The organism is Bacteroides caecigallinarum (assembly GCF_021530995.1).
In the GTDB taxonomy this organism is placed as follows: Bacteria; Bacteroidota; Bacteroidia; order Bacteroidales; family Bacteroidaceae; genus Phocaeicola; species Phocaeicola faecigallinarum.
In genome coordinates, this window is sequence record NZ_JADYTF010000002.1 from 1 (window position 1) to 57,671 (window position 57,671).

The 57,671-nt window shown below is 43.0% G+C and carries 54 protein-coding genes, 2 tRNA genes and 2 pseudogenes (1 of these 58 running past the window's edge); 18 read left to right on the forward strand and 40 right to left on the reverse strand.

The features are described from left to right. Positions 1–229, reverse strand: a pseudogene (locus I6E24_RS00500) (hypothetical protein); the annotation flags it as partial. Further along, positions 226–1,455 (reverse strand): site-specific integrase, encoded by a 1,230-nt coding sequence (locus tag I6E24_RS00505; RefSeq protein WP_235325369.1) that lies wholly within the window; start codon positions 1,453–1,455, stop codon positions 226–228. The pseudogene I6E24_RS00500 and the gene I6E24_RS00505, both read right to left, overlap by 4 nt. Positions 1,456–1,748: 293 nt before the next feature. Between I6E24_RS00505 and I6E24_RS00510 the strand changes: the two genes are divergently transcribed. Further along, positions 1,749–2,564, forward strand: coding sequence for an ion transporter (locus I6E24_RS00510; RefSeq protein ID WP_317218717.1), 816 nt, complete (start codon positions 1,749–1,751; stop codon positions 2,562–2,564). A gap of 81 nt (positions 2,565–2,645) precedes the next feature. On the opposite strand, the gene I6E24_RS00515 is transcribed toward I6E24_RS00510, so the two are convergent. Continuing rightward, positions 2,646–5,897 carry a S41 family peptidase gene (locus I6E24_RS00515; RefSeq protein ID WP_235325371.1) on the reverse strand — a complete coding sequence of 1,084 codons (3,252 nt, stop codon included), beginning with the start codon at positions 5,895–5,897 and terminating at the stop codon, positions 2,646–2,648. Positions 5,898–6,154: 257 nt separating this feature from the next. Between I6E24_RS00515 and I6E24_RS00520 the strand changes: the two genes are divergently transcribed. Continuing rightward, positions 6,155–7,705 carry an ATP-binding protein gene (locus I6E24_RS00520; RefSeq protein WP_235325373.1) on the forward strand — a complete coding sequence of 517 codons (1,551 nt, stop codon included), beginning with the start codon at positions 6,155–6,157 and terminating at the stop codon, positions 7,703–7,705. Between the two features lie 41 nt (positions 7,706–7,746). Next, positions 7,747–8,118: a thioesterase family protein gene (locus tag I6E24_RS00525; protein WP_204508768.1), complete on the forward strand. Its 372-nt coding sequence runs from the start codon at positions 7,747–7,749 to the stop codon at positions 8,116–8,118. Between the two features lie 69 nt (positions 8,119–8,187). Here the strand turns inward: I6E24_RS00525 and I6E24_RS00530 are convergent, their stop codons facing one another. The 3 genes from I6E24_RS00530 to I6E24_RS00540 form a co-directional block, all read right to left on the reverse strand. Next, a complete protein-coding gene (locus tag I6E24_RS00530; RefSeq protein WP_235325375.1) occupies positions 8,188–9,531 on the reverse strand; it encodes an MATE family efflux transporter in 1,344 nt (447 codons plus the stop codon). A gap of 70 nt (positions 9,532–9,601) precedes the next feature. After that, positions 9,602–9,685: transfer RNA gene (locus tag I6E24_RS00535), tRNA-Leu, on the reverse strand. Between the two features lie 20 nt (positions 9,686–9,705). Further along, positions 9,706–9,778 (reverse strand) — tRNA-Pro (locus I6E24_RS00540). A 160-nt stretch (positions 9,779–9,938) separates the two neighbouring features. Between I6E24_RS00540 and I6E24_RS00545 the strand changes: the two genes are divergently transcribed. Further along, positions 9,939–10,454: a histidine phosphatase family protein gene (locus I6E24_RS00545; protein ID WP_235325377.1), complete on the forward strand. Its 516-nt coding sequence runs from the start codon at positions 9,939–9,941 to the stop codon at positions 10,452–10,454. A 116-nt stretch (positions 10,455–10,570) separates the two neighbouring features. Here I6E24_RS00545 and pyrH read toward each other — a convergent pair whose 3' ends face one another. The 6 genes from pyrH to surE all read right to left on the reverse strand — a co-directional run bounded on the left by pyrH (position 10,571) and on the right by surE (position 16,429). Further along, the gene (gene pyrH / locus I6E24_RS00550; RefSeq protein ID WP_154044489.1) at positions 10,571–11,281 is read right to left on the reverse strand and encodes a UMP kinase; all 711 of its coding nucleotides are present in this window, start codon (positions 11,279–11,281) and stop codon (positions 10,571–10,573) included. 55 nt (positions 11,282–11,336) lie between these two features. After that, positions 11,337–12,191 carry an SDR family oxidoreductase gene (locus I6E24_RS00555; RefSeq protein WP_235325481.1) on the reverse strand — a complete coding sequence of 285 codons (855 nt, stop codon included), beginning with the start codon at positions 12,189–12,191 and terminating at the stop codon, positions 11,337–11,339. Beyond that, positions 12,191–13,417, reverse strand: coding sequence for an NADH:flavin oxidoreductase (locus tag I6E24_RS00560; RefSeq protein ID WP_235325379.1), 1,227 nt, complete (start codon positions 13,415–13,417; stop codon positions 12,191–12,193). Before I6E24_RS00560 ends, I6E24_RS00555 begins: the two co-directional genes overlap by 1 nt. 4 nt (positions 13,418–13,421) lie before the next feature. Continuing rightward, positions 13,422–14,186, reverse strand: a complete 765-nt coding sequence (locus I6E24_RS00565; RefSeq protein ID WP_235325381.1) for a DUF1295 domain-containing protein — start codon at positions 14,184–14,186, stop codon at positions 13,422–13,424. Positions 14,187–14,494: 308 nt separating this feature from the next. Next, positions 14,495–15,628 (reverse strand): lipid-A-disaccharide synthase, encoded by a 1,134-nt coding sequence (lpxB, locus tag I6E24_RS00570; RefSeq protein ID WP_235325383.1) that lies wholly within the window; start codon positions 15,626–15,628, stop codon positions 14,495–14,497. A 30-nt stretch (positions 15,629–15,658) separates the two neighbouring features. Next, positions 15,659–16,429, reverse strand: a complete 771-nt coding sequence (gene surE, locus I6E24_RS00575) for a 5'/3'-nucleotidase SurE (RefSeq protein ID WP_235325385.1) — start codon at positions 16,427–16,429, stop codon at positions 15,659–15,661. A 272-nt stretch (positions 16,430–16,701) separates the two neighbouring features. On the opposite strand from surE, the gene I6E24_RS00580 reads away from it, so the two are divergent. From I6E24_RS00580 to I6E24_RS00600, 5 genes are all read left to right on the forward strand, one after another. After that, the gene (locus tag I6E24_RS00580) at positions 16,702–17,478 is read left to right on the forward strand and encodes a ParA family protein (protein ID WP_235325387.1); all 777 of its coding nucleotides are present in this window, start codon (positions 16,702–16,704) and stop codon (positions 17,476–17,478) included. A 14-nt stretch (positions 17,479–17,492) separates the two neighbouring features. After that, positions 17,493–18,374 (forward strand): ParB/RepB/Spo0J family partition protein, encoded by an 882-nt coding sequence (locus I6E24_RS00585; RefSeq protein ID WP_235325389.1) that lies wholly within the window; start codon positions 17,493–17,495, stop codon positions 18,372–18,374. Positions 18,375–18,385: 11 nt separating this feature from the next. Then, entirely contained in the window at positions 18,386–19,162 is a 777-nt protein-coding gene (locus tag I6E24_RS00590) for a DUF5683 domain-containing protein (RefSeq protein WP_235325391.1), read from the forward strand. A gap of 3 nt (positions 19,163–19,165) precedes the next feature. Then, on the forward strand, positions 19,166–20,404 hold the full coding sequence (locus I6E24_RS00595; RefSeq protein WP_235325393.1) for a lytic transglycosylase domain-containing protein: 1,239 nt from the start codon (positions 19,166–19,168) through the stop codon (positions 20,402–20,404). A 105-nt stretch (positions 20,405–20,509) separates the two neighbouring features. Further along, positions 20,510–22,786: a RelA/SpoT family protein gene (locus I6E24_RS00600; protein ID WP_235325395.1), complete on the forward strand. Its 2,277-nt coding sequence runs from the start codon at positions 20,510–20,512 to the stop codon at positions 22,784–22,786. Here the strand turns inward: I6E24_RS00600 and I6E24_RS00605 are convergent. Together I6E24_RS00605 and I6E24_RS00610 are read right to left on the reverse strand one after the other, a co-directional pair. After that, positions 22,783–23,130 (reverse strand): MerR family transcriptional regulator, encoded by a 348-nt coding sequence (locus tag I6E24_RS00605; RefSeq protein ID WP_235325397.1) that lies wholly within the window; start codon positions 23,128–23,130, stop codon positions 22,783–22,785. The genes I6E24_RS00600 and I6E24_RS00605 overlap by 4 nt on opposite strands. 19 nt (positions 23,131–23,149) lie before the next feature. Next, positions 23,150–24,118, reverse strand: coding sequence for a M23 family metallopeptidase (locus I6E24_RS00610; RefSeq protein ID WP_235325399.1), 969 nt, complete (start codon positions 24,116–24,118; stop codon positions 23,150–23,152). A gap of 130 nt (positions 24,119–24,248) precedes the next feature. Here I6E24_RS00610 and alaS point away from each other — a divergent pair, with 130 nt between their 5' ends. Further along, positions 24,249–26,870 carry an alanine--tRNA ligase gene (gene alaS, locus I6E24_RS00615; RefSeq protein WP_235325401.1) on the forward strand — a complete coding sequence of 874 codons (2,622 nt, stop codon included), beginning with the start codon at positions 24,249–24,251 and terminating at the stop codon, positions 26,868–26,870. A 159-nt stretch (positions 26,871–27,029) separates the two neighbouring features. Here the strand turns inward: alaS and I6E24_RS00620 are convergent. The 15 genes and pseudogenes from I6E24_RS00620 to I6E24_RS00685 form a co-directional block, all read right to left on the reverse strand. Beyond that, positions 27,030–27,257 (reverse strand): annotated as a pseudogene (locus tag I6E24_RS00620) (glycoside hydrolase); the annotation flags it as partial. Beyond that, the gene (locus tag I6E24_RS17180; protein ID WP_262911867.1) at positions 27,236–27,364 is read right to left on the reverse strand and encodes a hypothetical protein; all 129 of its coding nucleotides are present in this window, start codon (positions 27,362–27,364) and stop codon (positions 27,236–27,238) included. The gene I6E24_RS17180 and the pseudogene I6E24_RS00620, both read right to left, overlap by 22 nt. Positions 27,365–27,401: 37 nt before the next feature. Then, entirely contained in the window at positions 27,402–28,388 is a 987-nt protein-coding gene (locus I6E24_RS00625; RefSeq protein WP_235325403.1) for a family 43 glycosylhydrolase, read from the reverse strand. Positions 28,389–28,667: 279 nt separating this feature from the next. Then, positions 28,668–30,680: an alpha-glucuronidase gene (locus I6E24_RS00630; RefSeq protein WP_235325405.1), complete on the reverse strand. Its 2,013-nt coding sequence runs from the start codon at positions 30,678–30,680 to the stop codon at positions 28,668–28,670. A 99-nt stretch (positions 30,681–30,779) separates the two neighbouring features. Continuing rightward, the gene (locus tag I6E24_RS00635; RefSeq protein ID WP_235325407.1) at positions 30,780–31,778 is read right to left on the reverse strand and encodes a glycoside hydrolase family 43 protein; all 999 of its coding nucleotides are present in this window, start codon (positions 31,776–31,778) and stop codon (positions 30,780–30,782) included. Positions 31,779–31,899: 121 nt separating this feature from the next. After that, positions 31,900–33,033, reverse strand: coding sequence for an endo-1,4-beta-xylanase (locus I6E24_RS00640; protein ID WP_235325409.1), 1,134 nt, complete (start codon positions 33,031–33,033; stop codon positions 31,900–31,902). A gap of 33 nt (positions 33,034–33,066) precedes the next feature. Continuing rightward, positions 33,067–34,560, reverse strand: coding sequence for an MFS transporter (locus I6E24_RS00645; RefSeq protein ID WP_235325411.1), 1,494 nt, complete (start codon positions 34,558–34,560; stop codon positions 33,067–33,069). A gap of 37 nt (positions 34,561–34,597) precedes the next feature. Continuing rightward, positions 34,598–36,208: a sialate O-acetylesterase gene (locus I6E24_RS00650; protein ID WP_235325413.1), complete on the reverse strand. Its 1,611-nt coding sequence runs from the start codon at positions 36,206–36,208 to the stop codon at positions 34,598–34,600. Between the two features lie 151 nt (positions 36,209–36,359). Further along, positions 36,360–38,456, reverse strand: coding sequence for an ATP-dependent DNA helicase RecG (gene recG / locus I6E24_RS00655; protein WP_235325415.1), 2,097 nt, complete (start codon positions 38,454–38,456; stop codon positions 36,360–36,362). Next, positions 38,431–39,120: a 2-C-methyl-D-erythritol 4-phosphate cytidylyltransferase gene (locus I6E24_RS00660; RefSeq protein ID WP_235325483.1), complete on the reverse strand. Its 690-nt coding sequence runs from the start codon at positions 39,118–39,120 to the stop codon at positions 38,431–38,433. The genes recG and I6E24_RS00660 overlap by 26 nt, the downstream gene beginning before the upstream one ends. Next, the gene (locus I6E24_RS00665) at positions 39,120–39,665 is read right to left on the reverse strand and encodes a DJ-1 family glyoxalase III (protein ID WP_235325417.1); all 546 of its coding nucleotides are present in this window, start codon (positions 39,663–39,665) and stop codon (positions 39,120–39,122) included. The genes I6E24_RS00660 and I6E24_RS00665 overlap by 1 nt, the downstream gene beginning before the upstream one ends. A gap of 30 nt (positions 39,666–39,695) precedes the next feature. Then, positions 39,696–40,538 (reverse strand): TonB family protein, encoded by an 843-nt coding sequence (locus I6E24_RS00670; protein ID WP_235325419.1) that lies wholly within the window; start codon positions 40,536–40,538, stop codon positions 39,696–39,698. Next, the gene (locus tag I6E24_RS00675; protein WP_235325421.1) at positions 40,535–40,951 is read right to left on the reverse strand and encodes an ExbD/TolR family protein; all 417 of its coding nucleotides are present in this window, start codon (positions 40,949–40,951) and stop codon (positions 40,535–40,537) included. Before I6E24_RS00675 ends, I6E24_RS00670 begins: the two co-directional genes overlap by 4 nt. A gap of 4 nt (positions 40,952–40,955) precedes the next feature. Next, complete coding sequence (locus tag I6E24_RS00680; RefSeq protein WP_235325423.1) at positions 40,956–41,675, reverse strand: MotA/TolQ/ExbB proton channel family protein; 720 nt, start codon at positions 41,673–41,675, stop codon at positions 40,956–40,958. Between the two features lie 46 nt (positions 41,676–41,721). After that, a complete protein-coding gene (locus tag I6E24_RS00685) occupies positions 41,722–42,435 on the reverse strand; it encodes a pyridoxine 5'-phosphate synthase (protein ID WP_235325425.1) in 714 nt (237 codons plus the stop codon). A gap of 119 nt (positions 42,436–42,554) precedes the next feature. Between I6E24_RS00685 and I6E24_RS00690 the strand changes: the two genes are divergently transcribed. Then, positions 42,555–43,427, forward strand: coding sequence for an NAD kinase (locus I6E24_RS00690; RefSeq protein ID WP_235325427.1), 873 nt, complete (start codon positions 42,555–42,557; stop codon positions 43,425–43,427). 56 nt (positions 43,428–43,483) lie between these two features. Here I6E24_RS00690 and I6E24_RS00695 read toward each other — a convergent pair whose 3' ends face one another. Together I6E24_RS00695 and efp are read right to left on the reverse strand one after the other, a co-directional pair. Further along, positions 43,484–45,817, reverse strand: a complete 2,334-nt coding sequence (locus I6E24_RS00695; RefSeq protein ID WP_235325429.1) for a beta-L-arabinofuranosidase domain-containing protein — start codon at positions 45,815–45,817, stop codon at positions 43,484–43,486. A 189-nt stretch (positions 45,818–46,006) separates the two neighbouring features. Continuing rightward, positions 46,007–46,573, reverse strand: coding sequence for an elongation factor P (efp, locus tag I6E24_RS00700; RefSeq protein WP_235325431.1), 567 nt, complete (start codon positions 46,571–46,573; stop codon positions 46,007–46,009). 192 nt (positions 46,574–46,765) lie between these two features. On the opposite strand from efp, the gene rpmH reads away from it, so the two are divergent. From rpmH to I6E24_RS00735, 7 genes are all read left to right on the forward strand, one after another. Then, positions 46,766–46,927, forward strand: a complete 162-nt coding sequence (gene rpmH, locus I6E24_RS00705) for a 50S ribosomal protein L34 (protein ID WP_004292199.1) — start codon at positions 46,766–46,768, stop codon at positions 46,925–46,927. 425 nt (positions 46,928–47,352) lie between these two features. Next, positions 47,353–48,003, forward strand: coding sequence for a PASTA domain-containing protein (locus I6E24_RS00710; RefSeq protein WP_235325432.1), 651 nt, complete (start codon positions 47,353–47,355; stop codon positions 48,001–48,003). A gap of 14 nt (positions 48,004–48,017) precedes the next feature. Next, positions 48,018–49,097, forward strand: coding sequence for an RluA family pseudouridine synthase (locus I6E24_RS00715; RefSeq protein WP_235325434.1), 1,080 nt, complete (start codon positions 48,018–48,020; stop codon positions 49,095–49,097). Positions 49,098–49,127: 30 nt separating this feature from the next. Continuing rightward, positions 49,128–50,117 carry a D-alanine--D-alanine ligase gene (locus I6E24_RS00720; protein ID WP_235325436.1) on the forward strand — a complete coding sequence of 330 codons (990 nt, stop codon included), beginning with the start codon at positions 49,128–49,130 and terminating at the stop codon, positions 50,115–50,117. A 29-nt stretch (positions 50,118–50,146) separates the two neighbouring features. After that, entirely contained in the window at positions 50,147–51,301 is a 1,155-nt protein-coding gene (locus I6E24_RS00725; protein ID WP_235325438.1) for an acyltransferase, read from the forward strand. Next, positions 51,298–51,954, forward strand: a complete 657-nt coding sequence (locus I6E24_RS00730; RefSeq protein ID WP_235325440.1) for a NigD1/NigD2 family lipoprotein — start codon at positions 51,298–51,300, stop codon at positions 51,952–51,954. Before I6E24_RS00725 ends, I6E24_RS00730 begins: the two co-directional genes overlap by 4 nt. Positions 51,955–51,969: 15 nt before the next feature. Continuing rightward, positions 51,970–52,368, forward strand: a complete 399-nt coding sequence (locus I6E24_RS00735) for a rhodanese-like domain-containing protein (protein WP_235325485.1) — start codon at positions 51,970–51,972, stop codon at positions 52,366–52,368. A gap of 84 nt (positions 52,369–52,452) precedes the next feature. Here I6E24_RS00735 and rplQ read toward each other — a convergent pair whose 3' ends face one another. The 9 genes in view from rplQ to secY are tightly spaced (at most 43 nt apart) and all read right to left on the reverse strand, a layout consistent with a single transcriptional unit that may run on beyond the window. Beyond that, positions 52,453–52,938 carry a 50S ribosomal protein L17 gene (gene rplQ / locus I6E24_RS00740; protein ID WP_235325442.1) on the reverse strand — a complete coding sequence of 162 codons (486 nt, stop codon included), beginning with the start codon at positions 52,936–52,938 and terminating at the stop codon, positions 52,453–52,455. Positions 52,939–52,941: 3 nt separating this feature from the next. Continuing rightward, positions 52,942–53,934 carry a DNA-directed RNA polymerase subunit alpha gene (locus I6E24_RS00745; RefSeq protein ID WP_235325444.1) on the reverse strand — a complete coding sequence of 331 codons (993 nt, stop codon included), beginning with the start codon at positions 53,932–53,934 and terminating at the stop codon, positions 52,942–52,944. An 11-nt stretch (positions 53,935–53,945) separates the two neighbouring features. Next, entirely contained in the window at positions 53,946–54,551 is a 606-nt protein-coding gene (gene rpsD / locus I6E24_RS00750) for a 30S ribosomal protein S4 (RefSeq protein WP_235325446.1), read from the reverse strand. A 43-nt stretch (positions 54,552–54,594) separates the two neighbouring features. Continuing rightward, positions 54,595–54,984, reverse strand: coding sequence for a 30S ribosomal protein S11 (gene rpsK / locus I6E24_RS00755; RefSeq protein WP_005844897.1), 390 nt, complete (start codon positions 54,982–54,984; stop codon positions 54,595–54,597). An 11-nt stretch (positions 54,985–54,995) separates the two neighbouring features. Then, positions 54,996–55,376 (reverse strand): 30S ribosomal protein S13, encoded by a 381-nt coding sequence (gene rpsM / locus I6E24_RS00760; protein WP_235325448.1) that lies wholly within the window; start codon positions 55,374–55,376, stop codon positions 54,996–54,998. A 33-nt stretch (positions 55,377–55,409) separates the two neighbouring features. Further along, positions 55,410–55,526 (reverse strand): type B 50S ribosomal protein L36, encoded by a 117-nt coding sequence (gene ykgO, locus I6E24_RS00765; RefSeq protein ID WP_002558051.1) that lies wholly within the window; start codon positions 55,524–55,526, stop codon positions 55,410–55,412. A gap of 14 nt (positions 55,527–55,540) precedes the next feature. Beyond that, on the reverse strand, positions 55,541–55,759 hold the full coding sequence (gene infA, locus I6E24_RS00770) for a translation initiation factor IF-1 (protein WP_002558052.1): 219 nt from the start codon (positions 55,757–55,759) through the stop codon (positions 55,541–55,543). A 3-nt stretch (positions 55,760–55,762) separates the two neighbouring features. After that, the gene (gene map, locus I6E24_RS00775) at positions 55,763–56,560 is read right to left on the reverse strand and encodes a type I methionyl aminopeptidase (protein WP_235325450.1); all 798 of its coding nucleotides are present in this window, start codon (positions 56,558–56,560) and stop codon (positions 55,763–55,765) included. A gap of 8 nt (positions 56,561–56,568) precedes the next feature. Beyond that, on the reverse strand, positions 56,569–57,671 hold the 3' portion of the coding sequence (gene secY / locus I6E24_RS00780; RefSeq protein ID WP_235325452.1) for a preprotein translocase subunit SecY. It continues 244 nt past the right edge of the window; only the last 1,103 of its 1,347 coding nucleotides appear in the window; its start codon lies off the right edge, out of view — the gene reads right to left on this strand; its stop codon occupies positions 56,569–56,571.

Sequence of the window (57,671 nt, forward strand, 5' to 3'; positions counted from 1 at the left end):
GCAAGGCATACATGTCCGCATAATAGCCGTTGGGCAGCTTGATACGTTTTTCAGCTTCAAGAGGATTCAAAACTCCACACTTGTACACGGCACGAATGGCGGCACGGAGCGTCGGGGCGATTACCCCGAACAGCTCTACCAGCTCCATTTCATTCATCCATATATTGCCTGTATCAGATGGTATGGTAATTCTACCATAGCTGTCCGTTGTGATTATTTCCCGTTTCATATCCCTGCCATTTTCACGTTCCCGAATGATTTGCTCAGCTTGTCGCCCAGCATCGTGAGGTCATTATCCAATTTCTGCACGGTTATCTTCGCATAGATTTGCGTGGTCTCAATGTTCGTATGCCCCAAAATACGGCTGACGCTCTCGATTGGCATCCCTTTGCTGAGAGCCAGGGTCGCAAACCCGTGCCTGGAGCAGTGAAAGCTGATTTTCTTGGTAATACCGCATTCCTTTATCATCTTTCCCATACGCTTGCATATTGACCAATAGTTGAGATTGGGAAATACAAGATTGTTTTCCTGAAAAGCCTTGTAACGCTCGATTATCTGCAAGGGAATATCCAGCAGCTTCACCTGAAACGGTACACCCGTCTTGTGTCGTTTGGAAATAATCCATTTCTCACCGTTCACTTCCACAATTTGGTCGTTGCTTAATTCCTTTATATCCACGAATGAGAGGGCGGTAAAACTGGCGAAAACAAAAATATCACGGAGATAGGAGTTCTTGGGGTCTTTGAACTGAAATTCCATCAATGTTTTCAACTCATTCTCCGTCAGATATTCACGCTCTTTCGTGTTCGGGCTTATATGGAACTGGGCAAACGGATTTCTCGGTATATGTCCGTTGAAATGCGCCCGCATCACCACACCTTTCAACCACATGCAGTTTTCCCATATCGAACCGTTGTGCAGTCTGGCTTCGTTGGAAAGGAACACGGCGAACTCCTTGATGAAGTCGGGCGTAAGTTCAGGCATGGAGATGTCGTTCCGCTTGTAATGTGACCTGATGAATGCCGCCACATGGTTTCTTGCCCGCACCCTTGCCATATAGGTAGCCCTGACCCTGTCTTTTCCGACACGCTTCTTGAACACTTCATTTTCCTTGTCGAAAGCACCGAGCAACGTTTCATACTCACCGCCCAATCCCTGATAGGCATTGCGTACCATTTCTGCCGTTACATACGCTTCACGGTCGGATATACGCTGGTAATGCTTGATGATTTGAGCCTTGATGTTGTCAAGCGCAAGATTGGTTTCCCTCGCTTCCATACTCTTACCCTTTGCCTTGTTCCCTTTGGCATCCCAAAGCTCTTTCGGGATAGCTCGCTTGCAGCTAAACTGTGCTACCGTTCCGTTGATTGTAACTCGTCCCATGATGGGGACAATTCCGTTCTTTTCCTTACTGCCGTTCACGTAGAACAGCACCTTGAATGTGCTTCTTGCCATACTCGTTTCTTTTTGGTTGCAAAACTATAAATCAACGAGTTACCTATTGATAAGCAAAGCTGCGCAGAACGCCGCAAAATGAAATAGGGACTGTTAAATCTGCACTTTCATCGGGTAATGATTAGGAAACCGTTCTTTTGCTTTAATCTGCTTTAAGACGGTTTTCAACTGTCTGCCCAACTTCTGCGTTTTTCCTCTAACTCCCTAATTATCAAATCCTGTTGCGTTAATCTGCTGCAATTCGGCGGATATTCCAGAGATTTTCCGTAAGTTTGCTATAATTATTATCAACTATGGAAAAAGGAACAAACGACATCAGTAATCTTCGCGGAAAGCTGAACAGCATTATCCGCCATGAAAAACTCTACAGAACTATACACCGTCAGCTAATGAAGAAATGGTTCCAGTATTTCGTACTGTTTTTCATAATAGGGTCTATATTCTCTATAATTTACAGTTCGTTCGACGAGTCAGAACCATACAGAAGCCGTTTGTTTCTGTTCAATTACCTTGCCTCATTCATTTTCACAATAGAATACATTCTGCGCCTTATAGCTGCTCCGGTTCAGTATCCGCGTTACAACCGAGCATGGCGTGCCCGCCTACACTACATTTTCTCCTTTTATGGTCTGATAGATTTCGTGGCGATACTACCTTTTGTTATGATATATGTCTTTACGGGAACTCCTCATATACATCTGGTAGTTCTGGCATATATTCTGATAATATTCAAGCTAATCCGCTATTCACGTTCATTCCAGATGATAGGTACAGTGCTTCAAACCGTTAAAGAGGAACTCATCACATCATATACCGCATGCGGCATCATGCTGGGTTTCTCCGGAATACTGATGTATTACATAGAGCGAAACGCACAGCCTCATGCATTCGAAAACATCGGCGACGGATTCTGGTGGGCCATAGTGGCATTCACTACTGTGGGATACGGCGATATATATCCTATTACTCCCCTTGGCCGTTTACTTAGCAGTCTTATAAGCCTGATAGGTATTGCCATGATTGCAATTCCGACCGGTATCATAAGTTCAGCTTTCATGAACATGCTTATAGAGAAAAAGCAGAAAGCCGAAAAGGAAAAACAGGAATAATCATATAGAATAGAAAAATGGCTGCACCATAGTTCCGATGCAGCCATTTTTCTATTATCACTTTACATGTTTCTGTGTCTGTCACTTGATTGTCTTAAGCATTTCCTTCACTGCAGCTTCCAGCTGTCTGTCCTCGCCTCTCAATACTTCTTCAGGCGAATTATAGACTTCAATATCAGGCTGAAGCTCCTTGTTTTCAAGATATTCGCCGCGCATATCCATACATCCCACCTGAGGTATACCGAAGACAATACTTGGGTCAATCTGTCTTTCCCACCATACGGCAGTCATTGTTCCCGGAACTGGTGTTCCGATAAGCTTACCTATGCCCAATTCCTTATATACCCATGGGAAACCGTGGGCGTTACTGTAGTTGTCCTCACATACAAGAACGCATGACGGTTTGAGCCACTTGTTGAACGGGTCACTGCCGATATACTGTCCTCTAGGAACGAACCTCTGATATTCCTTCCCGCTGAGAAGTGTGACCAAATCATCATGCAACCATCCACCGCCATTATGACGAGTATCAACTATCACAGCATCCTTCGTTCTGTTCTTCTCGCTCAGCAACTCGCTATATACAGTACGGAAGCTAGGACTATCCATTCCCTGAACATGCACGTATGCCACACGTCCACCGGAAAGTTTCTCAACTATCTGTTCATTTCGTCTTACCCATCTCTTATAGAGTAAATTGGACTGTTCGCCTGCACTGATTGCCTTTACCGTAACATCGAAACGTTTCTTGGTTTCAGGGTTATACACTGAAAGAAGCACCTTCTTGCCAGCCTTACCTTCCAGCATCGGGTAATAATCGACACCTGCCAATATCTTCTCGCCATCTATCTTTTCGATGATACATCCTTCGGTTACACCTGTCTTCTTTACAGCAAAAGGTCCTTTGGCAATTATTTCCTTTATCTTCAGACCGTCTCCTGTATATTCATTGTCATAGAACACGCCAAGACACGCTGTAGGGAATGAAGTACCGGCCGCATAATATCTTGCTCCGGTGTGGGAACCGTTAAGCTCGCCAAGCAACTCACTCAGCATTTCCTGGAAGTCATAATTATTGTTTATATATGGCAGGAAACGCTTGTAGTTTTCGTAATAGCCTTTCCAGTCAACTCCATGCAGATCGGCTACATAGAATTTGTCTTCCACCTGCTTCCAGATGTGATTGAACATATACAGGCGTTCCTCATACGGACGATAATTGAAAGGAGCACTGAACTCAACATCCTTCGACTCGCCTTTCTCCATATTCACTTTCTTGATAGAAGAATTGCAGAGATAGAGATTCTCCTGTTTCTTGTCAGTCATCATGACCCCGTAACCAATCTTTTTCATAACGATTGAAGTCTTGTTCTCCTTCAAGTCGTGCATCCAGAGATCATAACCGCCCTCGAATGCAGCCTGATAGTAAAGCTTGTCCCCCTTGGCAGAAAGTACGGCATCACCAAGTCTGGAAGAATTAACAGTCAGACGGATAATTCTGTCACGACAGTTTTCAAGGTCGAATACCAAAGGCTTGACTTCGTCTTCCTTATCCTTCTTTTCATCTTTCTTCTTTCCTTTTTTCTTTTCGTTTTCCTTCTTCTCCGCATCCTCTTTATCTTTCTTTTCCTGTTCTTCCACAAGGGCAAGCTCTTCCTTGCTCATGCGGAAACGTTCGTAAGCGTCAAGGTCGAAAAACATGATATAAACATCATCCTCAGAACCCCAACTGCCGTGACTGCGATAACCCGCACGGTCGCTTTTCCATATCATAGCCTTACCGCCCAGAACCCATTTCGCATCTCCGTCAGTATATCCGCTCTGAGTAAGATTATGTATTTCACCATTGCCTGACGCATTGACCAGTGCAACGTCATTATTGTTCCAGCCCCCATGACCGATATATCCCGAAAGGAGCCAACGGCTGTCAGGGCTCCATTCAAACCACTGGTCACCGTCACTATAAGAATATTCAAACTTACCATCCATTACTGTGCGAACTGCCTTTGTCTTCAGATTAAGAACACGTAATGTTGTTCTGTTTTCAAGAAAGGCCACTTCCTTGCCGTCAGGGCTATACTGAGGCTGGAATGAAGTCACATTACTGTTTACCAGTCTTTCTTCCTTGAATTCATTGACATATGTAAACAACTCATCTTCTTTATTAACCAACGAGGTCTGATATATCTGCCACAGACCGTTTCGTTCAGACGCATATACTATACTCCTTCCGTCAGGCGAGAAATCTATATCCCTCTCCTGCTCCGGAGTGTCGGTAATATGTTTTGTGGTTTTATATTCTACAGATGTGACATATACATCGCCACGCAAGATGAAAGCTATTTCCTTGCCTTCAGGAGATACTGAAATCTCTGTAGCGCCTGACGACTTCAGCCATTTCACGAGATGTTTGTCATAACTGTCGGACACGATGCTGACATTGACTTTCTTCGGAGATTCACCTTCTTTCACTGTATAGATTTCTCCATTGAACCCATAGCACAAAGTTCCGTTTGAAGCTACTGAAAGGAAACGTACAGGATGGTCGGTATGAGATGTCAGACGTGTTATGTTCTTACCTTCAAGATCCGATTTATAGATATTGAAACTACCTTCCCTCTCGCTCAGATAATAGAACGATTTTCCGTCCGGAGTCCATACAGGAGTTCTGTCTTCACCATCGAAAGAAGTGATTTTCCTGTAACTTTTTGCTGCCCCTTCCTGCTCTGTGCAAAGCCAAATATCACGTGTAATGGATGATGTGTGATGCTTTCTCCAGGCATCTTCATATCCCTTCTTGTCATGATAAAGAAGAGACTTGCCATCAGGACTTACACTGATATCCTCCATAGGAATAGACGAGAACATTACAGGTCTGCCCCCATCTGTTCCTACTTCATATATCTGCGGGAACTGTGAACTGGGGAAAGTCATATCCTGAGCATCAGGCATAACTACAGCCTGAAAAAGCACATGACTGTTGTCGCTAAAAGCGTATGGCACCTCATTCCCGGAATGAGTGGTAAGTCTTCGTGGCACTCCACCGTCCTTGCCAACAATAAATATATCCATACTTCCTTCCCTATCGGAAGCAAAAGCAATATTCTTTCCGTCAGGACTCCACACGGGATGTGTGTCGTGTCCCTGATTGGAAGTTATCTGCAAAGCTTTACCACCTCCGGCAGGTACAGTGTAAATATCACCCTTGTAAGTAAATGCTATCTGCTCGCCGTCAGGAGAAATAGCACAATAACGCATCCATAATGGAGCATCCTCAGCATAAGATGCAACTCCGGCAATAGAAACGACCGTTGCGAATAAAAGTCTTTTCATAAGCTTGATTTTGTAATTTTCAGAATATCCGTTTTTTTATAAATATTATCGTAATACAAAAATCACAAAATTCCGGAATTTCAGCAAGAAATGAATTGAAAACTTTGAATCAGACTTTAATTCCTTTTATTATCCGATATATTCTTCAAGAAAGCAAGCAGCATATTAATTACCTTTTATTCTGGTGTTCTTGACATTGTGCGAAGAAAAACATATATTTGTAACGATTAATCATTCATTTAAAAAGCAACACTTATATGGCTAATATTTATCCGGTAGGGATACAGAGTTTCGACGAAATCCGTAAAGGTGGATATATTTATATCGACAAGACAGAATATATCCATGAATTGATTAAAAACGGGAAATATTACTTTCTGAGCCGTCCGCGACGTTTCGGGAAAAGCCTTCTTATTTCGACCATAGAAGCATACTTTCTTGGCAAAAAAGAACTTTTCAATGGTCTTGCCATGGAAAATCTTGAAAATGAATGGATAGAATATCCTGTATTGCATATAGATCTGAACAATCAAAAATATGAGTATAAAGATAGTCTGGACGAGATTCTTAACAACACATTAACCCACTGGGAAGAACTATACGGAAAAAGAGAAGCAGAAAGCAGTCTCTCCTTACGTTTTCAGGGAGTTATACAGCGTGCTGCAGAAAAGACCGGTAAAAACGTTGTCATACTGATAGATGAATACGACAAGCCTATGCTGCAGGCAATAGGAAATGAGGAGCTTCTTACAGAATACAGAAACACCCTGAAAGCATTCTACGGAACTCTGAAAAGCTGCGACCGACACATCAAGTTTGCGCTGCTTACAGGAGTTACAAAATTCAGCAAAGTCAGTGTGTTCAGCGACCTTAACAATCTTATGGACATCTCGCTGTCAAGACGTTTTGCCAATATCTGCGGAATTACAGAGCATGAACTCCACCGCGACTTCAAGGAAGACATAAAAGTAATGTCCGAAAAGAACGACATGTCCGAAGAGAAAATGAAGGATACTCTGAAGATATGGTACGACGGATATCATTTTGCCGACAAGAGCGAAGATATCTACAATCCTTTCAGTATTCTGAACACCTTTGCAGAAATGCAGTTGGGAAGCTACTGGTTTGAAACCGGCACACCGACATTCCTGGTGGAACTGCTTAAGAAAAGCAATTATGACCTGAACAGATTCAATAATGAAATGGCATCATCGGATTCATTAGGAGGAATCGAGTCTATATATGTAAATCCTGTACCTATTCTTTATCAGAGCGGGTATCTGACTATCAAAGATTTTGACAAGGAGTTCAGACTATACTATCTGGGATTTCCCAACCGTGAAGTAGAAGAAGGATTCAACCGATTTCTGTTGCCATACTATGCGTCTGTAGAGAACGGCAACACTACATTCCAGATAAAATCATTTATAAATGATGTGCGCAATGGAGATATAGATTCATTCATGCTACGCCTGCAAAGTTTCTTTGCAGACACCCCTTACGAACTGGCAAGAGAACTCGAACTGCACTATCAGAATGTTCTTTTCATAGTCTTCAAGCTATTGGGTTTCTATACCGAAGCCGAATACCATACCTCGAACGGAAGAATTGACATGATAGTCAAAACAAACAATTATATCTACGTTATGGAATTCAAACTTAACGGTAGTGCCGAAGAGGCTATAAAACAGATAAATGAAAAAGAATACGCAAAGCCATTCGCTTCCGACACCCGCAAATTGTTGAAGGTAGGAATCAACTTCAACAATCAGATAAGAGGAATAGAAAAATGGATAGTTGAAGAATAATATTTATTTTTGTAACTGATAATAACAACAAACATATAATAATGGAAACAGGATTGAAACACGTCAGCACAGTGACCGTAAGTGCTGCCAACACAGCCCTCACAATGGGTTCGGGCGATATGGAAGTTTTCGCTACACCTGCAATGGTAGCCCTAATGGAAAATGCCGCAATGAAAGCAGTTGCGCCTCATCTGCCAGAAGGCTCAACCACAGTAGGAGCTATGATGGAAACATCGCATATCAAGCCATCAGCTTTGGGAGAAACAGTCAATGCGGAAGCTGTTCTTGAAGAAATAGACGGCAGAAAGCTTACATTCAAGGTTACTGCGTCAGATTCAAAAGGTACAATAGGCGAAGGAAAACATATCCGCTATATAGTAGATAGAGAACGTTTCCTCTCTAAACTGAAATAAGAAAAACCTTAAACAATAAACCAATACGGACCGTTTCAGTCTAATATGTGAAACGGTCCGTATTCTTTTTTATATCCTCTTCAATTTCCATTTCCCCCGATGCAGATATATACTGCAGAAGATGAGCAGGAATCCTCCGTAAACATGTTCCGAAGTCCAGCACCAAGCCACATCGAGCCTCATCACCTGAATTATAAATGTGATATATGCAGCATAAATCACTAGAGTTGACAGTTCCAACATAAACGCCATACGCGTATTTCCCGTACCCGATACAGATTGAAAATATATATTCGATGCAGCCGTAAGCCATGTAGTGGTACAGAACACCAACAACGACGGAATTGACGCTTCTATAAGATCAGGCATATCAGTATATATACCTAATACCACAGTAGGAAATACCGCAAACAAAATGGTCAACGGTAAAACAATAGACAGTGCCAGTTTTATATGCTGATGCACCGTACAGACCACACTGTCAGCCTTACCTGCACCTATCTGATTACTTACGAGCGAACCGCACGTGGAAGCAAACGCAGATATTATCATAAACGTGATACCGGAGATGTTCCTTATGATATTTGTTATCGCAAGCGGACGTTCGCCCAGATGCTCCACATAAAGAAAGAATATAAACCATGTGGAAAGCGATACGAAATTCTGAATCATTGTCCACAGAGAGACATTAAGAATTCTTCTGAGTTTATCCGTATTGAATGAACTGAACCTGTTCAGTCCATATTTCTTCAGGTCTATTTTCCTGACGGTATATGTTATGAAAAAGATCAGTGATACAAGCTCCGCAAGCGACGAACCTATTGCCGCACCTGCTATTCCAAGAGCCGGAAATCCCAACTTACCGAAAATCAGGATATAATTGAAAACAATGTTCGAGCCCACCATCACAAGCGAATTCAGAGTAAGAGTCTTGGTCTGAGTAGTACCGACAAAGAAAGCCCTGAACATCACAGCCACGAATGAGAAGAAGAATCCGAAAGCCCTCCAGTGAATATAACTCTCGGCGGCAGCATAAATATTCTGCGACGAAAGTATCTTCGGAAGCAACCACGGTGTTATCAACTCGGTAAGAGTAAACGCGGCCGCTGCCAGAAAAATCATGAAATACACGCCCTGATAAAATATGTCGCCTATCTCGGAATATCTCTTTTCGCCGTTCCTTCGCGCCATCAGTATCTGCGAACCGATACTGAAACCGAAGCCTATCATGAAGATAGCAATATAATATACTCCGGCTATGGCAGACGCACCAAGCTCCACCTCACCCACTCGCCCCAGAAAGGCAGTATCAGTCATACCTATAGCCTGCTCCATCACAAGGCTAATAAGTATTGGATAGGCTATGGTCAGAATTTCTTTTGAGGTATATGCTTTTTTCTGAATATTATTCATAGTTAATTGATTATAAAAAAAGAAACCCTCATAAGCTACTCACTTACAAGGGTTATGTTTTGATTTTTTGTACCCAGACCCGGGGTCGAACCGGGATGGATGTTACTCCACTGGTGTTTGAGACCAGCGCGTCTACCGATTCCGCCATCTGGGCTTATTGTCTTTTATTCTCTGTCGGAATGAGGCGACTCGAACGCCCGACCCCTACGTCCCGAACGTAGTGCGCTACCAACTGCGCTACATTCCGAGTGAGAATTTTTCGTTTGCGGATGCAAAGGTATTCATAAAATCGGTATTTGCAAAACTTTTGTAATATTTTTTGCTCGAAAACATAAAATATCATTGTTGAATATAGGAAAATTCATACTTTTGAGCCGCAAAAGTATATTTTATAAGCTATAAACACCATGACAACAATATATCTTGCACGCCACGGACAGACGGAAGAAAACCTTATGAGGATTTTTCAGGGACATCTGCCGGGAACACTGACAGCCGATGGCATTGAGCAGGCACGAAACCTGGGAAAGGAACTTGAAGGTATCACAATAGACTGCATACTGAGCAGCGACCTTAAACGCGTAATCGACACAGTGAACTATGCCATGGCAAACAGACATCTGCCTTGGGAAAAGACAAAATTGCTCAGAGAAATAGACTGGGGGAAATGGACAGGGCTAAAGATAGACTCAGTTGATAAACAGAATCCTCCGGAAGATGCCGAAACCAAAGAAATGCTTTATGAACGCGGAAAACGTATAGTGGAATATATAAAGGAGAAATACTCCGGAAAGAATGTACTGGTAGTGGCACACGGACTTATCAACCGCTCCATCCAGGCTCATATATTGGGAGTAGATATAAACGAGCTTTACAACATTCCGCACATGAAGAATGCCGAAGTGAGGAAATTCACTTTATAAACAGATAAAAGAATTATTAACAGGAAAGAGAGTTATTAACAAAAAAGAAAGTTATTAACAGGTATATGCAAAGCTGTTAATAACTTTCTTTTTTATGTATCTATATCAACCGGAAATCAAGGATGAACCAGAGTTCCTATGTTTTCGCCGGACATAACTTTCTTCAGATTACCTACTGTATCCATATCGAATACGATGATAGGCAGATTGTTTTCCTTGCACATACATGTAGCTGTCAGGTCCATAACCTTAAGTCCGCGTGCAAGAACTTCATCATATGTTATTTCGTCGAACTTGGTTGCAGTAGGATCTTTCTCAGGATCAGCAGTATAGATACCATCTACACGTGTTCCCTTCAACATTACGTCGGCCTCAATTTCAATACCTCTCAATGAAGAGCCTGTATCTGTAGTGAAGAACGGATTCCCTGTACCGGCAGACATGATTACCACTTCGCCGTTTTCCATTGCCTCGATGGCTTTCCATTTGGTATAGAACTCACCTATCGGTTCCATGCGGATTGCTGTAAGCACACGTGCCTTCACACCTGCCGCCACAAGAGCAGAGCTAAGTCCGAGGCTGTTGATAACTGTAGCAAGCATACCCATCTGGTCGCCTTTCACACGGTCGAATCCCTTACCAGCACCGCTAAGTCCGCGGAAGATGTTACCACCGCCAATCACAATACCAATCTGCACACCCATATCGTGTATTTCCTTGATCTGCTGTGCATACTCGCCAAGGCGCTTTTCGTCTATACCGTATTTCTTTTCTCCCATCAGGCTTTCACCGCTCAGCTTAAGGAGGATTCTTTTGAATTTAGCCATAACTTTTTATCGTTTATTATTTTACCGAAACAAAATTACTTATTTGATTATTACCTTACAAATTTTCAGAAACTAAAAAGCTTTCCAGTTTCGTCTCCGTCTGTTCCCAAAGTTCTTTCATATGAGGATGATGCAGATACTTGTCGCTTAATTTCCTCTGCTTGCAAGAGGCAAACATTCCGCCGGTAACTCCTTCGTACTTTTCATCAAGCAGAAGATGTATCGCCGTATCAGCTCCCTGTCGTGGAGTACGGATACACGGACGGAACAGAATGTCCGTAAGAGGATCAAACCACATATCCATCCTGATGATATTGGTAGAAACGATTCCAGGGTCGGCAGCATTAACAGTTATTCCCTTGTCTTTCACTCTTTCAGAGAGTTCACGGGTGAAAAGCCAGAGTGCAAGTTTTGTATTACTGTATATAGGGATACGGAAGAAACTACCCTCACGTCCTTTCGTAAAGAAATTAGGGCCTATTTTTCCGATGGCGTACGTACACGAAACCATACTCACAATCCTGCTCCCTTCGTGCATCAATGGCAATAACAAACGTGTAAGAAGATACGGAGCCAGATAATTCACTGCCACTGTATGTTCGAAGCCGTCTTCCGTACGTGTGAAATGTGTACACATAGTCCCGGCATTATTCATCAGAAGTTCCACCGAAGGAGTCTTGCTCTTAATCTTTCTTGCAGCCTCAACCACCGACTCCATCGAAGACAAGTCTGCCTGAACCACCTCTATATCATCATTGCCGGTATCAAGAGCAATCCTGCTTTTCTTTTCCTCACCTTTAAAACTGGTGTAACACACCATTATCACATGATAACCTGCCAGCGCAACGGCCTTGGTTATTTCCGAGCCCATACCTCCGTCGGCTCCCGTTATTACAGCAGTCTTCTTCATCATTTGTTCTCCAGTTTTTCAATTTCTTTTTTCAGACAAGGCGGAAGTTCCTCTTTCAGATGCTTATGGCATGCCATATCCACTGTGTACATTCTGCCTATACAGTAATTGCTGTGTCCGCAATTGCATCTGGCACATTCTTCCGTCTTCATGCGGTTGACAAATCCCGGTTCATTCAACAGGGCACGCCCCATCTGCACAAACTCGAATCCTTTGTTCAGCACCTCGTCTATTTTCTCTCTTGAAACAAGTCCACCTACATATACCAGCGGAATATCCTTTATCTGCTCTCTGAACTTCAGTGCATCATCAAGGAAATAAGCCTCGCTGAAAGGCACTGTAGGTATCATCATGCGTCCGAAAAGTTTTACACTGTATTTCAGCCACCAGCAGTCCATGTAATGAGTAAGAGTCTTTATAGGCATCGCGCCACGCATGACGTACATAGGCGCCTTGCTTACGAAACCTCCACTGAGAACAAGAGCGTGCGCACCGTCCTCTTTCAACCGCTGTGCCACCTTCAGGCTCTCGTCAATATCCATTCCTCCCTTGAAGCCGTCGCGCATGTTCATCTTTACCAGAACAGCCATATCATCTCCGGCAGCTTTCATCACCTCTGCCATAACCTCGTCCATGAAACGCATTCTGTTTTCCAATGAACCGCCATACTCGTCCTTTCTGTGATTGGTATATGGAGAAAGGAACTGGCTTATCAGATATCCGTGTCCGGCATGTATCTCTACGGCATCAAAACCTGCCTCGCGAGCCAGTCTCACCGCATCGCCGTATGCCTTAGCCATAACAGGAAGCTCATCTTTACGGAGTCCGCGGACAAATGTAGGCGAATAGAGATTAAATCCGGTACATGCACCTACAGGCGTTTCGCCACATATCTTCTTGTGCGACATGTTTCCACAATGCCCCAGCTGAATACTTGCAGCTGCTCCCTCACGATGGATAGCGTCAGTAAGTTTCTTCAGGTCGGGAACAATCTCAGGACGCATCCACAACTGCCGATCGAAAGACAGTCCGCTTCGTGTCACCGCAGCGTATGCCACAGTAGTCATTCCCACTCCACCATGAGCAACCGACACATGATAGTCATACAAAGCCTTCGACGGCTTGTTGCCGGGACACATACTTTCGAACGCAGCCGAACGTATGGTCCTGTTTCTCAGCGTCAAAGGACCAATCTTATATTCTGTAAACAGTTTTGATGTTTCCATATTCCTAATATATATAAGGTATCAAACATTTTCTTTTTCCTACCACTTCCGTACCGAATTCCTCCACATAGCGTTTCCTTATGGCGTATGCACGTGGAGCAAGATTGGCAAAAGTCCATACCACGAATACCCATGCCGCAGCATCGCATGTCAGTATGGCAAATCCTGTCCATTCCATCAGCTCTCCCAGATAATTTGCCGATGTGACGTAACGGTACATTCCTTTTTGCGGGAAATAGTGACGTGTATCGCCTTTCGGACGAAGATGTCTTATCACATTGTCCGAATGAAGGTTTATCACCATCCCGGCAATGAATACCAGAAGGCCTATTATAAAATAAGGAGAATAGAGCCATTCGACGGTATATTGGTCAGAGTGCTCAATATGAAACAATGAATATCCTATCAGAAAACCGTTGATAAGATTAAACACTACTCCCATAAGCATTATGCTGACAGGCATCTTGCTTTTACCTTTCATCAGTAGCGGAAAAACAAATGTCCTCTGGAAATAATGTATCTCGAAGAGGATGAAGAAAACGGCGGGGACGGACATCATGGTATATTGCCCTGTCAGCCACATTGTTGCCATAAGGATGAATGCGGGACATTCCATTATCACCCAACCCACTTTATTGGGAAGGCTCAAGCCCCAACTTTTGGTGTGGAATATACCATAGCCTGCCTTAACGAAAAAGAGAGCGATGAACACTATTACAGCCAGCACAGGCATAATGTACATCAGAGAATTAAAAAAAGTATTAATCATAGAATTCGTATTTTCCCCCAAATTTATGATTTTATTTCCATTCGGTCAATTATTAATGTCAAAACATAGAATATGATGCAAAAAAACGAGCGCACACAGAAAGCGGAACACGTTCGTGTTGCGCGTGTTACACGTCAGTGCTACATGAGTTACACTTTCGAGTTACACGCGTTACACGAACGTGTTACGCCATATACAACAGTAAATTTGTTTTGATAAAAGCGTAAACGGGATTTGAATACCGTTTAAACATTATTTAAACGCTGTTCAAATCCCGTTTACGTATCCTATTTAGATATATACCGAACTTATTCAGATTTCAAGGACTTTACTATAATCTCTGCCGCCTTTTCGGATGCTCCCGGACTCCCCAATATGCGTTTCAAATCGGAATATCCCTTCATAATACTTTCACGCTTAGTACCTCCAGGCAATATTGCCGCAAACTCATGCTTCAGATTAGAGGCTGTCATACCGTCGGCTACAAGCTCTTTCACTGTTTCCTCGCCTGTGATAAGGTTCACCAACGAAATATACTTCACTTTCAGAAGGAACTTCCTGAGGAAAGAGACCAGTTTTCCTGCCGACATATTGTAGCACACCACTTGCGGAACTCCGAACAATGCCGTTTCTAGTGTTGCGGTACCGGAGGTAACCATAGCCGCAACAGAATGTTGAAGCAATCTGTATGTCTGCGAGAACACTATCTTAGTTTCAGGAGTGATGTACTGTTTATAATAGTCATGCGATATGCCTGGAGCTCCTGCCACAACAAACTGATAGTCGGGGAAAGAGCGTGTCACTTCCATCATACGAGTAAGATTATCCCTTATCTCCTGCTTGCGGCTTCCGGCGAGTATAGCCACTATAGGCTTGTCCGACAGCCCGTTTTCTTTAATGAACGAAAGTCTGTCAGAAGGATGATTTGCAAGATATTCCGAGACGGAATCTACACTTGGATTTCCTACGTAAGATATAGGATAATTATGCTTCTTGTAGAAATCTATTTCAAAAGGGAGTATGGAAAGCATCTTGTCGATGTCGCGTTTTATATCCTTTATGCGGTATTCCTTCCACGCCCATATCTTCGGCGAAATGTAATAATAGACAGGGATATCAGTATGTTGCTTGATATATTTGGCAATCTTCAGGTTAAATCCGGGATAGTCTATCAGAATAAGTACGTCCGGCTTCCACTCCACTATATCCGATTTACACAGACTCATATTGCGGAAGATGGTACGCAGATGCAGCAGCACGGGGATAAATCCCATATATGCCATATCCTTGTAATGCTTTACCAGCGTTCCGCCGACACTCTGCATCAGGTCGCCTCCGAAAAAACGGAACTCTGCATTCTTATCATACTTCTTCAGCGAACGCATAAGATTTGAAGCGTGCAAATCGCCTGAGGCCTCTCCTACTATCAGATAATATTTCATGTGGGTTCTGAATTTTTATGTTTATAAGTTTTATTCCCAGTTCCAAGACTTCATTTTCTCCATAAGTTCATATGAAGTGACGTCTATCTTTGTAGGCGTAATGGCTACATAACCATGGTCTAGAGCCCAATGGTCCGTATCTTCCACATTTGGCTCGTAATTCTTATATGAACCTGTAAGCCAGTAATATCCGTTATGACGAGGATGGTTACATTCGGCAAACTCGTTTATCCACACTCCGTCTGTCTGACGGCAGATACGAATACCCTTAAGCTCCTTCGTATCAGGGAAATTCACATTAAGACATGTACCGTATGGAAGTCCGTTCTCCAACGTAGTTTTAACAATGCTCTTCACGTACGGCAATGTAAACGAAAAATCCGCATCAGCGTCATGATTGCAGAGGGAGAAGCCTATCGACGGAATTCCTTTCAGACATCCTTCTACCACTACACCCATAGTACCGGAATAATGCACATTCACGGATGAGTTGTCACCATGGTTTATACCTCCGATAATCATGTCCGGAGTACGGCCTACAATGGTGTGAAGAGCCAGCTTCGTACAATCCACAGGAGTACCGCTACATTTATAGATAGAAAGACCTTCTTCCTCACTCACCTTCTCGTAATGTACAGGAACAGCAGAAGTTATAGCGCCCGAAGCTCCCGAACGAGGTCCGTCGGGGGCAACGACCACCAACTCGGCCTCATCACGTAATGCCTTAATCAACTCATTGATACCTTTCGCCTGATAGCCATCGTCGTTCGACAGCAGAATAAGCGGTTTACTGTTTGCCATATTTTAACTTTGTTTATTCAGATTCAACTTAAAACGACGTAAAGTTACAACCTTTCGGAATACAGAACAAAAAAAACTATGTGACAATAAGTTTTCAAATATTAATCTTCATAAAGCAGATTAGTATTTTTATGTGGTTTTCAGTATCTTTGTTCCGATTTAGTTATTAACAAAAGCGGTAAGTTATCAACACTTTCCGCAAAAGTAACAGTTTTTTAATAGGTCGTATCACTAATTATTAGTTATTTCGCATCAGGATAAAACTGATTAATATGGGAAAAATAATTGCTTTGGCCAATCAAAAAGGCGGTGTGGGAAAAACAACCACAACAATAAATTTGGCTGCATCATTGGCAACTCTTGAAAAGAAGGTATTAGTAATAGACGCTGATCCACAGGCAAATGCCTCTTCAGGACTGGGAGTAAACGTAAACGAAATAGACTGTTCAATTTACGAATGCCTGATAAATCAGACGGACATAAGAGAAGCCATTTATACGACCGATATTGACAGATTAGACATTATACCATCTCACATAGACCTGGTAGGCGCTGAAATAGAGATGCTTAATCTGGAAAACAGAGAAAAAATAATGAAAAAGGCTCTGGATCCGATGAAAAACGAGTACGACTATATACTTATAGACTGCTCTCCTTCACTAGGACTGATTACTATAAATGCCTTGACTGCTGCCGACTCGGTGATTATACCTGTTCAATGTGAATATTTCGCACTTGAAGGAATCAGCAAACTGCTGAATACAATAAAGATAATAAAAACGAAACTGAATCCGGCTTTGGAAATAGAAGGTTTCCTGCTTACAATGTACGATTCAAGACTACGCCTGGCAAATCAGATTTACGACGATGTGAAAAGACACTTCCAGGAACTGGTTTTCAAGACTATCATACAGCGTAACGTGAAACTGAGCGAAGCTCCAAGTCACGGCATACCGGCTATCCTGTACGATGCTGAATCGACGGGAGCAAAAAATCATTTGGCACTGGCCAATGAAATTATAACGAAAACTGAAAGTCAACGAAGTTAAATTCATAACATAATATGGCAGTACAGAAAAAATTTGCTTTAGGAAGAGGATTGGATGCACTGATATCCAACGAGGAAGTAAAGACCTCAGGATCATCCAATATAGGCGAAATAGAGTTGAGCAAGATTTCTGCCAACCCTAACCAGCCACGACGTGAATTCGATCCGATAGCTTTGCAAGAACTGGCTGATTCTATAGCTGAGGTAGGTGTTATACAGCCTATCACACTGAGAAAGATAAATGATGACTCATACCAGATAATTGCCGGCGAAAGAAGATATAGGGCTTCGGCCTTGGCAGGACTGAAAACTATACCTGCGTATATCAAGACAGCCGACGACGAGAACGTCATGGAAATGGCGTTGATAGAAAACATTCAGAGAGAGGACCTGAACTCTCTGGAAATAGCACTGGCATATCAACACCTTATAGAGCAATACGAACTTACACAGGAAAGACTGAGCGAAAGAGTTGGAAAGAACAGAACTACCATTGCCAATTATCTGAGACTTCTGAAACTTCCTGCAACGATACAGATGGCCCTGAAAAACAAGGAGATAGACATGGGACACGCCAGAGCGCTTCTTTCTGTAGACAATCCACAGACACAGTTGAAAATATTCAACGAAATAATCGCTAACGGCTACTCGGTAAGAAAGGTTGAGGAAATGGTAAAAGCGCTCAACAGCGAGAAACAGGAAAAACCTGTTGCCGCAAAGAGCAAACTTCCTGAAACATTCGGAGTGTTACAAAACCATCTGTCAAATTTCTTCGGAACCAGCGTGCAACTGTCATGCAGTGCAAAGGGAAAAGGTAAAATAAGTATTCCGTTTAAGGATGAAGCCGACCTTGAAAGAATAATGGAAATACTGGATTCGTTAAAACAAACTGAATAAAGAAAATAGTTTTGAAAACTAAATTCAAAATATACCAAAGTATATTATGTATCTTTGTGTTGTCGCTGTTGACAAACAAGATACATGCTACGGGTGTGTCCGGAATGATAGTATTACACACCATAGCTACAATCAACGACAGTATCGACAATAAGATAAAAAAAGACAGTATCATCATTGCCGATATAGATAAGGACTTCAAGAAAGCCAGAGAACTTGAAGCTCCTGTTGACACTGCTTTATTGTCATCAAAAAGCGATTCTGTATTAAATACACCTATAAAAGCATCCAAACGATGGATACCAGATTCTAACAAATCACTTTGGATGGCAATGGTACTTCCCGGTGCCGGACAGATATATAACAGGAAATACTGGAAGCTCCCTATAATATATGGAGGATTTGTAGGTTGTGCATATGCTCTGACCTGGAACACTAAAATGTATAACGACTATTCGCAGGCATATCAGGATATCATGAGCGACAATCCAAACAACGACAGCTACAAAGATTTCATACCTTCGTATGTAGATATTGAAAGCAATAAAGAATATTATCAAAATACATTTAAAAACGCTAAAGATATATATCGTCGTCAGAGAGACCTTAGTATATTTGCATTCATAGGAGTTTATCTGCTATCAGTAATAGATGCATATGTAGATGCCGAGTTGTCCGACTTCGATATATCAAAAGACTTGAGTCTCAAGCTCGAGCCTACATTATTTAACGACGTATTACGCAACCGTCCGCAAGGTGTGGGACTGCAGTGTAATATTAAATTTTAGATTATGAGAAAAATTTTAATTTGCCTTCTATCATTAGGATTTTCAACTTTATACGCGCAGGAAAAGGTAGAAACAATAACTGTTAAAAACGATCAGGGAGTGAGTGAGGAAATAGAACTCCCGCAAGGTATGTTGTCTACAACAGATAGTTTATATCTGGACTGGATATCAAAGAACTACATCACGCCTATAAATTGTGAATCCGGAAACACAAATCCATTAATAAGTGATTCTATCTACATAGACAGGCTGCAGCGTATTCCAGCAATTATAGAAATGCCGTACAATGATATCATAAAAAAATTCATTGACCAATACACGACAAGACTCCGTGAAACCGTAGCATTCATGCTTAGCGCAAACAATCTGTATATGCCAATATTTGAAGAGGCACTTGAGGCATACAACCTTCCTCTCGAACTTAAATACCTGCCAGTAATAGAATCGGCACTTAATCCGAATGCAGTATCGAGACAAGGAGCAACAGGACTTTGGCAGTTCATGCTGAGAACAGGAAAAATCTACGGACTGGAGGTTAATTCGCTGATTGACGAAAGAAGAGACCCTATCAAATCAACATACGCGGCTGCAAGGTATCTGAAAGACCTGTATGACATCTACCATGACTGGAATCTGGTACTTGCGGCATATAACTGCGGTCCGGGAAATATAAACAAGGCTATACGACGTGCAGGTGGAGCTACAGACTTCTGGTCTATTTACAATTTCCTGCCTAAGGAAACCAGAGGATATGTTCCTGCATTCGTGGCTGCCAATTATATAATGACATATTACTGCGAGCATAACATCAGACCTATGGCAATGCAAATGCCTGAGGGAACAGATACAATACACATAAACAGAAATCTGAACTTTAACCAAATAGCAGATGTATGCAAAATAGACATCGAGCAGCTCAGAGCCCTAAACCCTGAATTCAGAAAAGATATAATTCCGGGAAATCAGAAAACATATGCACTGCGACTGCCTAACAATATGGTAAGCTGTTTCCTTGAACATGAAGACAGTATATACAACTATAAGCCACAAGTATATCAGAACAGAAGGTCAACCGTAAAAGTCACTACACCTAAAACAGCAGAAGTATATCACAAAATCAAAAACGGCGAAACACTTGGAGGTATAGCTGCAAAATATGGAGTAAGCATAAACCAGATAAGAAGACTCAACGGCATAAAAGGAAGCAATATCAGAGCCGGAAAAACTATCAGAATCAGATAATTATACTAAAAAAGCAAGTATTTCAATTAATTAGAACAGAAATACTTGCTTTTTTTTAATTATTTTATATTTTTGCACTCATGTTATTTTTGGAGGAATACGTATATGACGGATGAAAAACTTAACCAAGAACAAGCTGATGAGAAAATAATAAATGAAGCTTTTGAAGAACTTCTTGCCAGATATCTGGAAAGCAGACACCGCAAAAAAGTAGAAATCATTACCAAAGCTTTCAACTTCGCCAAGCAGGCACACAAAGGTGTGAGAAGGCGTTCCGGCGAACCATACATATTACATCCTATAGCTGTAGCAAGAATAGCATGTTGCGAAATAGGTTTAGGCTCGACATCTATATGTGCCGCCTTGCTGCATGATGTTGTGGAAGACACAGATTATACAGTGGAAGACATACAAAACCTGTTCGGGGAAAGAATTGCCCTCATCGTTGACGGGCTGACAAAAATCTCCGGAGGAATTTTCGGCGACAGGGCATCTGCACAGGCAGAAAACTTCAAGAAACTTCTTCTGACAATGAACGATGATATCAGAGTTATTCTGATAAAAATTTCGGACAGACTGCATAACATGCGTACGTTAGGATCAATGCTTCCTAGCAAACAGTACAAGATTGCAGGAGAGACATTATATATATACGCTCCATTGGCAAACAGACTTGGGCTTAACAAAATCAAGACCGAGCTGGAAGACTTGAGTTTCAAGTACGAACACCCCGAAGCATACAATCAAATCCAAAAGAAGCTTGAGGCTACCCAAGCAGAACGCGATACCTTGTTCGCTGAATTCACAGCACCTATAGTAGAACAGCTCAACAACATGGGACTGAAATACAGAATTCAGGCAAGAGTAAAATCACCTTATTCCATATGGAATAAAATGCAGACCAAGCATATCACATTCGAAGAAATATATGATATCCTGGCTGTAAGAATTATATTCGAACCCGAAAGTCCTGATAAAGAGGCTATAGACTGTTTCAATATTTACGTCTCTATCTCAAGCATTTACAAGCCTCATCCTGACAGACTCAGAGACTGGGTAAGCCATCCGAAAGCCAACGGATACCAGGCTCTTCATGTTACTCTGATGAGTAATAAGGGAAGATGGATCGAGGTCCAGATAAGAAGCGAAAGAATGAACGAAATAGCCGAACAGGGATTTGCTGCTCACTGGAAATACAAGGAAGGCGGAATAAGCGAGGACGAAGGTGAACTTGGCAAATGGCTGCATACCATCAAGGAAATACTGGACGACCCACAGCCGGATGCCCTTGATTTTCTTGACACAATCAAACTTAATCTTTTTGCATCAGAAATATTTGTATTTACTCCGAAAGGCGAAATAAAGACCATGCCACAAAACTGCACGGCCCTGGACTTCGCTTTCTCAATACATACTTTCCTTGGCAGCCACTGTATAGGCGCCAAAGTAAACCATAAACTGGTTCCACTAAGCCACAAGCTGCAAAGTGGAGACCAGGTGGAAATTCTGACCTCTAAATCGCAGAAAGTACAGCCAGACTGGGTTAACTTCGCTACTACAGCAAAAGCTAAGGCTAAAATACAGGCTATATTAAGAAGAGAGCGTAAAGAGACACAACAGCTTGGCGAAGATATGCTTGCAGAGTTCCTCAAGAATGCAAAAATTGAGATGAACGAAGAGAACATATCAAAACTTTGCAACCTGCACAAGCTAAAATCGCCTGACGAGCTTATGTTGCAAATAGGACAGAAAGTTATTAAGCTCGGCAACAGCGACATTGAGGAATTCAAGGAAAAGAGCACCAGCAACGGATGGAAGAAGTTTATACCGTTCCCATTTGTTGGAGGCAATAAAAACAAAAACCAAAATCAGCCTAAGGAAGAGGCTCCAGCTATCAATATAGACAAGAAAAAGATTGTCAAGCTTACTCCTGACGCTATACAGAAGAATTTCATAATAGCGGATTGCTGTAAGCCAATACCGGGCGATGATGTACTGGGATATATTGATGATAATAACAGAGTCATAATCCACAAACTTCACTGTCCTATAGCAGCCCAGCTGAAGTCAAGCTTCGGAAACAGACTACTGGCCGTACAGTGGGAAACAGGCAAGGCACTATATTTCCCGGTTAATGTTCTTGTAAAAGGTATTGACGGAATAGGTATTCTTAACAAGGTGACGGAAATCATCTCACAACAGCTTAACGTAAATATACACAAGCTTCACATAGAATCAAACGATGGTATATTTGAAGGAAGAATTCAGCTGTATGTACACGATGTGGATGATGTCAACACGATATGCAATAATCTTAAGAAAATAGAGAATATCAAACGTGTGACAAGAATTGAAAACTTTGAAGATGACATTAATGATTAAGTCATATAATCGAGCTCCTTACGAATACTGAGGAGCTCTTCTTTTATTTCTTTCAGACGCTCTATAATATCTACGTTTGTGGCTTCAAGGTCCTTTTCCTGCTTTAGTCTCTGTCTGGCACCGGCAATCGTCAAACCTTTCTCCTTAACAAGATGATACACCAGCCTTACATTGTCTATATCCTCTTTCCTGTACTGGCGCACATTGCCAACGGTTTTCCTAGGAGCAATAAAAGGGAATTCCTTTTCCCAATATCTCAGTGAAGATTCATTCACACCAAACATCTGTGCGACCTCACTTATCGAATAATATATCTTCAGTTCTTTATCTTTACGTAAAGCCATATTGCCAAGTTTTTTTTAATCAATCGTAAACCTTACCATGATTGGAGGCTATTTCCACCATCTTGTCATAGTCTTCGGCATTCAAATCCATGAAATAATAGTTCACAGGATTTACCACCTTGCCTTTCACATGAACTTCATAGTGCAGATGCGGTCCGGTACTCTTTCCCGTACTTCCAACTTCACCGATAACCTCACCCCTTACTACATTCTGACCTACCCTGACCTTTATTTTGCTTAGATGTGCATATTTCGTCACATACCCAAAACCATGGTCCACATTTATACAATTGCCATAAAGTCCTTCCCATCCGGCTTTGACAACCTTTCCGTTACCAGTAACATAAACAGGAGTACCAACATTGGCAGAAAAGTCCATTCCCTCATGAAACTTCACAGTCTTGTAGATAGGGTCTATTCTTGTTCCATATCCTGAAGCCGTTTTCTTCAAGTCCTTATTTGCAACCGGCTGGATGGCAGGGATACATTCAAGCATTTCATCGTGCTGTTTGCACATTTCAACTACTTCATCAAACGATTCGGACTGTATGTACAGCTGTCTTGCCAGAAGGTCCATCTTCTTTGATGTATTGACCACAAGTCGTGAATTTGCCATGTCCATAAGTTCGCCATAACGGTTGGTATTGCCATAACTGGCCAGTCTCAATCTGTCGTTTACGGGGTCGGCCTGCATTATAACTCTATATAAATTGTCATCTCGCTGCTGTATCTGTTTCATCACGTTCAGAGCCTCATCGAGTCTGGACGACAAGATATGATACTGGGCTTGAAGCTGTGAATTCTCGGTACGAAGACCTTTTTCGGAAGGAGAACCGAATATGATTAACAATACGAGGAAGCTTCCTGCCCCCAATCCCATACCTACAAACAAACGCCGCAGATAACTCATTATCCTCTGGCGCAATGTGGGATAAATACGATCGTATGTACGTGTCTTCGGATTATATATATAGTAAACTTTGCGCATTCTTAGCTGTTTTATGAAAAAATAAGACACAATATATCAATATTTTGCACCTATTTTAACGACAAAAATAATAAAACAAGTTATCTTTGCAAATCAATTTTCAGAATATTAACCATCATAGTATATAAATATGTTGACAGCAAATGAAATCCGCGACTCGTTCGTAAAGTTCTTCGAGTCAAAAGGGCATCAGATTGTGCCTTCGGCACCAATGGTGATTAAAGATGACCCTACGCTGATGTTCACCAATGCAGGTATGAACCAGTTTAAGGATATTATCCTGGGAAATCATCCCGCAAAATATAAACGTGTCACTGACTCACAGAAGTGCCTGCGTGTAAGCGGAAAGCACAATGACCTTGAAGAGGTGGGACACGACACTTATCATCACACAATGTTCGAAATGCTCGGTAACTGGTCTTTCGGCGATTATTTCAAGAAAGAGGCTATAGAATGGGCATGGGAATTCCTGGTAGATGTACTCAAAATCGATCCTAAAAACCTTTATGCCACAGTGTTCGAAGGAAGCCCTGAAGAAGGACTGGAACGCGACAATGAGGCTGCAGGCTATTGGGCGCAGTATATGCAGGAAGATCATATCATAAACGGTAACAAGCATGACAACTTCTGGGAAATGGGAGATACAGGACCTTGCGGACCTTGCTCGGAAATCCATATCGACCTTCGTCCTGAAGAAGAACGTGCGGCTATACCGGGACGTGAGCTTGTGAACCACGACCATCCGCAGGTGATAGAAATCTGGAACCTGGTGTTCATGCAGTATAACCGTAAGGCTGACGGCAGCCTGGAATCTCTTCCTGCAAAGGTTATCGACACCGGTATGGGATTCGAACGTCTGTGTATGGCTATGCAGGGAAAACGTTCTAACTATGATACTGACGTTTTCCAACCAATCATCAAGGTGATAGGCGACCTGGCAGGCGTTACATACGGAACTGACGAAAAGACTGACGTAGCTATGCGTGTTATCGCAGACCATATACGTACTATCTCTTTCTCTATCACTGACGGACAGTTGCCATCGAACGCAAAGGCGGGTTACGTGATCCGCCGTATCCTGCGTCGTGCTGTGCGCTACGCTTATACGTTCCTCGGACAGAAACAGGCATTCATGTATCGTCTGGTTCCTGTACTGGTGGAAAACATGGGTGGGGCTTATCCTGAACTGAAAGCTCAGCAGAGCTTGATTGAGAAGGTTATAAAGGAAGAGGAAGAATCATTCCTGCGTACTCTTGAAACAGGTATCCGCCTGCTCGACAAGACTATGAACGAAACCAAGGCTGCAGGAAAGACTGAAATCAGCGGTGTAGACGCTTTCACTCTGTACGATACATTCGGATTCCCATTCGACCTTACAGAACTTATCCTCCGCGAAAACGGACTTACAGCCGACGTGAAAGGTTTCGAAACTGAAATGGAAAAACAGAAGGCGCGTGCGCGTAATGCGGCAGCTGTGGAAACAGGCGACTGGGTGACATTGAAGGAAGGCGAAACTACATTCGTTGGATATGACTATACTGAATATGAAACATCCATACTCCGTTACCGTCAGATTAAGCAGAAGAATCAGACTCTGTATCAGATAGTACTGAGCGATACTCCTTTCTATGCGGAAAGTGGTGGTCAGGTGGGCGACACCGGTGTATTGGTAAGCGAGTTCGAAACTATCGACATTATCGACACTAAGAAGGAAAACAATCTTCCTATACATATCACAAAGAAATTGCCTGAACATCCTAAGGCTCCGATGATGGCTTGTGTGGATACGGACAAACGCAATGCTTGTGCTGCCAACCACTCTTGTACTCACCTGCTGGACGAAGCTTTGCGCAGTGTGCTTGGTACGCATGTAGAGCAGAAGGGTTCGCTCGTAACTCCGGATTCGTTGCGTTTCGATTTCTCGCACTTCCAGAAGGTTACTCCTGAACAGATTCGCGAGGTAGAGCATCTGGTGAATGCCAAGATCCGTGAGAATGTTCCTCTGACAGAGTATCGCAATCTGCCTATCGAAAAGGCTAAGGAACTTGGTGCAATCGCATTGTTCGGCGAAAAATACGGTGACGAAGTCCGCGTGGTTCAGTTCGGTTCGTCTATAGAGTTCTGTGGTGGTACTCACGTATCGGCTACAGGTAAGATTGGTATGGTGAAAATCATTTCTGAAAGCTCCGTAGCTGCAGGTGTACGCCGTATCGAAGCTGTGACAGGCGCTAAGGTGGAAGAAATGCTGGATACTATCCAGGATACTCTGACAGACCTTAAGGCTCTGTTCAACAATGCTCCTGACCTGAAGGTGGCAATCAACAAATATATCGAGGAAAACTCCGGCTTGAAGAAACAGGTTGAAGAATTCATGAAGGAAAAGGAAGCTACCGTGAAGGCTAAGCTGATAGAGAATGCCAAGGAAGTGGAAGGCATGAAGGTGGTGAGCGCTGTTCTGCCTTTGCCTGCCGACACTGTGAAGAATATTGCATTCCAGCTGAAAGGCGAGATGGGCGGCAATCTGCTTGTTGCCATTGGTAGCGCGTATGAAGGCAAGCCTATGCTTACAGTTATGCTTGGCGAAGACCTTGTGAAGGCGGGAATGAACGCCGGAGCTATGGTTCGCGAAGCTGCGAAACTGATTCAGGGCGGTGGCGGCGGTCAGCCTCACTTCGCTACTGCGGGTGGCAAGAATGCCGACGGACTGAATGCTGCTGTAGACAAGCTGCTGGAGCTTGCAGGAAAGAAATAAATACAAGAGACTGCAAGACATATAAAAATAGATATAAAGGAGGCAGGGCCGGAATGTGTGGCTCTGCCTCCTTTAATTCTTTTATTCCTTTATTCTTTTCGATTATGCCTTTATTCTATTATGCCATGTACGGGCTGAAAGTCTGCCTCCTTAAATCTGCTACTTTATTCCCTCTTTTGTCTGCACCACAGGCTTCATCGTTCCGTCAGGATTGTAATACAGCCTGTCGACACATACCGAACGGCGCCCGATGGCTCCCTTGTGTCCGTCGATGGTGAGGACGGCATTGTGATAGAACAGATACCATTCGCCGCCGAACTCTGCTATCCCCGGATGGATGGTGAAACTGTTTTCTGCCATGCCGGTCAGCTCGCCGCGGTACTCCCATTCTGTTCCCATCCATTTCCTGTAGGAGTGAACTGCTTGCCGCCTGTGCAGGATATGGCTGCGGCGGTCATAATCGAAAGTAATAATAATTTTGCCGGTGTTTTCATGATTTTATTGATTTGGGGATTTATGAAACTTATTGTTTTATTTGTTTGCGTCAGTGGCGAAGCCTAGCCAGTCTATCTCAACGTCGCCGCCACCTGCCAATGTCACTCTGACGACATTCAATCCGCCGGGAACTGAAGACACCGGGGCAGTCAGTACCTGCCAGTCCTTGCACAAAGGTATCTCCACTTCCGACAGTGTTTTTCCGCCTGCCTCTACGCGCAAGGTTCCTCCTTTATCGGATTTCACACGAAGCTTTATCTGCGAATAATTTCCGGCGGCGAAATCCACATTGTTATACTCTAGCCATGCTCCACGGGATGTGAGGCAGGCTTTCCATCCGTCGAACTTCTGTTCTGTGTTAAGGAACTGTATCTTCACCCCGCGACGGCTGGATTTACTGTAACGGTCTATCTGGATTTTCATCCTGGCATCGGTTATTCCCACTCCTCGCAGTGTAGGTTGTACCTTGCGTATAGTTCCGTCGGGATTGAATGAAAGAGAATCAATACGGGCGGAACGGTTCTTGTCAAACTGCGGAGAGTAATCGTTGTGATGATAGAACAGATACCACTGTCCCTTGTATTCCACTATGGAATGATGGTTGGTCCAGCAGCCTGTAGGCGACTCGTCCATGATTATTCCCTTAAACTCGAAAGGACCGGTGGGCGTGTCGGACATGGCGTATGCCAGGGTTTCGGTATTCTTCCTCACCCACGGAAATGTGAGGTAATACTTATCGCCGCGCCTGAATGCGAAGGGGCCTTCCTTAAATCCTTCGGGCAGTCCTTCTATCTGAACGGGCGATGTGGAAAGCTCGCGCATGTTGTCTTTCAACTTGGCTACGTAAAGCCCTCTTCCCGACCAGTAGATGTATGAGTTGCCATCAGTGTCATTAAGCACGCAGGGGTCTATCCCGTGTATGCCTTCTATCGGTTTGCGGTCGGGGAAAAACGGTCCTTCAGGATTATCGGACACTGCGACGAAAGCACCTCCGGCAACGAGAGCATTAATGCCATCAGACAATAAAGATGTTTCATAATAGTGGTTTTTAGGTTAATGAATAAGATTTCTGCTTTTACAAAATTAGGAAACTGTATCGTTATTACGTCCTGATTATGTTACACAAAATATTCCGTACGTAACATGGACGCTCTCCAGCGTTACAGCATTATGCGCTCCACGTTATCCGTCCTCCGGAGTGTCCTATGATTGATGTATTTCCATTGTCGGGATAAAAAAAAGACTGCTGCATTTCGTGTGGAATGCAACAGTCTGTATAATCTAACCTAAACAAAACTTACGCTAAAATCCGGGAAGCATATCAGCCGACGGGCATGTGTAGTTGTCTATCGGGAGCTTGACCTTTTTCAGTTTCTTAAGACTGAAACGTGGTTTCTCCACTCCTTCGGGATATTTCATGCGCGAGAATGTGCGGAAATACTCCAGGCAGGCGTCTTTCCACCACACGGCATCCGAGACCTGGATACGGAAACGGTGGGATACGGCTGCATGGCGCTCTGCGTCGACATAAGGCTGCATGGCTGACCACGTGTCGCAGAAACTGCGTGCGGAGTCAACTCCTCTCTGGTAGCGGACGCATAACTCATCCCACATGGTACGGCCGGACTTCATCTCATGCTTCCATGGCACATGATGGAACCACAGAAGAAACTCTTCCGGGCATTTGTCGATGCTGTTGAACACAGCTGCCAGGGAGTCAGGATACTGTGAGACGGCGTCACTGCCTTCTGTAGTACGGTCAAAACCGAGCCCTTCACGATCGGCACGATGATAATACGAAGGGAGCCAGTCGGGACGCGCTCCTTCTATCTCGCACCATGGTTCCGGTCCGTAATGATGTCCCCAGGCAAATATGTGATGAAGTCCGAGAGGCATCATATAGTCTACCACAGTCTCGCGGCTTTGCATCATCACTTCCGTCATAGGGCGGACAAAACGGCTGTCTGTGGTAAATGTCTGGGCAAGCCATTCTTCCGCTATTTCTTCGGACGACAGCATAGGATTCCATGCCAAACGCCCGAAAGCGTACCAGTTGGACTGCGCCAGGTCGTTTCCGCACCAGTTGGTGTCATCGCCAATGTTTGTCACTCCGGCAGCTGCACGCATCTCCTCAGGCGAAAAGTACTGATAGAACTCTTTCCACATAGGAGCGAGATAAGCCAGATGATTGGAGTGTCCCAGATACTCTTGAGTGACCTGAAACTCTACCATCAGCTGTGTGTGTGGCATGGCTCCGAAAAGCGGGCTGTACGGTTCGCGTGGCTGGAAATCTATCGGGCCGTTCTTGACCTGCACAATGACATTATCCAGGAACTTACCGTCGAGAGGCTTGAACTCGAGATATGCCTGCTTGGCACGGTCGGCATCGCTCGGGCTGTATACGAAAGCACGCCACATCACTATTCCTCCGTAAGGCTTCAAGGCAGAAGCCAGCATGTTTGCTCCTTCGGCATGAGTACGGTTGTAATCGCACGGACCCGGCTGTCCTTCGGAGTTGGCTTTCACCAGGAATCCGCCGAAATCCGGTATCATAGAGTATATCTCTTGCACTTTCTGCTTCCACCATTCTGCCACTTCTGCGTTCAACGGGTCGGCTGTAGACAAACCGCCAAGTTTCATCGGTGTGGCGAAATTTACAGACAGATAAACCTTAATTCCGTATGGGCGGAATATATCTGCCAGCACTTTCACCTTATCCAGATTTTCGGAAGAGAGAACATCCGGCGATGCATTTACATTGTTCAGCACCGTACCGTTGATACCTATAGAGGCATTGGCGCGGGCATATTCTGCATATCGCAGAGAAACTGTAGCCGGCAGTTCATCCCATTTCCAAAGTGAACGTCCGGCATATCCGCGTTCTATCGTTCCGTCCGGATTATCCCAATGATTGAGTATGCGAATATCGTTCATCGGCTTCTCACAGATGTCGAGCGCAGAGCAATTTTCTCCGGAAGCCTGCAAGCGCAACAGATGATATGCAGCATAAAGCAATCCTGTCTCGGAGAGTGAACGCAGCGTAACGACACCGTTCTCAGATGTTATGGTATAACCGTCCTTACCAAGCAAATAATAACTGCTATCCGCCATAAGCTGAAGCGATACTTTTCCGCCATTCCAAAACGATGACAGCTCGTCTGTGGCAATACGCACAGTAGGAGAATCCACATTGCTGTCTATTTGTGGACGGACGGACACTTTGTCGTAACGCAACCACAAACGGCTGCCGTCCTCGGCATGGGACGACAGCGCAGTGGCGCATATAAATAAAACTAATAATATTCGTTTCAACATGTGATTCTATTAAGAAAGTTAGAGTTATTTCAGTTGGTAAGATATTCCCTCCGGACGGAAGTCTTGTCAACTTGTAACTGAGCCCTTAGCAATCATAAATCAGTATCTCTGTCCGAACTTGCTTATATCTTCACTTCCTTCGATAGTGATAATCTTTCCGTCAGCATCATATTCCAGTTCCACTACTTTCAGGCTGCGAAGCCATGTCTTTCCGTTTGAAGGAATACAGTCATGATGGAAAAGATACCACTTGCCTTTATATTCGGCAATAGAATGATGTGTTGTCCATCCCACTACAGGAGTCAGGATTACACCCTGATATGTAAACGGCCCGTAAGGATTATCGCCCACTGCATAGCAGAGAAGATGAGTATCGCCTGTAGAATAAGAAAGATAGTATTTGCCATTATATTTGTGCATCCACGAAGCTTCAAAGAAACGGTGAGGATCGCCGGCTGTGAGAGGTTTTCCATCCTCGCCAAGAATAATCACAGGGCGTGGTTCTTCTGCAAATTCAAGCATATTATCGGCTAGTTTCACCACACGGCTAGGCAATGCAGGTTTATCGTCGGCAGGAAGGTGAGGATTCTCAATGGCTTTATTGTCACGGTAGCGCTGCAGCTGACCGCCCCAAATTCCACCGAAATAGATATAGTGGCTTCCGTCGTCATCGCGGAATACAGCCATGTCGATACTGTAGCTTCCACGGATAGGGTCCGGCTGCGGAATGAACGGGCCTTCAGGCTTGTCGCTGATGGCCACTCCCATACGGAAAATGTCATTGCGGTCCTTAAGAGGGAAATACAGGTAATACTTTCCATCCTTGTAAGCCACATCACAATCCCAAAGCTGGCGTCCTGCCCAAGGGATATCAGCTACACGCAGGGCAACACCGTGGTCGGTCACTTCGCCGTGCATTACATCGTCAGTAGAAAGGACGTGATAGTCGTTCATGTCGAAATGGTCGCCATTGTCATTTTCAGGAATTCCTGATTCGCGGTCGTGCGACGGGTAGATATACAGACGGCCGTTGAACACATGTACTGATGGGTCTGCCATATAATCGACAGGAAAAAGGTATCTTTCTTCTTTTTTCATGATAATTAAGTTTTTATGGTAATGTGTTTTTATGATAATTCAGTTTTTATATTCCGCAGTGAGAAGACTCTCACCACGGAACATCAGTTGGTTATAATGGGATATTCAAAATTATATTTTATTATTTGTTTTCATTGTCTGATTCAGAAATAAGTTCTTTCACGAACTCTTTTGGCTGATAGTTGCGGTCGAACAGCAGCGCATAGTCCTTTCTTCCTCTTACAGGGAAATTGTTTTTCCATGAATCTCCGTCGCTCACTCCCCACGCTGTGACACGTGTCACGATATCGGCATGTTTCTCAAAGAGATTGAAGAACTGCATCATTCTGTCATTCCATGCCTTGCTTACAGAATCAGGCAATGCATCCGGATAAGGATTGAGAGCTTTCTTGAACGCTACTGTATCCGAGATATTGGCACTCTGACGCGCTGTAGGCAGTGCGCTCATGTCCCATTCGGTAATAATGACCTTCACTCCGGTTGCAGCGAAAGCAAGCATACTTTCCTCAAACTCCTTTATGTCAGGATAGTCCATACCCATGTGTCCCTGCATACCCACTGCATCGATGCGCAGACCACGTTCCTTAAGCGAGTTAACCAGTTTCACCACTCCGTCACGTCTGCCTTTAACGTTCATGCCGTAATCGTTATAATAAAGTTCCACATCCGGGTCAGCCTCGTGAGCATACTGGAATGCCAATGGAATAAACTCCTCGCCAAGAATCTCGTAGAATTTGCTCTTGCGATATGAACCATCTTCCACAATAGCTTCGTTAACAACGTCCCATCCTTTGATTTTTCCTTTATATCTGGTCACCACGGTTGTGATGTGCTCTTTCATTCTCTGCTTCAGCACCTCCGGCGAAACAGTCTTTCCCTTATCGTCGAGGAAGAACCATTCCGGACACTGCGAGTGCCATATCAGACAGTGACCTGTCACTGTCAGTCCGTTCTCGATACCGAAGTTCACAAACTTATCAGCCTCCTTGAAATCGTACACGCCTTCTGCAGGATGCACTTCTTCCATCTTCATACAGTTTTCTGCAACAATGGCATTGAAGTGACGCTTTACTATCTTAACTGCCGATGTATCAATTCCTCCCGACTGCCATACATTAAGCGCTGTTCCGATGAGGAATTTATCTCCAACAGCATCTTTCAGTCCTTTTTCTACTTTAACTGTCGCATTGTTTCCGGCACAAGCAACCATCATGGCACAGCAAACAGATGCGGCAAAAATGTTTTTCAGATTCATTGTATTTAGGTTTTAGTTGTTAGTAATCAGTTGTTAGTAATCGTTTCTGCTTCTTCTGATTTTGAGTTCTGCCTGCATCTTCTCGTTATATTCCTTGCTGATAGGATAGAAGAACAGGGCTATCACTCCTACGAAGAAACAAGCAGCCGGGATGATACTTGACGAGATGACAATACCATTTACGGCCGATTCCGACTGGGTCACACCGGCTCCCGACACATATCCGAATCCTGACAACAGGAAGCCAAGAATAGCTCCACCCACTCCAAGTCCGGCCTTGAGAGCGAATACCACACCGGCAAACACAAAACCTGTGGCACGACGGTAGTGAACGTATTCCGAATGGTCTGCCACATCGGCTATCATAGCCCAAAGCAGAGGAACTGTAGGCGCATATGCCAGACTCTTCAGGAAGTTGAGTGCAAACATCAGCCCGATGTTATCCCTGGCAGGGAAATAGAACATAGCCGTGAATACAGCTGTGAGAGTCAGACAAACGATGAATGTGCGCTTCTTGCCATACTTTGCAGCCAGATATTCAGAGAGGAAAATCACTCCGAAGAACTGAACCAGAGCCCCCAGCATATTGAACACACCGAAGCCCACCTCGTAAGCCTTGTCCGGCGAGCTGACTATCAATCCGAAGGCATTAAGAACAGTATATCCCCAAGAGTCGGATGCCTCTGCCGAAGCCAGTCCGATATTGTCAAGAAAAGCATACAGAGCGACAGGGTCGACATAATTCTCGAAATAATAGTTCATGGCACTTCCCCACATGGCCAGAGTGATAAAGACGAAAAGAGTGAGCACAAACATAGCCTTCCATGGCACACTGCTCAACACGTCCTTGATGTCCTGACGAGTATCATTCTTCTGTCCTGCCGGAGGAGTGATACGCTCTTTGGTTGAGAAGAACACCACGAGCAGGAACACAAGTCCCACAGCCGCAAACAGCGATATGGTGCAGAACCATCCGTGCGCCTTGTCCGCTCCGTCGGAGAACTTACTGACGAGAGGGAGTGTGAGTCCCTGAACCACGAACTGCGCTATGGTTGAGAACACGAACCTGACTGAAGTGATACTGGTACGCTCCTTGATATCGGCCGACATCACTCCACCCAGAGAAGAGTAAGGAGTGTTGTTGAAAGAGTACATGGTCATGAGCAGAGTGTACGAGATAGTGGCATACAGAGCCACAAGCCCCTTATCCTCGATGCCCGGGTTATAGAACGCCAGCACATAGAACACCATGAAAGGCAGAGCCGTCCAGAGCACCCACGGGCGATATTTACCCCAACGTGTATTGGTTCTGTCCGAAATAATACCCACGGTAGGGTCGACAAACGCGTCCACTATACGCGCCACGAGCATCACCGTACCGGCAATGGCACCTTCCAGCCCGAACACATCGGTATAAAACTTAGTCTGATAAATCATCATCATCTGGAAGACCAGGTTTGCCGAGCAGTCTCCCAGTCCATAGCCCACCTTCTCGGCCATGGACACTTTCTGGTTAAGAATATTCATTTGGTATTAGGATTATTAGTTATTGTTATAGTAATTCTCATTTGGTGAGCACCGCCTTCACAAGTCTTTCGGCCGGTGTTTTCTTGTCCAGCGGATGGATATCGTTCCATTCTCCCGTATCGCTGTTCTTTATCAGCGTGGCGTTTCCGTCGGTTTCAGCCGCCGCAGCCTGCTGCTTTCTCATCTCCGCCCAAGCTTTCCTGCCCGGATCGTCAGGCGCAAGGAAATCCGCAAGCTCTATTATATAAAAAGGAAGATTATCGCCGAAAGTCTTTCTCCAGTCCTTCATCATCGCACAAAGCAAAGCAGAATATTCATTCCAGCGTTCCACATTCGATTCGCCCTGATACCATGCCACACCCTTGAAAGTATAGTCGCGTAGCGGATAAATCATACCGTTATAAAGTCCTGTCGGAATGTTCTGGAACGATGTGGACGATGGCGATGCCGGCATCTGCGCTCCGGTGCGATGTTTCCACTCTCCCTCCAGAGAAATCTCACCTCCGCCGCAGATAATCTTGTAAGGCTTTTCCCTGACGAAAGAAGGCTTGCCGCCGTAGCTTACCAGACGGATAGTCACCTGATTTTTCCCCTCACGAAGCAGCCCCTGAGGCACCTTATATATACGCGGCGGATACTGATAGCCCGTACTGCCCACGAAGCGTCCGTTCACGTATACCGAGTCCGCGTCGACCATACATCCCAGGCGCAACACAGCCTCGCCGCCCGCCATCTGTGCCGGTACGTCGAAATCCTTTCTGAGCCAGTGTGAACCTGCAGCAGGACGTCCGTTTCTCAGAGCCCAATCGCCGGAGAACATATCCACAGTATGCCAGTCGCTGTCGTCAAGTTCTTCGGCATACCACGGTGTAGAGGCACTGACACCCGGATCGACCATGTAGAGCTGCCTGCCCCACTGCGCCGAGCGCAAACGCTCCATACGCGTAATTTCGTCCGTCAGCTGTTTATCCTCGTACATTGATTTCAGATTTATATATTCCGGAAAATCCTTCAGTCCGGCCTCACTGATCCACGCCTCTACCGGAGTGCCGCCCCAACTGGCGTTCACTATCCCCACGGGTACTCCAGTCTTCTCCTGCATCAGCCTGCCGAAGAAATAGCACAATGCAGAGAATCCCTGCACGTTACGTTCCGTCATGGTTTTCCACGGTTCGCGGCGGATGCTGTCTGCCGGATGATCGAAGTGCCATGCATACGGCACCTTGAGATACCTCACACCAGTGTTCTCATATCCGTTCACTTCGGAGGCGAACTTATCCATAACCCTCGCCACGGTGAGTTCCATGTTCGACTGTCCGGAGCAGAGAAAAACGTCGCCCACCATCACGTCGTTCACTTCCACGGTGTTCACTGTCATCACGTACGGTCCGCCCGCCTTCATCGGTTCCAGCCTTACCGTCCAGCGTCCGTCCTCACCGGCACTCGTACTATACTTCTTTCCCGCCAGACTCAATTCGATTTTCTCGCCAGGCTCAGCCCATCCGCTGATGTTCAGCGAGCGGTCCCTCTGCAGCACCATCCCGTCCGATACCAAAGGCGACATCCTTACCTCCGCAACCCCGTTCACGGCAACAGTCCATGCAGCCAGCAGAGCGATAATAACTGAATATAAACTATGTGTGTTCATGATACAATTTGTTTTAAGGCAAAGATAGCGAAAACCTTACGCCCACGCTTGTCCGTATGATACAAAGGATTTACGGGAGGTTACATACATGGGGCACAATGTAACAAAAACTTTGCTGTATGTTACATTGTGCCCCAAACTACCTTATTTCCTATGATATTGCCGACCAGTCTACACTATGTTTCCTGATTTCCGCCAGATGTCGCCACACCACAGCATACTCAGGTTTCACTACCTGCGGATCGTCGTCGATGATATGCTCAGCCACCTCGCGCACATACTGCAGCAGCTGTCCGTCGCGTGCCAGATTCGCAATTTTCAGGTCGAAAGCCACCCCGCTCTGCTGCGTACCCTCTATGTCGCCCGGTCCGCGCAGCTTCAGGTCCGCCTCGGCTATCTCGAAGCCGTCGTTCGTATCCACCATAATCTGAATCCGCTTGCGTGTTTCCTCCGACAGTTTGTATCCCGTCATCAGGATGCAGTACGACTGGTCCGCCCCTCTGCCCACTCTTCCCCTGAGCTGATGCAGCTGCGAGAGGCCGAAACGTTCGGCATTCTCTATCACCATCACCGAAGCGTTCGGGACATTCACTCCCACCTCTATCACCGTAGTGGCCACCATAATCTGAGTCTCACACTGTGCGAAGCGGCGCATCTCCTCGTCCTTCTCGGCAGGTTTCATCTTGCCGTGCACACGGCTGACCTTATATTCGGGAAACACCTCGCACACCGTGGCATATCCATCCTCCAGATTCTTAATATCCATCTTCTCGCTCTCCTGAATCAACGGATAAACGATATAAGCCTGACGCCCCATGCGCAACTGGCCGCGTACAAATTCGTACATCGAAGCCCTCGTCGAGTCGAAGCGGTGGACGGTTGTGACAGGCTTCCTGCCCGGAGGCAACTCGTCGATTACAGACACGTCGAGATCACCATAAAGCGTCATCGCCAGCGTACGCGGGATAGGAGTGGCAGTCATAACCAGCACATGAGGCAGAATCCTGTTTTTCGCCCACAGCCTTGCCCTCTGCTCCACCCCGAAACGATGCTGTTCGTCTATGATCACCAGTCCGAGCGATGCAAATTCCACAGTATCCTCTATCACCGCATGAGTTCCCACAAGAATATTCACGCTGCCGTCCGTAAGGCCGCTCAGTATGTTCTCACGCCTCTTGCCCTTCACCGACCCCGTCAGCAGCTCCACCCTGACGTTCATTCCGTCCAGGAAACGGCACAGTGTCTCGTAGTGCTGCGATGCCAGAATCTCCGTAGGCGCCATCATGCACGCCTGGCATCCGTTATCCAGAGCTATAAGCATGGCCAGCAGAGCCACAAGCGTCTTTCCGCTGCCCACGTCGCCCTGCAGCAGACGGTTCATCTGGCGCCCGCTACCCATGTCGCGACGCATCTCGCGCACCACACGTTTCTGCGCCCCCGTAAGGCTGAAGGGCAGATATTCGGAATAAAAAGTATTGAAATTCTCGCCCACCCTGCCAAAGACGATTCCCCCGAAACGGTTCCTCCTCTCACGCGAATATCGCAGGATGTTAAGCTGTATATAGAACAGTTCCTCAAACTTGAGTCTGTATTGCGCCCGTCTGAGCACTTCCGGATTTCGCGGAAAATGCACATTGCGCAGCGCCTCCATCAAAGGCATAAGTCCATGAGCCGCCACAATACCCGGACTGAGAGTCTCCTCCACCACATCATCGCCTATGACGCTGAAAAGTGTCGCCACAAGTTTCTCTATCGCGCCCGACGAGATATTCATGCGCTTCATCTTCTCAGTGGTGTTATAATACGGTCTCAGCCCCATAGCCGAAAGCGTCAGTCCATCGGCACTCTCTATGTCCGGATGAGCGATATTCACACGCCCACCGAAGACAGTAGGCTTCCCGAAGACGATATAATCCTCCCTGCACTTATACTTTCCGGTGACGAACTTTATCCCCTGAAACCACACCAGGTCGGCAACTCCCGTACCATCCGAAAAATGAGCCACCAGTCTGCGCTGCCGTCCCTCTCCGAAGGTTTCGAAACTCAGTATCTGCCCCTTGAGCTGGATGTAAGGCATCGTGCCGTCTATCTCAGATACCCTGTAGATACGGCTACGGTCCACATATTTATATGGAAAATGATACAACAGATCCCTTAAGGAACGGATACCCAATTCCTTTTCCAGAATTTCCGCCCTGTGCGGCCCCACACCGGGAAGAAACTTAATGTCGCGGGATGACAGAAACATGACACAACGCTTCGGCCACAACCATATCGAAAGGAGTGGTGATTTTGATATTTTCCCTATTGCCCTCGGCCAGCTCCACACCTACGCCCATAGCTTCCACCACGGAGGCATCATCCGTAAAATCTTCCCTATAGTCAGCCGAGTATGCATCCTTAAGCATACGCACCGAAAATACCTGGGGAGTCTGCACCAGCCTGTAGTCACCGCGTGGCACGGTTACGCTCGTACCGTCCTGTTTCATACATCGTACAGTCTCCACCACACCCGTCACAGGTACCACGGCCTTTCCGCCTGCTGCCATATCGAAACAGCGGGCAATTACATCATGAGATACGAACGGACGCACACCATCATGAACAGCTACAACCGCATCGTCATCGTCCACCAAAGCCAGACCATTACGAACTGAATGGAAACGGGTCTCACCCCCATCCACAATACGATGCGGTACGGTAAAATTATACTCTTGACACAAACTGCGCCAATACTCCTGATGATCGTGCGGAAGCACCAGTATGATATCAATATCCGGAGAAAAAGAATAAAAATTCTCCAGCGTACGCATCAGTACAGGTTTACCGGCAAGAGGGATAAATTGCTTGGGCAGATCGCCTCCCATGCGCAAGCCTTTCCCTCCTGCCACTATAATGACATACTGCTTCATCATGCGTAGAGCATACCCTTTCTCACCTCTGCAGCCTTTTCGCTTCCTGCCAGTTTTTCAAGGATAGCGAATCCGAACTCAGCTGCTGCAGCCGGACCTTTGCCAAGAACGAAGTTGTCCACACATTCCACCAAAGCTCCTGTATATTCAGCTCCTTCCAGATATTTGTCAAAACCAGGATAGCAGGTAGCTTTCTTACCTTTTAGCAGACCACGTTTGCCATATACCATAGGAGCGGCACAGATGGCAGCCATAGGTTTGCCGACTGCGGCAAAATCCATAATAAGCTTGTCAAGCTCCGCACAAGTGTCAAGATTTGTAGCTCCTGGAAGTCCTCCGGGCAAGATAATCATCTGTACATCAGCAGCAGAAATCTCACTCATCAGAGCATCGGCTACAATCTGAACCCCATGCGAACTTTTCACTACCTTGTCTAATGACACAGATACAGTGATAGCATCAACTCCACCACGACGCAAAATATCCAGCGGCAATAAAGCTTCAGATTCCTCGAATCCTTCAGCCAAAAAAATCATTGGTTTCATATTGTTTTAGTTTAAGTTGTCAGTTGTCGTTTATCTCAGTCTGAAGTAATACGTTATAGTTCCACTCTGGTTGTCCGGTCCGTCTACAGCATTAAAACGAGCCTTCTTGGCAGCATCCTCTGCAGCTTTTCTCAATACAGGATTCACGGTATTGGTACGCTTATTTATACTTGTACTTATAACATGCCCTGCCGGGTTAACCACTATTGTCACCACCACACGTCCTTCTTCCTGTACATTATACACAGGCACCGGCAGTCCTCCCTGTCCCAGACTACGTCCGTTCAGGTCGAATGTACCATATCCTCCCATACCGGCCATTCCGCCCGTCGTACTGTTACCGTCAGCCTTGCCCTGGACTCCCGAGCCCGATGCAGCCGTACCTTTACTTCCCATCTGTGCTCCTTTTCCGAAAGCTCCCGCAATCTTGTTTGCAGCAGCCTCGGCAGCAGCCTTTTCAGCTTCGGCACGTTTCTTAGCCTCGGTCTTTTCCCTGACAGCTTCAGCATTCACTTCGGAATTCTTCTTTGGATTATCCTTAACCTGAGTTTCCGATTTTTTCTTTTCCTTAGGTTTTTCTTCCTTCACCTTCAGCGACGGTTCGTCCTGCTGGGTTATCATCGGCTGTTTCACTTCAGGTTGCGGTTCCGGCACACTCTGTGTCTCGGGCTGCGGCTGCGGCATCACGTCCACCTCAGTCATCGTGTAAGGATCAGCGTTACCCTGTGCAAGATCGGTATTCCCCATCATAACAGGCACACCTCCTTCTTCCTGCTTTTCCGGCATAGCCAGACGAAGCAGGAAAAGCAACACAACGACCAGCGCATGCACGGCCAGCGTTCCTATTATTCCTGTCAGTTTGCTTCTTTTCATTTTTTATCCGGCCTTCTTGTGGCCAACACCATTTTAAAATGATTCTCGTTTGCTACATTCAGAATGCGCACTATCTCCCTGTAAGGAACAGATTCGTCAGCATAGAGCGCCACATACATTTCAGGTTCCTTTGCTGCACAATCCTGCAGAAATCCTGTCACCTCATCTATAAACAGCGGCATCTCGTCTTCATTTCCGAAAGCCCCATAATAGTTCAAATTCTTGTCAATGATAATTCTTGCCATAGGTTTGGCCGATGTCTGTTGCGACCCTTGCGGAAGCAACACCTTGATGGCATTTGGCGAAACCATGGTAGAAGTAATCATAAAGAATATCAACAGCAGGAATATCAGGTCCGTCATTGACGACATGCTGAATCCCGGCGATATCCTTTGTCTTCTCTTCAGCGCCATAACATTATTTTTCGTTAGGTTCGTTCAACAAATCCATAAAAGCCATTGTACGTGCCTCCATCTGGCTCACCACCTTATCTATTCTGTATACAAGATGATTATAGGCAAACATAGTCACGATACCTACTACCAGACCACCCACAGTGGTAATCATAGCCTCATAAATACCACTCGACAGAAGAGTGATGTCAATATTATTGCCCGCATTCGCCATATTCCAGAATGCCTGTACCATACCAGTAACAGTACCCAGGAATCCCAACATAGGAGCCCCGCTCGAAATGGTAGCCATTATCGAAAGGCCGTTCTCCAATTTTGCCACCTCAATATTTCCGGTATTCTCGATAGCAGCCTGAACATCCGCTACAGGATGCCCCATGCGTGTGATACCTTTTTCTATCATTCTGGACGCAGGAGTTTTTGCAATTCGGCAGTAGTTAATGGCCGACTTCACCTCTCCCGTACGGATATAGTCGCGTATTCTGTCCATAAACAGCGGATCTTCCTTTGCAGCACGGCTTATAGTGAAAGCACGCTCGAAAAAGATATAGAATGCCACAACCGACATCAGAGCCAGAACAGCCATAATCCATCCGCCCTTAAGAGCCATATCCCAAAGATTCATTTGCGGTTCGCCGTCCACCACCGGAGTAAGAACCGGATTGGCACCCGCCACTGTGTCGGCAGCCATTTGCGCAGCTGCCAGAAGAGTAAGTAATTGCATGATATTTTTAGTTGTTAGTTGTTAGATGTTAATTTCCAGTGTTAGTTTATTCCAGACATTTCCTGTATTCCTCGATAGTCTTCTTCAGTCCCAGATAGAGAGCGTCGCACACCAGGGCATGGCCTATCGACACCTCATCCAGCCAAGGAATATTGCGATGGAAGAACTCAAGATTTTCCAGACTCAGGTCATGACCGGCATTAAGTCCCATACCCAACTTCCGTACCGCCTTCGCTGCTTCTACAAAAGGAGCCACAGCCTCCTCCGGATTCTTCTTATATCCCGAAGCATAGGGTTCTGTATACAGCTCCACTCTGTCGGCTCCGGCACGAGCGGCATATTCTATCATCTCGATATCAGTGCCTACGAATATCGAAGTCCTGACACCGACCTCGCCGAACCTGTCCATCAACTCCGAAAGAAATTCAAGATTAGCCTTTGTATCCCATCCGGAATTCGATGTTATCTGATCAGGAGCATCAGGCACCAGCGTCACCTGATGTGGTTTCACCTTAAGCACCAGATCAATAAAATCACTTGAAGGATATCCCTCGATATTGAACTCTGTTTTCAATAACGGACGTAACGCATATACATCTTTATATCTGATATGACGTTCGTCAGGACGTGGATGAACAGTAATTCCTTCAGCACCGAAAGCCTCACAATCCAATGCAACTTTCTCTACATCAGGATTATTTCCGCCACGGGCATTACGCAAAGTGGCAATCTTGTTTATATTTACGCTTAGTTTGGTCATAATTGATGTTTTTTTATATCTTTGCATATCAGAATGCAAAGTTAGCAGGTTTTATCATAAACCAACTAACATACAGGTTAAAAAAGATTGATAATACTCTATACTTAATACAATAGGAGATGAAATTTGCCATTTTCGGGAATACATATCAGGAGCACAAATCAGCACATGTCACTCATTTGCTTAAAATCCTGCGAAAAAAAAATGCGGAAATATGTATAAGCCATGAGTTCTACGAATTCCTAAGAGTACATACACAGACAGATTTAAGCTGTCTTGAAATATTCAATGGGAACGATTTCACGGCCGACATGGCGTTAAGCATAGGCGGAGACGGTACATTCCTCAAGGCAGCAAGCCGTGTAGGGGAAAAAGAGATTCCAATACTGGGTATAAACACCGGACGACTGGGATTTCTGGCAGCCATATCACCGGACGAAATGGAAGAGACTTTTGAAGACATATACAACGGTGATTATATAGCAGAGCCAAGAAGGGTACTCAAGCTGACATGCGAAAACAACATTCTGAAAGGTTGCCCGTATGCGCTTAACGAGATAGCAGTCCTCAAAAGAGACAGCTCATCCATGATAACAATCAAGGCTTATATAAACAATGAGCTCCTGAACATATACCAGGCTGACGGACTTATAATTGCCACACCGACAGGTTCCACCGGATATTCATTAAGCGTGAACGGTCCTATAATGGTGCCACAGAGTGGAACAATCAGTATCACAGCAGTAGCACCACACAGCCTAAACGTACGCCCCATAGTAATACGCGACGACTGGGAGATAACACTCGAAGTGAGCAGCCGAAGTCACAATTTCCTGATAGCAGTAGACGGACGAAGCGAGAGTTGCCACGAGGAGGCAAGACTCACAATAAAGAGAGCCAATCATTTCACCAAGATCGTAAAACGCAAAGACCACACATTCTTCAATACATTAAGAGAAAAGATGATGTGGGGAGCAGACAACAGAATATAAAAGAAAACTGACCGTATCTTTCATAAATAACTCCAGATACGGTCAGTTTTATGTTTTTATTCAAAAATCAATCTTACAGAACAGAATCTTGGTGTCACATCCGACGTCCCCCGCATTATCTTCACCTCCCATTCCGAAGCTTTCAACAACTCCTTAGGAAGTTTCAGTACATTCAACGTATTTTTGCCGTCAACATCCCCCACCTTAACTCCGTTTACATAAAGTACAGCATTTTTTGACGAATCGTAGAACGATTTCAACATCACTGCATTCACAGGCTTTCCGTTCGATTTCATCTTATATGAGAACCATCCACGGGTCTCACGCCATGGTATCCCCTGCTCACTGCCAATCACCGAATTATCCATCTCAATAAAATGGTCACTCTCAGGCTGCTGTTCACCGCACGCCACAACATCAGCTGTAGCTTTATCCAATTTCATGCGTTCCTCCTCTGCTTTGGCCAGTTCTTCTTGCCTCTGCTTCAACTCACCTTCTGAAACAATTTCCCAATAAACCATATACCTGCATTCATGAGTCTTATAGAAAGGTTTCAGCAGCATGCCCTCATATCTTGAAGGATATGTACCATACAGTTTAAACTCAAGTTTATCGTTGTCAACCTTTTTGATATTCTCCAGAATTGCTTCCTTCTGGCATACAATTACAGGCATTCCCTGCAACGGTAGCTGTGGGCCAGAAGCGATATGTCCTCCCCTACTGTCGTCGGCAAACATTCCGTCAAGTCTTTCCTTGCCCAAATCGGCAGCCAAAACCACAGGACCGTACATAAAAGAATAATAAGGCGACTTATCCGGCAACTGTACGGCACGCAATGTCATAGGCAAAGACATCTCTACAGTATCACCATCACTCCACTTTCTATCAACAGTATAGTAACCGTCATCAAAAACAGCCTTAATATTTTCGCCATTTACCTTAAACCAGACTTTATCCTTCTCTATCCATTCCGGACATCGGAAACTGATTTTCATTTTTTTCGACTTTTCAGTCTTCACAACCAACCGAGTTTTTTCACTCTCAGGAAATGATGTTTCCTGAATAAAGGTCATACCCTTTTCTTTCCAATTTAGGGATGAAGGGATGAACAAATTTACAATAAGCTCATTTTCACGCGAAGCATATATCATTTCTCCATATCTGGCATGATTTTCCATTCCAGAACCTACACAACACCAGAAACAGTTCTGCGGCTGTGAGTACACCCTGTAATGTCCCGAACGCATAGGAGTGAAATACACAAACCCTCCCTGCACCGGATTCTGGCTGGACAGAATATGATTATACAATGCACGTTCGTAGTAGTCCATATATGATGATTTTCCAGAAGTTTGATAAAGCATCTTTGTCAGACGGAGCATATTATAGGTATTGCATGTCTCAGGTCCCTGCTCGCTTGTCATCATACTCGAAAAATCGTCCGACTTATGAAAATGTTCCCTAACACTGTTTCCGCCAATCGAAACACTTCTGTTGTCCACTACAGTATTCCAGAAAAAAACTGAAGCTTCATCCCAATCCGAATTACCTTCCAGATCAGCAATTCTCTTAAACCCTATCACCTTAGGTATCTGTGTGTTGGCATGCTTTCCAGTCAGGTTGTCTTCTTTCTTCAAAAGAGGATCAAGTATCACCTTATGCGAGAAACGTTTGGCAAGGTCAAGATACTTATCGTCTCCGGTAATACCATAGACATCGGCAAAGACCTCATTCAATCCTCCATGTTCACTCCTAAGCATATCCTGAATCTGTTCATCGTTCAATTCTGAGACAACATCCATCATCCAGTCCGTAAGAGCGATAAGCATACCTTTTGCCTCTTCCTTACCAGCTATAATATATGCATCACGCAGTCCGGCATACGTCTTATGTATATTATATAACGGAACCCAGCGATCATTAAGTCCGAATGGATTTGCATTAATTTCACCGTTTTTAATTTCTTTCCATATAGTCTTTCCTCCAGGTACTCCACACAAATAGCCACATCCGGAAGCATCCTGACAACGCTTCATTTCTGAAAGAAAATAATCCAAACGTCTGCCTATTTCCTCATCTCCCATAGAAGCATACATATACGACAATGCAGAAAGATAATGTCCTCCTATATGTCCGTCCAGACCTGTATTCTCCCAGTTAGGATAATTATCAGCCTTAGGCTGTAAACCAGCTTCTTTCAGATATGGTGCCAACAGCCTGTCAGGATTCAATCCCATCAGATAGCACTTGTCCAAAACTTCCGCATTTTTGAAGACACCGTCAGTCAATCTTATTTCATTCACAGGGAAAGTGTTGACCTTTTGTGGCAAGCCGGCGTATGCATAAACAGAGGCCCATAAAGCCAATCCAAAAAGATAAATTTTTCTCATGTTTTTCATTATATTATAAGTTTGTGAAACGATACTGCAAAGATACAATTAAGTGTATAATTCACAATATTTATAATCACAAAAAACTCCTTGACATTCTATTTCGAATAACAAGGAGTTAAAAAAATAACTGCCAACCATTCTGAACACAGACGATTGGCAGTTTATTTAATACAAAAGAAATCAATATTAAGCCTTAACACGACCTACGTAAGAACCGTCACGAGTATCAACTTCGATGATTTCATCCTGGTTGATGAACAAAGGTACACGTACTGTCGCACCTGTTTCTACAGTAGCTGGCTTAGTAGCGTTTGTAGCAGTATCACCCTTCAATCCCGGTTCAGTGTAAGTAACCTTCAACTGAACTTTAACAGGCAATTCAGCGAAAAGGATAGTTTCAGTAGAAGCGTCAGAAACAACTTCGATAATCATTTCTTCTTTCAGGAAGTCAACGCCTTCGATAAGGTCGTGAGCTATAGGTACCTGTTCGAATGTTTCCTGGTTCATGAAGATATAGTCTGCTCCTTCTTTGTAAAGGTACTGGTAAGGACGACGTTCAACACGTACATCTTCAAGTTTTTCACCAATATTGAAACGACGTTCCAAAACGTAACCGTCAACAACGTCTTTCAATTTTGTACGCATGAAAGTGTTTCCTTTACCTGGTTTTACATGAAGGAAATCGATACAGAAATAAATCTTACCATCCATACGGATAGCTGTTCCGATTTTAATGTCTTGAGCATTAATCATAAGTAGAAATCTTTATATTTATATGTAATAATTGATATTCAGAGTAATAATTCGGGTACAAAATTAATCTAAATCACGAAAAAACGCAAAAAGTTTTGTGTAAAAATGACTTATATCTTTGATTATTAAAAAAAAGTCACTAATTTTGCAGCCCGAACGCATAGAATAATAACATAAATAGTATATACAAAAATGAAAAGAACATTCCAACCCTCTAACAGAAAGAGAAAAAACAAACACGGTTTCCGTGAAAGAATGGCTACTGCAAATGGTCGCCGAGTATTGGCAGCACGTCGTGCTAAAGGTCGTAAAAAATTGACTGTATCTGACGAATACAACGGAGTTAAGGCTTAAGCCGTGCTTTGGAATTAAGATTTAAGAAAAGCCGCAATGTACTGGTGACAGTATTTTGCGGCTTTTTCTATTGTCATTAATCATTATACTAGCAATCATAATCTCCATACATTTGAGATGCACATCCAGACACGTAACCAATGAAGTTAAGAATTTAATTTGGTATAGCGGAAAAATGTGGGCAAATTTAAGGTTAAACACGGGCAAGTTTAAATTCGAATTTGGGCAAGTTTAAAACAGGATTTTCAGTACATAAATTTTCCTTACTTATCTCAAGTTATTTGAGATTGAAAACTTAAATTAAATAATTCTTGACTTATATACCATTAATTACTTTCTATGCTAAAGATTTAATGTTTTTATCAGCAAGCAATAAAACGAATAATCAAAAAAATCGTATCTTTGTCGAAAATATTCAACAAGTTATGATAGGATTCAAAGACTTTTTTTCTTTCCAGAAAAACAGGTTTTTCTGGATAAACATAATAGGTATGATAGTGGTAACAATAGCCGTGATATGGAGTACATTGGCATGGCTTGATTCATATACCAGACACGGAGAAGCACACATAGTACCGGACGTGAAAAACAAGAACGTGGAAGAGGCAATGAAAATACTAAGTTCCGGCACAATGAAAAGTGTTGTAACAGACTCTAATTACGTGAAAGGACTCCCGGCTGGAATGGTTCTTGAACAGACTCCTGCAGCAGGCGCAAGAGTTAAGGAAGGAAGAACCGTATATCTGACAATAACCACTACATCAGTACCTCTCATTCAACTGCCAGACATTATAGATAACAGTTCAATAAGACAAGCTGAAGCTAAACTGAAAAGTATAGGCTTCAAGCTCACAGAACCGGAACTTGTCCCTGGAGAGCAGGATTGGGTTTACGGCGTTAAATACAGAGGAAAAGAACTCAAACCTGGAGACAAGGTTCCTAATGAAGCATTGCTGACATTATGTGTAGGTAATACGCATCTGAGAGATTCACTGGCGATGGATTCTACTTATCTTGATATTAACTCTATACCTCAAAACAATGAAGAAGCTGAGGTTGATGATTCATGGTTCTAACTAATACATACAGAATGGCTGAAGATATTTTTATTGATGATATAGATGATTCATTGGATGACCTGGAACCAACAGGTAATCAGGGAGAACTATATGAACATTTTAAGGTAGTTGTAGACAAAGGACAATCTCCGGTAAGAATAGATAAATATCTTTTTGAGAGAATTGTTAATGCTTCAAGAAACAGGATTCAGAGTGCGGCCGATGCAGGATTTGTAATGGCCAACGGAAAACCGGTAAAAAGTAGCTATAAAGTAAAGCCGTTGGATGTTCTGACGGTAATGATGGACCGCCCGAAATATGACAATGACATCATTCCTGAAGATATTCCGCTTGACATCGTTTATGAGGATAGCGAGCTGATGGTTATCAATAAACCGGCAGGACTTGTGGTTCATCCTGGATGTGGGAACTATCATGGTACACTTGTGAATGCTATAGCATGGCATCTGAGGGATGTCCCTACGTACGATCCGAACGACCCGCAAGTGGGATTGGTGCACCGTATTGACAAGGATACTTCCGGCCTGCTTGTCATAGCAAAGACTCCCGACGCAAAAACCAGTCTGGGAATGCAGTTCTACAACAAGACAACCAAACGTGAATATAATGCTTTGGTATGGGGTATTGTAGAGGAAGATGAGGGAACTATCACTGGCAATATAGGACGTAATCCTAAGGACAGGATGCAAATGGCTGTAATGGCTGACCCAAATCAGGGGAAGCACGCCGTGACACATTATAAGGTCTTGGAAAGACTGGGATATGTGACACTGGTGAAATGTGTACTTGAAACAGGAAGAACACATCAGATACGTGTGCACATGAAGCATATAGGACACGTACTTTTCAACGACGAAAGGTATGGAGGCAATGAGATTCTGAAAGGAACTCATTTCAGCAAATACAAACAATTCGTAAACAATTGTTTCGATATATGCCCAAGACAGGCTTTGCACGCAAAGACATTAGGTTTCGTACATCCTAAGACAGGAGAAGAAATGTTCTTCACTTCAGAACTGCCTAAAGACATGACAGACCTGATTGAAAAATGGAGAACATATATCAGTAACAGAGAACCGACGGTCATATAAGATAACAGATTTGAATAATATAAAATAGAAATGAAACGTACAGTAGCAATTATTGCAGGCGGTGACTCTTCGGAACACGAAGTGTCTATGAACAGCGCAAAAGGTATTTATTCTTTTATCGACAAGGAGAAATATAATCTATATATAGTTGAATTGAGTAAGAAGGCTTGGGAAGCTGTACTTCCTGACGGAACACGTTCTAAAATTGACAAGAACGATTTCAGCTTTATGGATGGTGAGAAAAAGGTGAAACCTGATTTTGCATACATTACCATACATGGAACTCCTGGAGAGAACGGTATTTTGCAGGGATATTTCGAACTATTGGACATCCCATACTCTACATGTGATGTTCTGGTTTCTGCAATGACTTTCAGCAAGTTCACACTTAACCAGTATCTGAAAGGATTTGGTATAAGAGTAGCTGAGTCTATGCTGGTGAACAAACATTTTGGTATTGAAGACAAGGATGTGATAGAGAAAATTGGTCTTCCATGTTTTATAAAGCCTAATGCAAGCGGATCAAGTTTTGGAGTGACCAAAGTAAAAACTGCTGAACAGATACAGCCTGCACTACAAGCTGCTTTTGCAGAATCGGACGATGTAATGATAGAAGCCTTCATGGACGGTATAGAACTGGCCAACGGCTGCTATAAGACTAGGGAGAAATCTGTTGTATTCCCTATCACAGAAGTTGTGAGCGACAATGAGTTTTTTGACTATAATGCCAAATATAAGGGTGAAGTGACTGAAATCACACCCGCACGCTTAAGTCCTGAACTGACAGAGAGGGTTAAAAAACTTACCTCGGCAATATATGATATACTGGGATGTAAAGGTATAGTGAGAATTGACTATATCATTACTGAAGGTGAGAAAATAAATATGCTTGAAATTAACACTACTCCCGGTATGACTTCTACAAGCTTTATTCCTCAACAGGTTAAAGCTGCAGGTCTGGACATAAAAGATGTAATGACAGACATTATAGAAGAAGGACTGAACAAAATTTCCAGATAAATTATTCGACAACCATAAAACTGTAAGCTATGAATATACCTGCTGAATTTGACGAAATCAGACCTTATTCGCCGGAAGAGCTTCCAAAGATTTTTGATGAGCTTTTGTCTGACGATAAATTTCGGGAAGTTATAAAAAAAGTACTGCCTGACACTCCAATTGAAGGTGTGGCCCATATTTTGAAAAACTGCAAAACAAACCTGGATGTGCAGAAAAACATTTTTTATGGACTACTGCATGACATCTTAAACAAATATAGCGACGGATTCACTTTTGACAGTTCACAATTATCAGACAAAAACAAAGGGTATACTTTTATCTCTAACCACAGAGATATTGTGCTTGACTCTGGCTTCCTCTCAGTAGGACTTATTGACAATGGTTTTCCTACTACAGTAGAAATCGCAATTGGAGATAACTTGCTAATATATCCATGGATAAAGAAGCTTGTAAGAGTAAATAAAGCTTTCATTGTTCAAAGAGCTTTAAGTATGAGACAAATGCTTGAAGCATCGGCTAGAATGTCAAGATATATCCATTTTGCAGTTACCAAAAAAATGGAAAACATCTGGATTGCACAACGTGAAGGAAGAGCAAAGGATTCTAACGACCGTACACAGGATAGTGTTCTGAAAATGCTTGCTATGGGAGGTAACGGTGATGTGATTGACAGTCTGAAAGAGCTTAATATAGTTCCATTATCTTTATCATATGAATATGATCCGTGTGATTTCCTCAAAGCACAGGAAATGCAGTTAAAAAGAGATATTGAAGGGTTCAAAAAAAGCCAACAAGACGATCTTATCAATATGCAGACAGGAATATTCGGCTATAAGGGAAGAATACACTTTCAGGCTGGGCCATGTATTAATGATGAGATAGAAGGATTAAGAGGATTGCCTAAAGTTGAGATATTTGCTAAGGTATCAGAAATAATTGATTCTTATATCCACAGAAATTATAAAATGTATCCGGGGAACTATATTGCGTGTGATTTATTAAACGTCAATAATGACATGTCAATGCACTATAATTCTGAGGACAAAATGAAGTTCGAAGCATATTTGGACAAGAAAATTTCACTCATAAACATACCTAATAAAGATAATGAGTTCCTAAAAAAATGTATTCTTACTATGTATGCTAATCCTGCAATTAACCACATTCATGCAATTAAAGGATGAAATGGAATGCTAATATAATACTTTTATCGTGCCTAATATCAGTCAGTGCATGCCAAAAAGAGGAATATTATTATCCAAGTGTACTGACTGAATTTGTCGATATTGAAACGAATTCAACAGGAAGATTGTCATTTATTAAACGCGACAACGGTGAAAATTATGAGATTGCAGAAAGAAGCGGACTAGAAGGATTCGCACATGATTCAATCTATAGAGCTGTATCAATATTCGAACCGATAAAAGACACAAATGATAATATAACAGCAAAACTCTACTCATGTAAACTTATCACCTCAGTAATACCATCAACTGAGGATAAGTTTACCAATGGAATAAAAACTGACCCACTGAATATAGACAGGATTTGGCAATCTGGCGATTATATCAATATGATACTTGAAATAATGGCCAAAGATAAGCCGCATGGATTAAACTTTATTGAAAACGAAATAACAGAGGATGCAGATGGAAGTAAAACTCTTTATCTGACTCTTTATCACAATCAGAATGGAGACTACGAAGCTTTTACAAAGAAAGTATATGCTTCCATACCATTATGGCCTTACAGAAATGTATTATCTGAAGGGGACAAGGTTATAGTAAACATAAATACATATAAGGAAGGTAAAACGAAACGTGAATTCTATTTTTAAAATTGACAGACTATGATGCTAAAGAGTGTTTATTTTATGTTCTTTGTATGCATGTTCATGCTAGGACTTATGGCATGCAGTTCAAAGCCTAAAGATAAGTTTAAAAACCTAACAGCTGATGAATTTGAAAGACTGATAGAAAACAGTAACGTACAAAGATTGGATGTTAGAACGGTAGCCGAATATAGTGAAGGACATATTGCAGGCAGTATTAATATAAATGTCTTCGATGAAAACTTTTCAGCCACAGCGGACGAATTACTCGACAAGACACAACCGGTAGCCGTATATTGTAAAAGCGGAAGAAGAAGCAGAAATGCAGCTCAACTGCTGGTTAAAAAAGGATATACAGTATATAATCTTGATAAAGGTATTCTAAGCTGGATTGAACTGGGAAAAGATATTGAAAAATAGTAATACAAAAGAGTAAATACATATGAAAAGAAAGAGGATATGCCGTTGGCATATCCTCTTTTAATATATATTGCATCTACAGAATTATTCAGCTTTTGGGGCTTCCTCTGTTGTTGCTTCTGCAGTTTCAGCAGCAGGTGCTTCAACTGTAGTATTCTTCTTTGAACGACGTGTACGAGTAGTTTTCTTAGCAGCTGATTTAGCCATGTTCTCGTTGTAGTCAACCAATTCGATGAAACACATTTCAGCGTTATCACCCAAACGATTACCAGTCTTGATTATACGAGTATAACCTCCTGGACGATCGGCAACCTTAACAGAGATTTCTTTAAAAAGTTCAGTTACTGCAAACTTGTCCTGCAAGTTGCTAAATACAACACGACGTGAATTAGTTGTATCTTCCTTTGACTTAGTTATCAATGGTTCAACGAACTTCTTCAAAGCTTTAGCCTTCGCAACAGTCGTAGTGATTCTTTTGTGCTTGATCAAAGAACATGCCATATTTGACAACATAGCGTTTCTATGAGAAGCAGTACGACCTAAATGGTTAAATTTTTTATTATGTCTCATTTTTTATTCTTTATCTAATTTATATTTAGAAATATCTGTTCCAAACGTAAGATTCAGACTCTCGAGCAAATCATCAAGCTCAGTGAGCGATTTCTTACCAAAGTTTCTGAACTTAAGAAGATCTGTCTTATTAAACTGAACAAGGTCTCCCAATGTTTCAACATCTGCAGCTTTCAAACAATTCAATGCACGTACTGATAAATCCATATCAACGAGTTTTGTTTTGAGAAGCTGTCTCATGTGAAGTACTTCTTCATCAAATTCTTCGTTACTGTCAGCATCAGATGCTTCAAGAGTAATCTTCTCATCAGAGAATAACATGAAATGATGAATCAATATCTTCGCTGCTTCTTTAAGCGCATCCTTTGGGTGTATGGAACCATCCGTACTAATTTCAAGTACAAGTTTCTCAAAATCGGTTTTTTGTTCAACACGATAATTTTCTACTGAATACTTAACATTACGTATCGGAGTATAAATAGAATCAATAGGAATTACATTAACATCAGTGCAATACATGCGATTTTCATCAGCAGGTACATATCCACGACCTTTGTTAATTGTAATATCTATTTGCATAGTTGCTTTTGAGTCTAAATGGCAAATAACCAATTCAGGATTTAACACTTCAAATCCGGTCAAATGCTTACCAATGTCTCCTGCTTTAAATTCAGTAGAATTTTCAACAGTTATACTGACACTTTCATTTTCGTATTCGTCAACTATTTGCTTGAATCTTACTTGCTTAAGATTCAAGATAATGTTAGTTACATCTTCTTTTACACCAGGAATTGTTGCAAATTCGTGTTCAACACCTTCAATACGTATTGTATTAATAGCGTAACCTTCCAAAGAAGAAAGAAGAATACGGCGTAAAGCATTACCTACGGTAATACCGAAACCGGGTTCAAGCGGTCTAAATTCAAACTTTCCGAATTTTGAATCCGCTTCTAACATTAATACTTTATCTGGTTTTTGAAATGCTAATATCGCCATGAAATTAATTATTATTTAGAGTACAATTCAACGATTAAGTGTTCTTTAATGTTTTCTGGTATGTCAGCTCTCTGTGGAACATGTAACATTTTACCTGTCTTAGAGTTCTGATCCCATTCTATCCAAGGATATTTACTGTGGTTGAATCCAGCTAAAGAATTAGTAATTACTTCCAAAGACTTAGATTTCTCGCGTACAGCGACTAATTGTCCTGGTTTGATAGAATAAGAAGGTATATTTACAACCTTACCATCAACAGTTATGTGCTTATGTCCAACTAACTGACGAGCAGCAGCACGAGTTGGAGCAATACCCATACGGAACACAACGTTATCTAAACGACATTCAAGTGCCTGCAACAAAAGTTCACCAGTAATACCATTCTGGCTAGCAGCTTTTTCAAACATATTACGGAACTGTTTTTCCAAAACTCCATAAGTATATTTAGCTTTCTGCTTTTCTGCTAACATGACACCATATTCAGATGTTTTTCTACGGCGAGTATTTCCATGCTGTCCAGGAGGATAGTTTCTCTTAGCCAAAACTTTATCCGCTCCGAAGATAGCTTCACCGAATTTACGTGCAATTCTACTTTTAGGTCCAGTATATCTAGCCATTTCTATTTCAAATTTTAATTGTTATTAATACAGGTGTCTGAAATTATACTCTTCTTCTTTTTGGAGGACGACAACCGTTGTGAGGCAATGGAGTTACGTCAATGATTTCTGTAACTTCTATTCCGGCTCCGTGTACGGTTCTGATAGCTGACTCACGTCCGTTACCTGGACCTTTAACGTATGCTTTTACTTTTCTCAATCCAAGGTCAAATGCTACTTTTGCACAATCTTGTGCAGCCATCTGTGCTGCATAAGGAGTGTTCTTCTTTGAACCTCTAAATCCCATCTTACCTGCAGAAGACCAAGAAATAATCTGACCTTCACTATTTGCTAAAGAAACAATGATATTGTTAAATGATGAATGAACGTGTAACTGTCCGTTTGCATCAACCTTCACATTTCTCTTTTTAGCTGCGACTGTTTTTTTTGCCATATCAACAATTATTATTTAGTAGCTTTTTTCTTATTTGCAACTGTTTTCTTTCTTCCCTTACGTGTACGAGCATTATTCTTTGTGCTCTGACCTCTTACAGGAAGTCCCAAACGGTGACGTACACCACGATAACAACCAATATCCATTAATCGCTTAATGTTTAACTGGATTTCTGAACGAAGATCACCTTCTACTTTGTATTCAGCACCAATAATCTCACGGATTTTAGCAGCCTGATCATCAGTCCAATCCTTTACTTTAATGTCACGATCAACACCTGCTTTGTCCAAAATTTTTGCTGAACTGCTGCGTCCTATACCATATACGTATGTTAACGCAATCTCACCTCTTTTATTCTGAGGCAAATCTACACCAACTATTCTTATAGCCATACACTAAATTATTTTTTTTGCAAAAATAATAAATTATCCTTGACGTTGTTTATACTTAGGATTTTTCTTGTTAATAACATACAAACGGCCATTACGTCTAACGATCTTACATTCCGGCGTACGTTTTTTTAATGAAGCTCTTACTTTCATATCTTAATTTTCTATTATTTGTATCTAAAAACAATTCTTCCTTTAGATAAATCATATGGAGACATTTCAACTCTCACCTTATCTCCAGGAAGTATTTTTATGTAATGCATTCTCATTTTACCAGAAATATGAGCTGTAATCTCATGTCCGTTCTCCAGTTCTACTCGAAACATTGCATTTGACAATGCCTCAACTATAACACCATCTTGTTCTATTGCAGATTGCTTTGCCATATTTTAATTTTTCTTTTCTCTTAAAACTTCTTCTATATAGTCAAATGATGAAAGTATATCTGCTTTATCCAAACCTACAGCTATTGTATGTTCAAAATGAGCAGCAATACTGTTGTCTCTAGTCCTGACTGACCAATTATCTTTTTCAAGGAATACCTTCCTATCACCTAAAGTAATCATAGGCTCAATTGCAAGACACATTCCTTTTTTTAACAGAGGACCACTACCTCTCCTACCATAGTTAGGAACAGCAGGATCTTCGTGCATTTCTTTACCTATTCCGTGTCCTACGAATTCACGGACAACACCGTAATGATAAGATTCACAATGATTTTGTATAGCAAAACCAATATCTCCTACTCTTTTCCCATGAACTGCATTTTCAATACCTTTATATAAAGCCTCTTTTGTAATCGCTAAAAGTTGCTGCACCTCTGGCGATACTTCACCAACACAAAAGGTATAAGCAGAATCACCACAAAAACCGTTTAGTAGAGTTCCACAATCAACCGATACGATATCTCCATCATGAAGAGGTTCATCATTCGGTATTCCATGAACTACCTGACTATTAACAGATGTACATATTGATGCTGGAAATGGAGAACCATATGGATTTGGGAATCCTTTAAATGTCGGTATTGCTCCATTATCTCTAATAAACTCTTCTGCGATTCTATCAAGCTGTCTGGTAGTAATTCCTGGCCTTATCATTTTGGCAACTTCGGCCAGAGTTCTTCCAACTAGAAGATTACTCTGACGAAGTAGCTCTATTTCATCATCTGTTTTAAGAATAATCATAGCATTATTTAGTAAGCTGCAACGTTACCAGAACGTCCTCTGATTCTTCCTGTACTCAACAAACCATCGTAATGTCTCATTAACAAATGACTTTCTACCTGTTGAAGAGTATCCAAAACTACACCTACCAAAATCAGTAGTGAAGTACCACCAAAGAACTGTGCAAACTCTGCTTGAATTCCGAAATAACCTGCAAAAGCAGGTAATACTGCTATAATAGCCAAGAAAATAGAACCAGGAAGAGTTATTCTAGTCATTATCGTATCCAAATAATCTGCTGTTTGCTTACCAGGCTTAATACCAGGTATGAAACCATTATTACGTTTCATATCCTCAGCCATCTGGTTAGGATTGATTGTTATTGCAGTATAGAAATATGTGAATACAATTATCAATATTGCAAAAATCAAATTATAAGCAAAGCTAGTATGATCAATCAAAGATCTCATCAAACCGCTAGCGCTTTCAGTATTAGAAAAACCAATAAATGTTATTGGAATAAACATAATAGCCTGAGCAAAAATTATTGGCATTACATTCGCAGCATTAACTTTTAACGGTATATACTGTCTTGCTCCACCATATTGTTTGTTTCCAACGATACGTTTAGCATATTGTACAGGAACTTTTCTGACTCCCTGAACCAACAGTATAGCAGCTGCTATAACAGCTAATAACGCAACGATTTCAATTATAAACATAATAACACCACCTGTTTCAGCTAAAGTCAATCTTGAAACTAACTCACCACCGAAAGCTTGTGGAAGTCTTGCTATAATACCAACCATTATTATCAAAGATATTCCATTACCAATACCTTTATCAGTAATTCTTTCTCCTAACCAAAGTACAAACATACTACCAGCAGCCAAAATAATGGTAGATGTAATAATAAAGAAAGTCCAATCTAATGAAGCATTAAGAGCTGGTCCAGCCTGAAACTTCAAGTTGATAAGGTATGAAGGAGCCTGAAATACCAAAATTAACAAAGTAAGAATTCTTGTATATTGGTTGATTTTTCTTCTTCCACTCTCACCTTCTCTTTGCATCTTCTGGAAATATGGAACAGCTATCGCTAATAATTGGATAACGATTGAAGCTGATATATATG

Bases quoted from the DNA above. Each gene is read 5' to 3' on its own strand.
- I6E24_RS00680 (WP_235325423.1), bottom strand. From the start codon at position 41,675: ATGCAATTACTTACTCTTCTGGCAGCTGCGCAAATGGCTGCCGACACA.
- rpsK (WP_005844897.1), bottom strand. From the start codon at position 54,984: ATGGCAAAAAAAACAGTCGCAGCTAAAAAGAGAAATGTGAAGGTTGAT.
- I6E24_RS17180 (WP_262911867.1), bottom strand. From the start codon at position 27,364: ATGAAAACACCGGCAAAATTATTATTACTTTCGATTATGACCGCCGCA.
- rpsM (WP_235325448.1), bottom strand. From the start codon at position 55,376: ATGGCTATAAGAATAGTTGGTGTAGATTTGCCTCAGAATAAAAGAGGT.
- ykgO (WP_002558051.1), bottom strand. From the start codon at position 55,526: ATGAAAGTAAGAGCTTCATTAAAAAAACGTACGCCGGAATGTAAGATC.
- I6E24_RS00690 (WP_235325427.1), top strand. From the start codon at position 42,555: ATGAAATTTGCCATTTTCGGGAATACATATCAGGAGCACAAATCAGCA.
- pyrH (WP_154044489.1), bottom strand. From the start codon at position 11,281: ATGGCTAAATTCAAAAGAATCCTCCTTAAGCTGAGCGGTGAAAGCCTG.
- I6E24_RS00610 (WP_235325399.1), bottom strand. From the start codon at position 24,118: ATGCGCAAAGTTTACTATATATATAATCCGAAGACACGTACATACGAT.
- I6E24_RS00665 (WP_235325417.1), bottom strand. From the start codon at position 39,665: ATGAAACCAATGATTTTTTTGGCTGAAGGATTCGAGGAATCTGAAGCT.
- map (WP_235325450.1), bottom strand. From the start codon at position 56,560: ATGATTATTCTTAAAACAGATGATGAAATAGAGCTACTTCGTCAGAGT.
- I6E24_RS00670 (WP_235325419.1), bottom strand. From the start codon at position 40,538: ATGAAAAGAAGCAAACTGACAGGAATAATAGGAACGCTGGCCGTGCAT.
- I6E24_RS00510 (WP_317218717.1), top strand. From the start codon at position 1,749: ATGGAAAAAGGAACAAACGACATCAGTAATCTTCGCGGAAAGCTGAAC.
- I6E24_RS00650 (WP_235325413.1), bottom strand. From the start codon at position 36,208: ATGAACACACATAGTTTATATTCAGTTATTATCGCTCTGCTGGCTGCA.
- I6E24_RS00560 (WP_235325379.1), bottom strand. From the start codon at position 13,417: ATGGAAACATCAAAACTGTTTACAGAATATAAGATTGGTCCTTTGACG.
- I6E24_RS00565 (WP_235325381.1), bottom strand. From the start codon at position 14,186: ATGATTAATACTTTTTTTAATTCTCTGATGTACATTATGCCTGTGCTG.
- I6E24_RS00545 (WP_235325377.1), top strand. From the start codon at position 9,939: ATGACAACAATATATCTTGCACGCCACGGACAGACGGAAGAAAACCTT.
- I6E24_RS00735 (WP_235325485.1), top strand. From the start codon at position 51,970: ATGCTAAAGAGTGTTTATTTTATGTTCTTTGTATGCATGTTCATGCTA.
- I6E24_RS00725 (WP_235325438.1), top strand. From the start codon at position 50,147: ATGAATATACCTGCTGAATTTGACGAAATCAGACCTTATTCGCCGGAA.
- I6E24_RS00635 (WP_235325407.1), bottom strand. From the start codon at position 31,778: ATGAAAAAAGAAGAAAGATACCTTTTTCCTGTCGATTATATGGCAGAC.
- I6E24_RS00520 (WP_235325373.1), top strand. From the start codon at position 6,155: ATGGCTAATATTTATCCGGTAGGGATACAGAGTTTCGACGAAATCCGT.
- I6E24_RS00715 (WP_235325434.1), top strand. From the start codon at position 48,018: ATGGCTGAAGATATTTTTATTGATGATATAGATGATTCATTGGATGAC.
- alaS (WP_235325401.1), top strand. From the start codon at position 24,249: ATGTTGACAGCAAATGAAATCCGCGACTCGTTCGTAAAGTTCTTCGAG.
- I6E24_RS00605 (WP_235325397.1), bottom strand. From the start codon at position 23,130: ATGGCTTTACGTAAAGATAAAGAACTGAAGATATATTATTCGATAAGT.
- I6E24_RS00525 (WP_204508768.1), top strand. From the start codon at position 7,747: ATGGAAACAGGATTGAAACACGTCAGCACAGTGACCGTAAGTGCTGCC.
- rpmH (WP_004292199.1), top strand. From the start codon at position 46,766: ATGAAAAGAACATTCCAACCCTCTAACAGAAAGAGAAAAAACAAACAC.
- I6E24_RS00515 (WP_235325371.1), bottom strand. From the start codon at position 5,897: ATGAAAAGACTTTTATTCGCAACGGTCGTTTCTATTGCCGGAGTTGCA.
- I6E24_RS00555 (WP_235325481.1), bottom strand. From the start codon at position 12,191: ATGAAGAAGACTGCTGTAATAACGGGAGCCGACGGAGGTATGGGCTCG.
- I6E24_RS00695 (WP_235325429.1), bottom strand. From the start codon at position 45,817: ATGAGAAAAATTTATCTTTTTGGATTGGCTTTATGGGCCTCTGTTTAT.
- rpsD (WP_235325446.1), bottom strand. From the start codon at position 54,551: ATGGCTAGATATACTGGACCTAAAAGTAGAATTGCACGTAAATTCGGT.
- I6E24_RS00685 (WP_235325425.1), bottom strand. From the start codon at position 42,435: ATGACCAAACTAAGCGTAAATATAAACAAGATTGCCACTTTGCGTAAT.
- I6E24_RS00580 (WP_235325387.1), top strand. From the start codon at position 16,702: ATGGGAAAAATAATTGCTTTGGCCAATCAAAAAGGCGGTGTGGGAAAA.
- I6E24_RS00645 (WP_235325411.1), bottom strand. From the start codon at position 34,560: ATGAATATTCTTAACCAGAAAGTGTCCATGGCCGAGAAGGTGGGCTAT.
- I6E24_RS00720 (WP_235325436.1), top strand. From the start codon at position 49,128: ATGAAACGTACAGTAGCAATTATTGCAGGCGGTGACTCTTCGGAACAC.
- I6E24_RS00675 (WP_235325421.1), bottom strand. From the start codon at position 40,951: ATGGCGCTGAAGAGAAGACAAAGGATATCGCCGGGATTCAGCATGTCG.
- I6E24_RS00505 (WP_235325369.1), bottom strand. From the start codon at position 1,455: ATGGCAAGAAGCACATTCAAGGTGCTGTTCTACGTGAACGGCAGTAAG.
- I6E24_RS00600 (WP_235325395.1), top strand. From the start codon at position 20,510: ATGACGGATGAAAAACTTAACCAAGAACAAGCTGATGAGAAAATAATA.
- I6E24_RS00710 (WP_235325432.1), top strand. From the start codon at position 47,353: ATGATAGGATTCAAAGACTTTTTTTCTTTCCAGAAAAACAGGTTTTTC.
- I6E24_RS00730 (WP_235325440.1), top strand. From the start codon at position 51,298: ATGAAATGGAATGCTAATATAATACTTTTATCGTGCCTAATATCAGTC.
- rplQ (WP_235325442.1), bottom strand. From the start codon at position 52,938: ATGAGACATAATAAAAAATTTAACCATTTAGGTCGTACTGCTTCTCAT.
- infA (WP_002558052.1), bottom strand. From the start codon at position 55,759: ATGGCAAAGCAATCTGCAATAGAACAAGATGGTGTTATAGTTGAGGCA.
- I6E24_RS00530 (WP_235325375.1), bottom strand. From the start codon at position 9,531: ATGAATAATATTCAGAAAAAAGCATATACCTCAAAAGAAATTCTGACC.
- efp (WP_235325431.1), bottom strand. From the start codon at position 46,573: ATGATTAATGCTCAAGACATTAAAATCGGAACAGCTATCCGTATGGAT.
- I6E24_RS00585 (WP_235325389.1), top strand. From the start codon at position 17,493: ATGGCAGTACAGAAAAAATTTGCTTTAGGAAGAGGATTGGATGCACTG.
- surE (WP_235325385.1), bottom strand. From the start codon at position 16,429: ATGGCAAACAGTAAACCGCTTATTCTGCTGTCGAACGACGATGGCTAT.
- recG (WP_235325415.1), bottom strand. From the start codon at position 38,456: ATGTTTCTGTCATCCCGCGACATTAAGTTTCTTCCCGGTGTGGGGCCG.
- I6E24_RS00630 (WP_235325405.1), bottom strand. From the start codon at position 30,680: ATGTTGAAACGAATATTATTAGTTTTATTTATATGCGCCACTGCGCTG.
- lpxB (WP_235325383.1), bottom strand. From the start codon at position 15,628: ATGAAATATTATCTGATAGTAGGAGAGGCCTCAGGCGATTTGCACGCT.
- I6E24_RS00595 (WP_235325393.1), top strand. From the start codon at position 19,166: ATGAGAAAAATTTTAATTTGCCTTCTATCATTAGGATTTTCAACTTTA.
- I6E24_RS00745 (WP_235325444.1), bottom strand. From the start codon at position 53,934: ATGGCGATATTAGCATTTCAAAAACCAGATAAAGTATTAATGTTAGAA.
- I6E24_RS00640 (WP_235325409.1), bottom strand. From the start codon at position 33,033: ATGAATCTGAAAAACATTTTTGCCGCATCTGTTTGCTGTGCCATGATG.
- I6E24_RS00660 (WP_235325483.1), bottom strand. From the start codon at position 39,120: ATGAAGCAGTATGTCATTATAGTGGCAGGAGGGAAAGGCTTGCGCATG.